This is a genomic window from Pseudomonas sp. VA159-2, assembly GCF_024126635.1.
Taxonomy (GTDB): Bacteria; Pseudomonadota; Gammaproteobacteria; order Pseudomonadales; family Pseudomonadaceae; genus Aquipseudomonas; species Aquipseudomonas muyukensis.
Genome location: NZ_JAMYBV010000001.1, coordinates 339,073 through 394,531, shown reverse-complemented (window position 1 = coordinate 394,531; position 55,459 = coordinate 339,073). Strand labels below are relative to the sequence as shown.

At 66.3% G+C, this 55,459-nt stretch carries 53 protein-coding genes and 1 riboswitch (2 of these 54 running past the window's edge); of the genes, 32 read left to right on the top strand and 21 right to left on the bottom strand.

Annotated features, from left to right (window positions below):
• The 11 genes from ribD to NJG22_RS01715 all read left to right on the top strand — a co-directional run.
• Positions 1-822 carry the 3' portion of a bifunctional diaminohydroxyphosphoribosylaminopyrimidine deaminase/5-amino-6-(5-phosphoribosylamino)uracil reductase RibD gene (gene ribD / locus NJG22_RS01765; RefSeq protein ID WP_253092036.1) on the top strand. Its footprint begins 306 nt before the window's first position, so only the last 822 of its 1,128 coding nucleotides appear in the window; its start codon lies off the left edge, out of view; the stop codon is at positions 820-822.
• Positions 823-876: 54 nt separating this feature from the next.
• Positions 877-1,542, top strand: coding sequence for a riboflavin synthase (locus NJG22_RS01760; RefSeq protein WP_217850603.1), 666 nt, complete (start codon positions 877-879; stop codon positions 1,540-1,542).
• 18 nt (positions 1,543-1,560) lie between these two features.
• Positions 1,561-2,652 (top strand): bifunctional 3,4-dihydroxy-2-butanone-4-phosphate synthase/GTP cyclohydrolase II, encoded by a 1,092-nt coding sequence (gene ribBA, locus NJG22_RS01755; protein ID WP_217850601.1) that lies wholly within the window; start codon positions 1,561-1,563, stop codon positions 2,650-2,652.
• A 91-nt stretch (positions 2,653-2,743) separates the two neighbouring features.
• Entirely contained in the window at positions 2,744-3,220 is a 477-nt protein-coding gene (ribE, locus tag NJG22_RS01750; RefSeq protein WP_103448796.1) for a 6,7-dimethyl-8-ribityllumazine synthase, read from the top strand.
• Entirely contained in the window at positions 3,217-3,717 is a 501-nt protein-coding gene (nusB, locus tag NJG22_RS01745; RefSeq protein ID WP_186657359.1) for a transcription antitermination factor NusB, read from the top strand. Before ribE ends, nusB begins: the two co-directional genes overlap by 4 nt.
• An 18-nt stretch (positions 3,718-3,735) precedes the next feature.
• Positions 3,736-4,692, top strand: a complete 957-nt coding sequence (gene thiL, locus NJG22_RS01740) for a thiamine-phosphate kinase (RefSeq protein WP_253092035.1) — start codon at positions 3,736-3,738, stop codon at positions 4,690-4,692.
• Entirely contained in the window at positions 4,689-5,192 is a 504-nt protein-coding gene (locus NJG22_RS01735) for a phosphatidylglycerophosphatase A (protein WP_253092033.1), read from the top strand. The genes thiL and NJG22_RS01735 overlap by 4 nt, the downstream gene beginning before the upstream one ends.
• A gap of 16 nt (positions 5,193-5,208) precedes the next feature.
• Positions 5,209-5,952, top strand: a complete 744-nt coding sequence (locus tag NJG22_RS01730; RefSeq protein WP_253092031.1) for a transporter substrate-binding domain-containing protein — start codon at positions 5,209-5,211, stop codon at positions 5,950-5,952.
• Positions 5,953-6,209: 257 nt separating this feature from the next.
• Positions 6,210-6,827, top strand: a complete 618-nt coding sequence (ribA, locus tag NJG22_RS01725) for a GTP cyclohydrolase II (protein ID WP_253092029.1) — start codon at positions 6,210-6,212, stop codon at positions 6,825-6,827.
• Positions 6,824-7,243 carry an MFS transporter gene (locus NJG22_RS01720; RefSeq protein WP_217850593.1) on the top strand — a complete coding sequence of 140 codons (420 nt, stop codon included), beginning with the start codon at positions 6,824-6,826 and terminating at the stop codon, positions 7,241-7,243. The genes ribA and NJG22_RS01720 overlap by 4 nt, the downstream gene beginning before the upstream one ends.
• Entirely contained in the window at positions 7,243-8,052 is an 810-nt protein-coding gene (locus NJG22_RS01715) for a cobalamin-binding protein (protein ID WP_253092027.1), read from the top strand. Before NJG22_RS01720 ends, NJG22_RS01715 begins: the two co-directional genes overlap by 1 nt.
• Here NJG22_RS01715 and NJG22_RS01710 read toward each other — a convergent pair.
• The 4 genes from NJG22_RS01710 to NJG22_RS01695 form a co-directional block, all read right to left on the bottom strand.
• On the bottom strand, positions 8,030-9,886 hold the full coding sequence (locus NJG22_RS01710) for a TonB-dependent receptor (RefSeq protein ID WP_253092025.1): 1,857 nt from the start codon (positions 9,884-9,886) through the stop codon (positions 8,030-8,032). The genes NJG22_RS01715 and NJG22_RS01710 overlap by 23 nt on opposite strands.
• 105 nt (positions 9,887-9,991) lie before the next feature.
• Complete coding sequence (gene dxs, locus NJG22_RS01705) at positions 9,992-11,887, bottom strand: 1-deoxy-D-xylulose-5-phosphate synthase (protein ID WP_253092023.1); 1,896 nt, start codon at positions 11,885-11,887, stop codon at positions 9,992-9,994.
• A gap of 234 nt (positions 11,888-12,121) precedes the next feature.
• Complete coding sequence (gene ispA, locus NJG22_RS01700; protein ID WP_253092021.1) at positions 12,122-13,009, bottom strand: (2E,6E)-farnesyl diphosphate synthase; 888 nt, start codon at positions 13,007-13,009, stop codon at positions 12,122-12,124.
• The gene (locus NJG22_RS01695) at positions 13,006-13,248 is read right to left on the bottom strand and encodes an exodeoxyribonuclease VII small subunit (protein ID WP_011531978.1); all 243 of its coding nucleotides are present in this window, start codon (positions 13,246-13,248) and stop codon (positions 13,006-13,008) included. Before NJG22_RS01695 ends, ispA begins: the two co-directional genes overlap by 4 nt.
• Positions 13,249-13,462: 214 nt before the next feature.
• Between NJG22_RS01695 and NJG22_RS01690 the strand changes: the two genes are divergently transcribed.
• The 3 genes from NJG22_RS01690 to NJG22_RS01680 are packed head-to-tail and all read left to right on the top strand — an operon-like array spanning position 13,463 to position 17,169.
• A complete protein-coding gene (locus NJG22_RS01690) occupies positions 13,463-14,878 on the top strand; it encodes an MBOAT family O-acyltransferase (RefSeq protein WP_253092019.1) in 1,416 nt (471 codons plus the stop codon).
• Positions 14,865-15,974: an SGNH family hydrolase gene (locus NJG22_RS01685; RefSeq protein WP_253092017.1), complete on the top strand. Its 1,110-nt coding sequence runs from the start codon at positions 14,865-14,867 to the stop codon at positions 15,972-15,974. Before NJG22_RS01690 ends, NJG22_RS01685 begins: the two co-directional genes overlap by 14 nt.
• Before the next feature lies 1 nt (position 15,975).
• Positions 15,976-17,169, top strand: a complete 1,194-nt coding sequence (locus tag NJG22_RS01680; protein WP_253092015.1) for an SGNH/GDSL hydrolase family protein — start codon at positions 15,976-15,978, stop codon at positions 17,167-17,169.
• Between the two features lie 91 nt (positions 17,170-17,260).
• Here the strand turns inward: NJG22_RS01680 and ribB are convergent, their stop codons facing one another.
• The 3 genes from ribB to NJG22_RS01665 all read right to left on the bottom strand — a co-directional run bounded on the left by ribB (position 17,261) and on the right by NJG22_RS01665 (position 19,705).
• Entirely contained in the window at positions 17,261-17,911 is a 651-nt protein-coding gene (gene ribB / locus NJG22_RS01675) for a 3,4-dihydroxy-2-butanone-4-phosphate synthase (RefSeq protein ID WP_134692732.1), read from the bottom strand.
• 80 nt (positions 17,912-17,991) lie between these two features.
• Positions 17,992-18,133: riboswitch (FMN riboswitch) on the bottom strand.
• A 131-nt stretch (positions 18,134-18,264) separates the two neighbouring features.
• Positions 18,265-19,185, bottom strand: coding sequence for a FecR domain-containing protein (locus NJG22_RS01670; protein WP_253092014.1), 921 nt, complete (start codon positions 19,183-19,185; stop codon positions 18,265-18,267).
• Positions 19,178-19,705 carry a sigma-70 family RNA polymerase sigma factor gene (locus NJG22_RS01665; protein WP_253092012.1) on the bottom strand — a complete coding sequence of 176 codons (528 nt, stop codon included), beginning with the start codon at positions 19,703-19,705 and terminating at the stop codon, positions 19,178-19,180. Before NJG22_RS01665 ends, NJG22_RS01670 begins: the two co-directional genes overlap by 8 nt.
• 178 nt (positions 19,706-19,883) lie before the next feature.
• Here NJG22_RS01665 and NJG22_RS01660 point away from each other — a divergent pair, with 178 nt between their 5' ends.
• The 5 genes from NJG22_RS01660 (at position 19,884) to NJG22_RS01640 (ending at position 28,765) form a co-directional block, all read left to right on the top strand.
• Positions 19,884-22,811: a TonB-dependent receptor gene (locus tag NJG22_RS01660; protein WP_253092010.1), complete on the top strand. Its 2,928-nt coding sequence runs from the start codon at positions 19,884-19,886 to the stop codon at positions 22,809-22,811.
• Between the two features lie 188 nt (positions 22,812-22,999).
• Positions 23,000-24,124, top strand: a complete 1,125-nt coding sequence (locus NJG22_RS01655; protein WP_253092008.1) for an acyl-protein synthase — start codon at positions 23,000-23,002, stop codon at positions 24,122-24,124.
• Position 24,125: 1 nt separating this feature from the next.
• Entirely contained in the window at positions 24,126-26,558 is a 2,433-nt protein-coding gene (locus tag NJG22_RS01650) for an aldehyde dehydrogenase family protein (RefSeq protein ID WP_253092006.1), read from the top strand.
• A gap of 3 nt (positions 26,559-26,561) precedes the next feature.
• Positions 26,562-27,854 (top strand): AMP-binding protein, encoded by a 1,293-nt coding sequence (locus NJG22_RS01645; protein ID WP_253092004.1) that lies wholly within the window; start codon positions 26,562-26,564, stop codon positions 27,852-27,854.
• Complete coding sequence (locus tag NJG22_RS01640; protein ID WP_253092002.1) at positions 27,851-28,765, top strand: GNAT family N-acetyltransferase; 915 nt, start codon at positions 27,851-27,853, stop codon at positions 28,763-28,765. Before NJG22_RS01645 ends, NJG22_RS01640 begins: the two co-directional genes overlap by 4 nt.
• 240 nt (positions 28,766-29,005) lie before the next feature.
• Here the strand turns inward: NJG22_RS01640 and NJG22_RS01635 are convergent, their stop codons facing one another.
• The 9 genes from NJG22_RS01635 to NJG22_RS01595 form a co-directional block, all read right to left on the bottom strand.
• Complete coding sequence (locus NJG22_RS01635; RefSeq protein WP_253092000.1) at positions 29,006-29,704, bottom strand: XRE family transcriptional regulator; 699 nt, start codon at positions 29,702-29,704, stop codon at positions 29,006-29,008.
• A gap of 218 nt (positions 29,705-29,922) precedes the next feature.
• The gene (gene ppa / locus NJG22_RS01630; protein ID WP_003255365.1) at positions 29,923-30,450 is read right to left on the bottom strand and encodes an inorganic diphosphatase; all 528 of its coding nucleotides are present in this window, start codon (positions 30,448-30,450) and stop codon (positions 29,923-29,925) included.
• Positions 30,451-30,543: 93 nt separating this feature from the next.
• Positions 30,544-31,359: a M90 family metallopeptidase gene (locus NJG22_RS01625; RefSeq protein ID WP_253091999.1), complete on the bottom strand. Its 816-nt coding sequence runs from the start codon at positions 31,357-31,359 to the stop codon at positions 30,544-30,546.
• Positions 31,360-31,366: 7 nt separating this feature from the next.
• Positions 31,367-32,014, bottom strand: coding sequence for a DedA family protein (locus NJG22_RS01620; RefSeq protein WP_253091997.1), 648 nt, complete (start codon positions 32,012-32,014; stop codon positions 31,367-31,369).
• A gap of 293 nt (positions 32,015-32,307) precedes the next feature.
• A complete protein-coding gene (locus NJG22_RS01615) occupies positions 32,308-32,766 on the bottom strand; it encodes a GNAT family N-acetyltransferase (RefSeq protein WP_217850545.1) in 459 nt (152 codons plus the stop codon).
• A 106-nt stretch (positions 32,767-32,872) separates the two neighbouring features.
• Positions 32,873-33,691: an ethanolamine ammonia-lyase subunit EutC gene (gene eutC / locus NJG22_RS01610; protein ID WP_253091995.1), complete on the bottom strand. Its 819-nt coding sequence runs from the start codon at positions 33,689-33,691 to the stop codon at positions 32,873-32,875.
• A gap of 8 nt (positions 33,692-33,699) precedes the next feature.
• Positions 33,700-35,094, bottom strand: a complete 1,395-nt coding sequence (locus NJG22_RS01605; RefSeq protein WP_253091993.1) for an ethanolamine ammonia-lyase subunit EutB — start codon at positions 35,092-35,094, stop codon at positions 33,700-33,702.
• 49 nt (positions 35,095-35,143) lie between these two features.
• Positions 35,144-36,592 (bottom strand): ethanolamine permease, encoded by a 1,449-nt coding sequence (gene eat, locus NJG22_RS01600; protein WP_253091991.1) that lies wholly within the window; start codon positions 36,590-36,592, stop codon positions 35,144-35,146.
• A gap of 198 nt (positions 36,593-36,790) precedes the next feature.
• Positions 36,791-38,311, bottom strand: coding sequence for an aldehyde dehydrogenase family protein (locus tag NJG22_RS01595; protein WP_217850537.1), 1,521 nt, complete (start codon positions 38,309-38,311; stop codon positions 36,791-36,793).
• A gap of 265 nt (positions 38,312-38,576) precedes the next feature.
• Here NJG22_RS01595 and NJG22_RS01590 point away from each other — a divergent pair, with 265 nt between their 5' ends.
• The 4 genes from NJG22_RS01590 to NJG22_RS01575 all read left to right on the top strand — a co-directional run bounded on the left by NJG22_RS01590 (position 38,577) and on the right by NJG22_RS01575 (position 42,888).
• Positions 38,577-40,562, top strand: a complete 1,986-nt coding sequence (locus tag NJG22_RS01590) for a sigma-54-dependent Fis family transcriptional regulator (protein ID WP_253091989.1) — start codon at positions 38,577-38,579, stop codon at positions 40,560-40,562.
• Between the two features lie 66 nt (positions 40,563-40,628).
• Positions 40,629-41,978 (top strand): UDP-N-acetylmuramate:L-alanyl-gamma-D-glutamyl-meso-diaminopimelate ligase, encoded by a 1,350-nt coding sequence (gene mpl, locus NJG22_RS01585; RefSeq protein ID WP_217850527.1) that lies wholly within the window; start codon positions 40,629-40,631, stop codon positions 41,976-41,978.
• Positions 41,975-42,604, top strand: a complete 630-nt coding sequence (gene ubiX / locus NJG22_RS01580) for a flavin prenyltransferase UbiX (RefSeq protein ID WP_253091987.1) — start codon at positions 41,975-41,977, stop codon at positions 42,602-42,604. The genes mpl and ubiX overlap by 4 nt, the downstream gene beginning before the upstream one ends.
• Positions 42,601-42,888 carry a YceK/YidQ family lipoprotein gene (locus NJG22_RS01575; RefSeq protein ID WP_253091985.1) on the top strand — a complete coding sequence of 96 codons (288 nt, stop codon included), beginning with the start codon at positions 42,601-42,603 and terminating at the stop codon, positions 42,886-42,888. Before ubiX ends, NJG22_RS01575 begins: the two co-directional genes overlap by 4 nt.
• 24 nt (positions 42,889-42,912) lie before the next feature.
• On the opposite strand, the gene NJG22_RS01570 is transcribed toward NJG22_RS01575, so the two are convergent.
• The 3 genes from NJG22_RS01570 to NJG22_RS01560 all read right to left on the bottom strand — a co-directional run bounded on the left by NJG22_RS01570 (position 42,913) and on the right by NJG22_RS01560 (position 45,932).
• Positions 42,913-43,557: an oxidoreductase gene (locus tag NJG22_RS01570; RefSeq protein WP_253091983.1), complete on the bottom strand. Its 645-nt coding sequence runs from the start codon at positions 43,555-43,557 to the stop codon at positions 42,913-42,915.
• Positions 43,558-43,584: 27 nt separating this feature from the next.
• A complete protein-coding gene (locus tag NJG22_RS01565; protein WP_253091981.1) occupies positions 43,585-45,318 on the bottom strand; it encodes a C13 family peptidase in 1,734 nt (577 codons plus the stop codon).
• Between the two features lie 158 nt (positions 45,319-45,476).
• Positions 45,477-45,932 carry a MaoC family dehydratase gene (locus NJG22_RS01560; protein WP_253091979.1) on the bottom strand — a complete coding sequence of 152 codons (456 nt, stop codon included), beginning with the start codon at positions 45,930-45,932 and terminating at the stop codon, positions 45,477-45,479.
• Between the two features lie 150 nt (positions 45,933-46,082).
• Between NJG22_RS01560 and NJG22_RS01555 the strand changes: the two genes are divergently transcribed.
• The 3 genes from NJG22_RS01555 to NJG22_RS01545 are packed head-to-tail and all read left to right on the top strand — an operon-like array spanning position 46,083 to position 47,758.
• Entirely contained in the window at positions 46,083-46,445 is a 363-nt protein-coding gene (locus NJG22_RS01555; RefSeq protein WP_253091977.1) for a CidA/LrgA family protein, read from the top strand.
• Positions 46,442-47,158: an LrgB family protein gene (locus tag NJG22_RS01550; protein WP_253091975.1), complete on the top strand. Its 717-nt coding sequence runs from the start codon at positions 46,442-46,444 to the stop codon at positions 47,156-47,158. The genes NJG22_RS01555 and NJG22_RS01550 overlap by 4 nt, the downstream gene beginning before the upstream one ends.
• Positions 47,159-47,167: 9 nt before the next feature.
• The gene (locus NJG22_RS01545; protein ID WP_253091973.1) at positions 47,168-47,758 is read left to right on the top strand and encodes an LON peptidase substrate-binding domain-containing protein; all 591 of its coding nucleotides are present in this window, start codon (positions 47,168-47,170) and stop codon (positions 47,756-47,758) included.
• Between the two features lie 163 nt (positions 47,759-47,921).
• Here the strand turns inward: NJG22_RS01545 and NJG22_RS01540 are convergent, their stop codons facing one another.
• Together NJG22_RS01540 and NJG22_RS01535 are read right to left on the bottom strand one after the other, a co-directional pair.
• Positions 47,922-49,238, bottom strand: coding sequence for a bifunctional DedA family/phosphatase PAP2 family protein (locus NJG22_RS01540; protein WP_253091972.1), 1,317 nt, complete (start codon positions 49,236-49,238; stop codon positions 47,922-47,924).
• 3 nt (positions 49,239-49,241) lie between these two features.
• Complete coding sequence (locus NJG22_RS01535) at positions 49,242-49,934, bottom strand: DNA-3-methyladenine glycosylase (RefSeq protein WP_253091971.1); 693 nt, start codon at positions 49,932-49,934, stop codon at positions 49,242-49,244.
• A gap of 275 nt (positions 49,935-50,209) precedes the next feature.
• Here NJG22_RS01535 and NJG22_RS01530 point away from each other — a divergent pair, with 275 nt between their 5' ends.
• The 6 genes in view from NJG22_RS01530 to rodA are tightly spaced (at most 44 nt apart) and all read left to right on the top strand, a layout consistent with a single transcriptional unit that may run on beyond the window.
• Entirely contained in the window at positions 50,210-51,481 is a 1,272-nt protein-coding gene (locus NJG22_RS01530; protein WP_253091970.1) for a glutamate-5-semialdehyde dehydrogenase, read from the top strand.
• Between the two features lies 1 nt (position 51,482).
• The gene (gene nadD, locus NJG22_RS01525) at positions 51,483-52,142 is read left to right on the top strand and encodes a nicotinate-nucleotide adenylyltransferase (protein ID WP_253091968.1); all 660 of its coding nucleotides are present in this window, start codon (positions 51,483-51,485) and stop codon (positions 52,140-52,142) included.
• Positions 52,143-52,186: 44 nt separating this feature from the next.
• The gene (gene rsfS / locus NJG22_RS01520) at positions 52,187-52,615 is read left to right on the top strand and encodes a ribosome silencing factor (protein WP_217850491.1); all 429 of its coding nucleotides are present in this window, start codon (positions 52,187-52,189) and stop codon (positions 52,613-52,615) included.
• A 9-nt stretch (positions 52,616-52,624) separates the two neighbouring features.
• Positions 52,625-53,092, top strand: a complete 468-nt coding sequence (gene rlmH, locus NJG22_RS01515) for a 23S rRNA (pseudouridine(1915)-N(3))-methyltransferase RlmH (RefSeq protein ID WP_011535845.1) — start codon at positions 52,625-52,627, stop codon at positions 53,090-53,092.
• A 17-nt stretch (positions 53,093-53,109) separates the two neighbouring features.
• The gene (gene mrdA, locus NJG22_RS01510) at positions 53,110-55,008 is read left to right on the top strand and encodes a penicillin-binding protein 2 (RefSeq protein ID WP_253091966.1); all 1,899 of its coding nucleotides are present in this window, start codon (positions 53,110-53,112) and stop codon (positions 55,006-55,008) included.
• Between the two features lie 38 nt (positions 55,009-55,046).
• Positions 55,047-55,459 carry the beginning of a rod shape-determining protein RodA gene (gene rodA, locus NJG22_RS01505; protein ID WP_253092071.1) on the top strand. 691 nt of this gene lie beyond the right edge of the window, so the window shows 413 of its 1,104 coding nt (coding positions 1-413); the start codon lies at positions 55,047-55,049; its stop codon lies beyond the right edge, outside the window.

Sequence of the window (55,459 nt, the reverse complement as noted above, 5' to 3'; positions counted from 1 at the left end):
GCGGCCATGCAAGACCCTAACCCGCAAGTGGCCGGCAATGGCCTGCGGCGCCTGCGCGAGGCCGGCATCGCCGTGGCCAGCGGCGTGCTCGAGGCCGAGGCCCGCGCGCTCAACCCCGGTTTTCTCAAGCGCATGGAGCATGGCTTGCCGTTCGTGCGGGCCAAGCTGGCCATGAGCCTGGATGGGCGCACCGCCATGGCCAGCGGCGAGAGCCAGTGGATCACCGGCCCGGCGGCGCGGGCCGCGGTGCAGCGCTTGCGCGCCCGTTCCAGCGTGGTGCTGACCAGCGCCGAGAGCGTGCTGTGCGACAACGCGCGGATGACCGTGCGCGGCGCGGAACTGGGCCTGGATGATGAGCTCACCGCCCTGGCCGTGGCGCGCCCGCCACTGCGCGTGCTGGTCGACGGGCGTCTGCGCCTGCCGCTGGACGCGGCGTTTTTCCAGGCCGGCCCGGCGTTGGTGGTCAGCGCCGCGGGCGCTGATCCGCGCTATGCCGCCGCCGGTCACGAGCTGCTCAACCTGCCGGGGGACGACGGCCGCGTCGACCTGCCGGCCTTGCTGCGCGCCCTGGCCGCCCGCGGCGTCAACGAAATCCTGCTGGAGGCCGGCGCCGGCCTGGTGGGCGCGTTCGCCCGCCTGGGCCTGGTCGACGAGTACCAGCTGTTCGTCGCCGGCACCTTCCTCGGCTCCGCCGCACGCCCGCTGCTGGACTGGCCGCTGGCGAAGATGAGCGAGGCGCCGCGGCTGAAAATCACCGAAATGCGCGCGGTCGGCGATGACTGGCGGGTCACTGCCGTCCCCCTGCCGGCCAGCGGCGTATAATGCCTGGCTTGCGCCGTACAGACCGTGGCGCAGCCCGTATTTGAGGAGAACACCATGTTCACCGGCATCATCGAATCCATCGGCACCATCCGCAGCCTCACCCCCAAGGGCGGTGACGTGCGCGTCTACGTCGAAACCGGCAAGCTCGACCTGGGCGACGTCAAGCTCGGCGACAGCATCGCCGTCAACGGCGTGTGCCTGACCGCCGTCGAGCTGCCTGGCAATGGCTTCTGGGCCGATGTCAGCGTCGAGACCCTCAAGCGCACCGCCATGGTCGACCTCAAGAGCGGCAGCCGGGTCAACCTGGAAAAGGCCCTGACCCCGACCACCCGCCTGGGCGGCCACCTGGTCAGCGGCCATGTCGACGGCGTCGGCGAGATCGTCTCGCGTGCCGATAACGCCCGCGCCATCCAGTTCCGGGTGCGTGCCCCGAAAGAGCTGGCCAAGTACATCGCCCACAAGGGTTCGATCACCGTCGACGGCACCAGCCTGACGGTCAACGAGGTCGACGGCGCCGAGTTCGAGCTGACCATCGTCCCGCACACCCTGTCCGAAACCATCATGGCCGACTACCGCCCAGGGCGTCGGGTTAACCTTGAGGTCGACCTGCTGGCCCGTTACCTGGAGCGCCTGCTGCTGGGCGACAAGGCCGCCGAACCGAGCAAGGGCAGTGGCATCACCGAAAGCTTCCTGGCCGCCAACGGCTTCTTGAAATCCTGATTGAGAAGGGGGTGCCGCGTGGCGCTCAACAGCATCGAAGAACTGGTCGAAGACATCCGCCAGGGCAAAATGGTCATCCTCATGGACGACGAAGACCGTGAGAATGAAGGCGACATCATCATGGCCGCCGAGTGTTGCCAGGCCGAGCACATCAACTTCATGGCCAAGCATGGCCGTGGCCTGATCTGCATGCCGATGACCCGCGAGCGCTGCGAAACCCTCAAGCTGCCGCTGATGGCCCCGCGCAACGGCTCGGGCTTCGGCACCAAGTTCACCGTGTCGATCGAAGCTGCCGAAGGCGTCACCACCGGCATCTCCGCCGCGGACCGCGCACGCACCGTGCAGGCCGCCGCGGCCAAGGACGCCAAGGCCGACGATATCGTCAGCCCTGGCCATATCTTCCCGCTGATGGCCCAGCCCGGCGGCACCCTGGCCCGCGCCGGCCACACCGAGGCGGCCTGCGACCTGGCGCGCATGGCCGGCTTCGAGCCGAGCGGGGTGATCTGCGAGGTGATGAACGACGACGGCACCATGTCGCGCCGTGCCGAGCTGGAAGTGTTCGCCGCCGAGCACAACCTGAAGATCGGCACCATCGCCGACCTGATCCACTACCGCATGATCCACGAGCGCACCGTGCAGCGCGTCTCCGAGCAACCGCTGGACAGCGAGCTGGGCCAGTTCAACCTGGTCACCTACCGCGACGCGGTGGAAGGCGACGTGCACATGGCCTTGACCCTGGGCAAGATCTGCGCCGAGGAGCCGACCCTGGTGCGTGTGCACAACATGGATCCGCTGCGCGACCTGCTGATGGTCAAGCAGCCGGGCCGCTGGAGCCTGCGCGCGGCGATGAGCGCCGTGGCCGAGGCCGGCAGTGGCGTGGTGCTGCTGCTGGGCCACCCGCTGGACGGCGACGTGCTGCTGGCGCACATCCGCGAAAGCGCGGGCGATGCACCGACCAAGGCACCGACCACCTACAGCACCGTCGGCGCCGGTTCGCAGATCCTGCGCGACCTCGGTGTGCGCAAGATGCGCCTGATGAGTTCGCCAATGAAGTTCAATGCGATATCCGGATTCGATCTGGAAGTTGTAGAATACGTGCCCTCCGAGTGACTTGAGGCGGCCTGATCGCCCTCCCGCTCGAGTCCAAACCCTCCCGAGGCCGCCGCTGCGCGGCCTCGCTCTTGAAGATGAGAACACCGGAATGACCCTGAAGACCATCGAAGGTACCTTCATCGCCCCCAAAGGTCGCTATGCTTTGGTGGTTGGCCGCTTCAACAGCTTCGTCGTCGAAAGCCTGGTAAGCGGCGCCGTTGATACCCTGGTACGCCACGGTGTCAGCGAAAGCGACATCACCATCATCCGTGCCCCGGGCGCCTTCGAAATCCCGCTGGTGGCCCAGAAGGTCGCCCAGCAAGGCGAGTACAACGCGATCATCGCCCTGGGCGCCGTGATCCGTGGCGGTACCCCGCACTTCGAATACGTCGCGGGCGAATGCACCAAGGGCCTGGCCCAGGTGTCCATGGAGTTCGGTGTACCGGTGGCCTTCGGCGTGCTGACCGTCGATTCCATCGAGCAAGCCATCGAGCGTTCCGGCACCAAGGCTGGCAACAAAGGCGGTGAAGCTGCCCTGTCCGCCCTGGAAATGGTCAGCCTGCTGGCGCAGTTGGAGGCCAAGTGATTAGCGACGAAAGCGATCGTTTCAACCCGCGCGATCCAAAACCTGCGGATGCCGGCAAGCCGTCGAAGAGCGCCAAGCGTCGCGAAGCCCGCAAGCTCGCCACGCAGGCGCTGTATCAGTGGCACATGGCCAAGCACTCGCTGAACGAAGTGGAAGCGCAGTTCCGGGTCGATAACGATTTCTCCGACGTGGACGGTGCCTACTTCCGCGAGATCCTGCACGGGGTCCCGGCGAAGAAGGTCGAGATCGACGAAGCGCTCAAGCCCTGCCTGGACACCCCGCTGGAAGAACTCGACCCGGTCGAGCTGTCCGTGCTGCGCCTGTCGGCCTGGGAGTTCATGATGCGCGCCGACGTGCCGTACCGCGTCGTCATCAACGAAGGTGTGGAACTGGCGAAGGTCTTCGGCGCCACCGACGGGCACAAGTTCGTCAACGGCGTGCTGGACAAGCTGGCGCCACGCCTGCGTGAAGCGGAAGTCAAGGCGAACAAGCGCTGACTACAGCGCTGACCAGCCATGGGTGAGTTCGAGCTGATCCGTCATTACTTTGCCGCCGCGCCTTGTGCGCAGGGCGGCGAGGGTGTGGCCCTGGGCATCGGTGACGACTGCGCCCTGCTGGACCTGCCTGCCGGCGAGCAGCTGGCGATCTCCACCGACACGCTCGTGACCGGTGTGCATTTTCCCGCAGTCTGCGACCCGTTGCTGCTCGGCCAGCGCTCGCTGGCCGTGGCGGTCAGCGACCTGGCGGCCATGGGGGCCACGGCCATCGGCTTCACCCTTGCCCTCACCTTGCCCCAGGTCGGCGCGCAATGGCTTGCCGGCTTTGCCGATGGCCTCGGCCGCATGGCCGCGCGCTGCGGTATCAGCCTGATCGGTGGCGACACCACCCGCGGCCCGTTGAGCATCACCGTGACCGTATTCGGCCGGGTGCCGACCGGCCAGGCGCTGCGCCGCAGCGGCGCGCAGCCGGGCGACCTGCTGTGTGTCGGTGGTTTCCTGGGCAATGCGGCAGGGGCCTTGCCGTTGGTGCTGGGCGAACGCGAGGCGGCTGCAGATGTGGCCGGGCCATTGCTCGAGCATTACTGGTCGCCCTTGCCGCAACTGCAACTGGGCGAGCGCCTGCGCGGCCTGGCCACGGCGGCGCTGGATATCTCCGATGGCCTGCTGGCCGACTGCGGGCATATCGCCAAGGCGTCCGGTGTTGCGCTGCAGGTGAACCTGGCGCAGGTCCCCGTGTCTGCTCCTTTACAGGCTTTCCTCGGTCGTGAAGCGGCCTTGCATGCAGCGCTCAGCGGTGGCGACGACTACGTGCTGGCGTTCACCGTGCCGGAAAGCGCACTGACCGCCCTGGCCCGCGAGGTGCACGTCATCGGTCGTGTATTGGACGGCCAGGGCGTGACCTTGCGTGACCCGCAAGGCCAGGACATCACCCCCGTGCAACGGGGTTATCAACATTTTAGGGAGACACCGTGACCGACCACCCCAACCAGGTGCCTGCGGAGTTCGTTCCGCCTTCGGTCTGGCGCAACCCGTGGCACTTCATCGCCTTCGGCTTCGGCTCCGGCACCCTGCCCAAGGCCCCGGGCACCTGGGGCTCGCTGGTGGCGCTGCCGTTCATCCCGCTGTGGCAGATGCTGCCCGACTGGGGCTACTGGCTGCTGCTGGGCATCAGCATGCTGTTTGGCGTCTGGCTGTGCGGCAAGGTGGCGAACGACCTGCGCGTGCACGATCATGAGGGCATCGTCTGGGACGAGATCGTCGGCATGTGGATCACCCTGTGGCTGGTGCCGGAGGGGTGGCAATGGCTGTTGGCGGGGTTCCTGATGTTCCGCTTCTTCGACATCCTCAAGCCCTGGCCGATCCGCTGGGTCGACCGCCATGTGCATGGTGGTTTCGGCATCATGCTCGACGATATCCTGGCCGGCGTGTTCGCCTGGCTGGGCATGCAGGTGCTGGTGTGGGCGCTGGCCTGACACAGGGAGCGTTGCCATGGGCCTGAGGGCTGTACTACTGGCAGGGGTGCTGTTGCTTGCAGGCCCGGGCGTGATGGCCCAGGAGGCGCCGAGGCAGGTGCGCCTGGTCAGCGAGGCCTGGATCGACTACACCAATGCCGACGGCACCGGGTTGGCCTGGGATGTGTTGCGCAAGGTGTTCGAGCCGGCCGGGGTCAAGGTCGTGGCGCAGACCGCGCCCTACAGCCGCGCCGTCGGGCTGGTGAAGCGTGGCGAGGCGGATGCCTGGGTCGGTTCGTACCAGCAGGAGAACGCCGACAACCTGTATCCGCAGTGGCACTTCGACCAGGACCATATCTACGCCCTGGGCCTGGCCGCCAAGCCGCTGCCCACGCTCGAGACCCTCGGCCAGTACCGCCTGGCCTGGGTGCGCGGCTACGACTACGCCAACTACCTGCCCAATATCCATAACTACCGCGAGATCCAGCGCCGCGAGGGAATCCTGGCGATGCTCGAGCATGACCGGGTCGATTTCTATATCGACGCGCTCGCCGAGGTCGACTATGTGCTGGGCCAGGCGCCCGACCCCAAGCGCTTGCGCCGGACCCACGTCGCCGAGCTGCCGTTGTACCTGGCGTTCACCCGCAGCGAGCAGGGCCAGGCCCTGCGCGACCTGTTCGACCGGCGCATGACGCAACTGGTGCGTAGCGGTGAGCTGAAGCCGATCTTCGAGCGCTGGAAGCAGCCGTATCCGTTCATGGTGGATAGCCAGCCGCATTGAGGCTTGTCGCTGGCCTTGTAGGAGCGGCCTTGTGTCGCGATGGGCCGCGCAGCGGCCCCAGCCATGGCTGACTTCTCTCTGAGTTTCGGGGCCGCTTTGCGGCCCATCGCGACACAAGGCCGCTCCCACAGAGTTTGGTCGCAGCGCCATAAGCATCGAACTTTTCGATCTTGAACCCGCGAATTCACCCTGCGCACCCGCGCCGGGCTGCTGATACAATCGGCCGATCTGAATATTCCTACTTCCAGGAGCACAACGTGCCCGTCGTCTTTGTTGCCGCCTCCAAACTCCCTACCCCCTTTGCGACCTTCACCATGCATGGCTTCCTCGACGAAGCCACTGGCCGCGAGCACGTGGTGCTCAGCCTGGGTGATATCGCCGACGGCGAACCGGTGCTGGGGCGCCTGCATTCCGAGTGCCTGACCGGTGACGCCTTGTTCAGCCAGCGCTGCGACTGTGGCTCGCAACTGGAGGCCGCGCTGCAGGCCATCGCCCGCGAAGGCCGCGGCGTGCTGCTGTACCTGCGCCAGGAAGGCCGCGGCATCGGCTTGTTGAACAAGATCCGCGCCTATGAGCTGCAGGACGGCGGTGCCGATACCGTCGAGGCCAACGAGCGCCTGGGCTTCGCCGCCGACCAGCGCGACTACGCCATGTGCCTGCCGATGCTCGAACACCTGGGGGTCACCGCGCTGCGGCTGATGACCAACAACCCGCGCAAGGTCAAGGCGCTGACCGACATGCACATCCAGGTCGCCGAACGCGTGCCGCTGCACACCGGGCATAACCCGCACAACCGCCTGTACCTGGCCACCAAGGCCGACAAGCTCGGCCACATGATGGGCAACAAGCACCAGGGCGAGGTCCCCCAGGCGTGACCCGCGGCGAGGTGAAACGCCGGCTGGCCCTGGCCTGGTGGCAATACCTGGCGGTGGGCCTGGTGCCGCTGCCGGTGATGGCCTGGGCCTTCGGCGCCAGTGCCGCGTTGATCCCGGTGCTGGCCATGCCGCTGTTCATCGCCGGCGCCGCCAGCATGTTCCTCAGCTTGCCGCGCTTCAGCGCCTACAAGCGGGCGCTGATCGCCACCGACAAGGCTTTGGGTAGCGCCGAGGAGCCTGCGGCCTGGATCGAGCTGGCGCGGGTACGGCGCCTGGCCATGCTGTTCGCCTGTTTCCCGGCCTGGGTCGCCGCGCTGTCGGTGCTGGTCGGGCTCGAGGCAGTGCCACAGATACTCCTGGCACTGTCCACCCTGGTGCTGCTGTACCTCTATCGCCTGCCGCGCCAGCTCGGCTGATGCGGGCGTTTCTCGGCGCCATCCTGCTGGGCTTCGCGGCGCTGGCCGAGGCGGGCCCACGGGTGATCAGCCTGGCGCCATCGATGACCGAGATCGTCCTCGAACTGGACGCCGGCGACCTGCTGGTGGGCCTGCTCGACGGGGGGGAGCGCCCCGCGGCGTTGTCGGCGCTGCCGTCGGTCGGGCGCCATGGCCAGCTCGACATGGAGCGCCTGCTCAGCCTCAAGCCCGAGCTGTTGCTGCTATGGCCCGGCAGCGTGGCGCCGGCCCAGCGCGAGCAGTTGCGGCGCCTGGGCATCGCGACCTTCAGTGGCGAGCCGGCTGACCTCGACCAGTTGCTCGCGCAGATCGACGCCATCGCCCAGCGCCTGGGGCGCGCCGAACAGGGGCGGGTGTACACGGCTGCCTTGCGCAAGCGCCTGCAAGGGCTGCGCGAGCGCTACCGGCGGGAGGTGCCGCTGCGGGTGTTCTATCAGGTCTGGGACCAGCCGCTGTATACCCTTGGCGGGCGCCAGGTGGTCAGCGATGCCCTGCGCGTCTGCGGCGCGCGCAACGTATTCGATGACCTGGCCCAGCCGGCGCCGCAGGTGAGTGTCGAGTCGGTGTTGCTGCGCGATCCCGAGGTGATCCTGGCCGGTGACGCGGCGCAGTTGGCCAGTTGGCGGCGCTGGCGACAGCTCGGTGCCGTGGCGAACGGGGGATTGCTGGTGGTGCCGGACAAGGGCCTGGAGCGGCCCAGCGGGCAGATGATCGAGGCCACCGCCCGCCTGTGTGAATTGCTCGCGGCTAAAGCGCCGGTGTCCAGGTGAGGCTCAGCAGCCAGGTGCGACCTTCCTCGCGGTAGCCGTGGTTGCTGCCCTGGTAGCTGTAGAGGGTGCGGCTGTAGCGCTGGTCCAGCAGGTTGTCGAGCTTCAGGTCGAGCTTCAGCTCGCCGCTGGCTGCCCAGCTGCCGCGCATGCTCAGTAGCCCGTAACCACTGATGGGGGCATTGTTGGTTTCGTCGTTGTAGCTGCCGCTAACGGCCTGCCAGCTGGCACCGACATTGAACCGCTCGAATTGACGGTCGATATCCAGGCTCAGGGTACGGCGTGCACGCCGGGCAAGGGTGTGACCGGTTTTTTTGTCGCGCGGGTCGATCAACGCCAACCCCAGCTCAGAGGTCCAGGCGCCCCATTGCTGGGCCAGCGCCACCTCGAAGCCATTGATACGGGCCTGGGCGACATTGCCCATGTTGTTGGCCTCTGTGTCGTAGCTGATGGCATCTCGCAAGTCGGTGCGATAGAACGAGGTTTCCAGGCGGCTGCTGTCGGTCAGCTGGCTGCGCCATTGCACTTCATAGGACTTGGAGTGCTCCGGCTTGAGGTCGGGGTTGCTGAAGCCGGGGTAGTAGAGGTCGTTGAATGTCGGGGCACGAAAGCCCTCGCTGTAGGACAGCAGCAAGTCATTGCCGGGGTCTAGCGGCAGGGTCAGGCTGCCGCTCCAGGTGGTCTGGCCGCCGAACTGCTGGTTCTTGTCGTGGCGCACGCCAAGCTCGGTCGAGAAGTGCTCGCCTTGGAAGCGATGCTGGGCGAACACCGCGCGATTCCAGCGGCTGTCCTCGTTGAAGTCGGTGCTTGCGTGCACCCGATCCTCATACCACTCGCCCCCCAGCGCCAGGTTGTTCGCGTCATCCAGGGCCAGGTCGTTCTGCCAGCTGGCCTGGTCGCGGTAGGTGTTGAATGGCGAGCTTTGCCGCGTGAGCTTGTCACGGCTATCGTCGCGGTTCTCGCTGTGGGCCACCTCCAATCGCGAATGCCACTGCTCGGCGAGTTGGGCGTCGAGGTAAGTGCCCAGGCTGCTGACAGCGTAGTTCGAGTAGGGCTGCTGGGGGCTGCCACCACGAGGCTCGTCGAACGCACGACGGCCACGGCTGTCGAGCAGGTTCAACCCGGCCTCGAAGCGTTCATTGAAGGCATGGCTCAGGCTCAGGTTCAGCGCGCGGTTGCGGTAGGCGTCATGGTCGCCGTCGCTGGGGTAAGAGGCCCGGGTCGAGTCGATGCCAGCGGTCTCGTCCAGGCTCGCGCCAAGGTTGAAACGGGTCGCGCCATTGCCAGCGGACAGCCCCAGGCTGCGTTGCCAGGCCTGGTGGCTACCGGCGGCCAGGCGCAGGCGCGGTTGCAGGCCCTGGCCAGTGCCGCGGCGGGTGAAGATCTGGATCACCCCGCCGATGGCATCGCTGCCGTACACCGCCGAGCGCGAACCACGCAGTACTTCCACCCGTTCGATCTGGTCGACGTCGAGGAACTGCAGGCCGCTGTCGCCGGAGGTGGCATTGGCGATACGCACGCCGTCCACCAGCACCAGGGTCTGGGCGGCCTTGGTGCCACGGATGAAGATGCCAGGCAGGCTGCCGCGGCCGCCGCTCGGGGCCACTTGCACGCCGGGGACGCGGGCCAGCAGGTCGGTGACGCCGCTTGGTTGCAGGCGGTCGATGTCGGCGCGGGTGAACACCGTGTTGGCGGCGCTGGTGGCGCTGCGCGACTCGACCTGGCGGCTGGCGCTGATCAGCACGTCGGGGAGCTTGAGGGCGTCGTCGCGGGAGGGTTCGGCGGCCAGGGCGGCGGCGGGGAGGCAGAGCAGGGTGGTGAGGGTTGGAATCTTCATAGGGCGGTCGATTGTGTTCGCCGGCAAAGCCGGCTCCTACAGATACCGCACATATCCCTGCAGGAGCCGGCTTTGCCGGCGATGGGCCGCATGGCGGCCGCAGATTTACAGACCGAGCTTGGCCATGCGGGCCTTGACCGAGGCTTCGATCCCGGCCGCATCCAGCCCGCACTCGGCGAGCATCTGCGCAGGCTTGGCATGCTCGACGTAGATGTCCGGCAGCCCCAGGTGCAGCAGTGGCTTGAGCACTGCCTCGCGCGCCAGGAACTCGCCCACGGCGGCGCCGGCGCCGCCCATGATGGCGTTCTCCTCGATGGTCACCAGCAGCTCATGGCCGGCGGCGACTTCGAGGATCAGGGCCTCGTCGAGTGGTTTGACGAAACGCATGTCGACCACCGTGGCGTCGAGCTTCTCGGCCACTTGCAGGGCTTCGGCCAACTGCACGCCGAACACCAGCAGGGCGACCTTGCTGCCTTGGCGGCGGACCACGCCCTTGCCGATTTCCAGGGGCTCCAGGTCGCCGCTGATCGGCGCGTTGGGGCCGGTGCCGCGCGGGTAGCGCACTGCCGCCGGGCCCTTGTAGTGGTGGCCGGTGCTGAGCATCTTGCGCAGCTCGTTCTCGTCGCTTGGGGTCATCACCAGCATGCCGGGGATGCAGCGCAGGTACGACAGGTCGTAGGCCCCGGCGTGGGTCGGGCCGTCCTCGCCAACCAGGCCGGCGCGGTCGATGGCGAACAGCACGTCGAGGTCCTGCACCGCGACGTCGTGGATCAGTTGGTCATAGGCGCGCTGCAGGAAGGTGGAGTAGATCGCCACCACCGGCTTGGCGCCTTCGCAGGCCATGCCTGCGGCCAGGGTCACCGCGTGCTGCTCGGCGATGGCCACGTCGAAGTAGCGCTCGGGGTAGCGTTCGCTGAAGTCGATCAGGTCCGAGCCTTCCTTCATCGCCGGGGTGATGCCCACCAGGCGGTTGTCGGCGGCGGCCATGTCGCACAGCCATTGGCCGAACACCGAGGCGTACTTTGGCCCGCTGGGCTTTTTCGGCGCGACGGGCTTGTCGGCCGGTTCCAGCTTGGTGATGGCGTGGTAGCCGATCGGGTCGATCTCGGCCGGGGCGAAGCCCTTGCCCTTCTTGGTCACCACGTGCAGGAACTGCGGGCCCTTGAGGTCGCGCATGTTGCGCAGGGTGGCGATCAGGGTCGGCAGGTCGTGGCCGTCGATCGGGCCGATGTAGTTCCAGCCCAGCTCCTCGAACAGGGTGCCGGGCACCAGCATGCCCTTGGCGTACTCCTCGGTGCGGCGGGCGATTTCCCAGGCACCGGGCAGGCGCGACAGGACCTTCTTGCTGCCCTCGCGCATGCTGGCGTAGGTGCGGCTGGAGAGGATCTTGGCCAGGTAGTTGGACAGGCCGCCGACGTTGCGCGAAATCGACATGTCGTTGTCGTTGAGGATCACCAGCATGTCGGCGTCCACTTCCTGCGCGTGGTTCAGCGCTTCGAAGGCCATGCCGGCGGTCAGTGCGCCGTCGCCGATCACCGCGATGGATTTACGCGCCTCGTTTTGCAGGCGGGCGGCGATGGCCATGCCCAGGGCGGCGCTGATCGAGGTGCTGGAATGGCCGACGCCGAAGGTGTCGTACTCGCTCTCGCTGCGGCGCGGGAAGGCGGCGATGCCGTCCTTCTGGCGCAGGCTGAGCATGCGCTCACGGCGCCCGGTGAGGATCTTGTGCGGGTAGGCCTGGTGGCCGACGTCCCACACCAGCCGATCATCCGGGGTATCGAAGACGTAGTGCAGGGCGATCGTCAGCTCGATGACGCCCAGGCCAGCACCAAAATGCCCACCGGTCTGACCAACGGTATAGAGCAGCTCCTGGCGCAGCTCGTCGGCCAGGGTCTCCAGGTCGGCTTCGGCCAGCCGGCGCAGGCCGGCGGGCGTGTCGGCGCGGTCCAGCAACGGCGTGACCGGGCGTTCGCGGGGGATCTCTTGAAACGTCGTGGGCATCAGGCGTGTCGTTATAGTGTGAAGACGCGGCAGTTTACCCCATTGTGGGAAAAGCTGCCCATTTGGACGGGTGTGCAGAAAGCTCAATGCGACACGGATCCTGTAGGAGCGGCCTTGTGTCGCGAAAGGGCCGCACAGCGGCCCCAGCAATCATTGCGTCAACGCTGAAATCCTGGGGCCGCTACGCAGCCCTATCGCGACACAAGGCCGCGCCTACAGGGGATGTGCCAGGTCTTAGTGGCGGCGCTCGACGATGTAGCGGGCCAGCGCCCGCAGTGGCTCGGCGTTGTCGTCGAAACCTTGCAGCGCGCCCAGGGCCTGGTCGCGCAGCTCCAGGGCGTAGGCCTTGGCCGCTTCCAGCCCAAGCAGCGCCGGGTAGGTCGGCTTGTCGCGGGCGATGTCGGCGCCCTGGCGCTTGCCCAGGGTGGCGGTGTCGCTCTCGACGTCGAGAATGTCGTCCTGCACCTGGAAGGCCAGGCCAATGGCCTGTGCATAAGCCTGCAGGGCCTCGAGCTGGGCCTGGCTGGCGCGGGCGCTGGCCAGGGCGCCGAGACGCACGCTGGCTTCGATCAGCGCGCCGGTCTTGTGCCGGTGCATGTACGCCAGGGACTGCTGGTCGAGCTTGACCCCCACCGAGCCCAGGTCGATGGCCTGGCCGCCGACCATGCCGGCGGGGCCGGCGGCCTTGGCCAGGGCCTGGACCATCTGCAGGCGGATGGCATCGGCCTGCGGGCTCAGCTGCGGGTCGAGCAGGGCGCTGAAGGCCAGGCTCTGCAAGCCGTCGCCGGCCAGGATCGCGCAGGCTTCGTCGAAGGCCTTGTGGGTGGTCGGCAGGCCGCGGCGCAGGTCGTCGTCGTCCATGGCCGGCAGGTCGTCATGCACCAGCGAGTAGGCGTGGATCAGCTCTACCGCGCAGGCTGCGCCGTTGGCCTGCGCGGCCGCGACGCCAAAGGCTTCGCAGGCGGCGTAGGCCAGCAGCGGGCGCACGCGCTTGCCGCCGTTCATCACGCTGTAGCGCATGGCGGCGTAGAGTCGTTCGAGTTCCTTGGACGGGGCCTGGAACAGCGGTTCGAGGGCCGCGTCGACGCGAGCCTGGGCACTGGCCTGGTACGCGGCGATCATGCCTCTGGCTCCGCGTCGAAAGGCTGCGCGGCCAGTTCGCCGTCGCGCTCCAGCAGGATCTGCACCTTCTGCTCGGCCTGGGCCAGGGCGCCCTGGCAGTCACGGGTCAGGGCGATGCCTTGCTCGAAGGCGGCCAGCGACTCTTCCAGCGACAACTCGCCGTTCTCCAGGCGCTCGACCAGGGCTTGCAGGTCGGCGAGGGACTGTTCGAAATCGATGGAGGCTTTTTTGCGGGCCATGGCGACTGTCTCGGTGGTGTTCAGAACGGCGCGACACTAGCAGAGCGGGGCAGGGGGAGCAAATTAGCGGGTGGCGTCATTCGTCTTATTTTGTTGCACTTGTTCGGCTGCAGCCGTCTTGCATTCTGCGCAGGGCTCGGATTGTGGGGGGTAGAGCCCTCTGCCATAATCCGCGCGCTCTGGCCCGCGGGCCAGCCCTCCCCAACGTCATGTAATGGACTACGTTGTGAGCTTCCTCTCGATCGAATTCGGCCTGTGCTTCACGCTTTTCTTCGTTGTGTACTGGAGCCTGTGCTGGAGCGTGCGGCTGCAGAATGTCCTGCTGCTGGCGGCCAGCTATGGCCTGGTGGCCAGTTTCAGCCTGCAATCGCTGTACATCCTGCTCGGCTACAGCGTGCTGGTGTACCTGCTGGGCCTGCTGGCGGGGCGTTATCCGGGGCGCTGGTTCAGCCGTGTGCTGCTGCTGGCGCTGGTGCTGGGCTGCTTCTACCTGTTCAAGTACCAGGAATTCTTCGTCGGCGGGGTGCAGGGCGCCCTGGCGACGGCGGGGCTCGAGGTGTCGTTGCCGCTGCTGGAAGTGCTGGTGCCGATCGGCCTGTCGTTCTACACCTTCCATTCGGTCAGCTACCTGGTGTCGATCAACCGCCGCGAACTGGCGCCGGCGGCGCCGCTGGACCTGGCCCTGTACCTGGCGTTCTTCCCCAGCCTGGTGGCCGGCCCGGTCAACCGCGCCCTGCCCATGCTGGCGCAGATCCGCCCACCGGCCATGCGCCAGGTGCTGGAGCCGCAGCGGGCGCTGGGGTTGATCGCCATGGCGGTGGTCAAGCTGTTCTTCCTCAGCGCCTGGCTGGGCAGCGAGTGGGTCGACCCGGTGTTCGACACCCCGGGCAGCGCCACGCCCGAGCAGGTGTTGCTGAGCGTGTACGGCTACAGCTTCCTCATCTATTTCAACTTCAGCGGCTACACCAACCTGGTGACCGGCATCGCCTTGCTGCTGGGCTTTCGCCTGCCGGACAACTTCGATGCGCCCTACGCCGCGCACAACCTCAAGGAATTCTGGGGGCGCTGGCATATCAGCCTGTCGCGCTTCATCCGCGACTATGTCTATATCCCGCTGGGCGGCAACCGCAAGGGCGTGTGGCGCGGCAACCTGAACATGCTGCTGGCCATGCTGGTGTCGGGGCTGTGGCATGGCGCGAGTGTCAACTTCATCATCTGGGGTGCGCTGCATGGCGTCGGCCTGGCCCTCTCCAAGCTGTTCAGCCAATGGCTGCCGGGTTTTGCCCGGATGCCGGGGGCCGGCTTGCTGGCGCGCCTGATGACCTTCCACTACGTGGCCTTCGCCTGGATTTTCTTCCGCAGCCCGACCCTGGACGGCGCTGTCGAGATGCTTGGCGACATCGCCGAGCTGAGCCTGGCCGGGCTGAACAGCGCCACCGGCCTGATGCTGCTGGCCTGTGTGCTGTTCGTGGCCAGTTATCCACAGTGGCTGGCGCTGCTGCGCGGCGGTGGCGCGGCGTTCCAGCGCTTGCCCTGGCAGTTGTATCCAATCCCGCTCGGGGTTGGCGTGTCGTTGGTGATTTTCGCTTCGCAGTCGGGCGTGCCGGGGTTCATCTATGCAAGCTTCTGATAGCAAACAGCTGTTCCAGGTGCAGGTGGGCGCGGCCCGCGCGTTGTATGCGATCGTGGTGACCACGGCGTTGTTGTTCTGGCTGAACCAGGACTCGATCAAGCTGTACTGCCAGCAGAAATACCACCAGGGCTGCGAGATCCCGTTGCTCGGCCAGGCGCCGGCCTGGCGCTTCGGCGCACAGTTGACCCTGGCCTTGGAGCAGCAGCGCGACAGCCTGCTCGAGCGCCTGCAGCCGGCCGCGCAACTGGCCCAGGCGCCCGTGATACTGCCTGAGCCGATGCCGGTGCTGGCGGTCAACCTTGAGACTCCGGCGGTGCTGGCCAAACCGCTGGCGGCCACACCCCAACCGGTGCATCAGGCGCCCGCCCCGCAGCCGCTACCTGCACCGGTGGCGGTGGCGCAACCGGCGCCGGCACTGCTGCAGCCAGGTACCGTCGCGGCCCTGGCCGCGGGCGACGAAGTGTTCCTGGTGGGCGATTCGCTGATGCAGGGCGTCGCCCCGCACCTGGCCAACAGCCTGCGCAAGCGCTACCAGATCCGCACCGTCAACCTCAGCAAGCAGAGCACCGGGCTCGCCTACCCGGGCTTCTTCAACTGGCCGAAGACCGTGGCCGAGACCCTCGAGCACGGGCCGAACATCCGCCTGATGGTGGTGTTCCTCGGCCCCAACGATCCCTGGGACATGCCCCAGGGCAAGGGCAAGCCGTTCCTGCGCTTCAAGTCGCCGGAATGGGAAGCGGCCTACCGCGCCCGCATCGACGCGATCCTCGAACAGGCCCGCACGCACGATGTGCAGGTGCTCTGGGTCGGCCCGCCGAACATGGAGAAGGCGCGGCTTTCCAGCGCCATGGGCTATCTCAGTGGCCTGTACCAGGCGCAGACCGCGCTGTATGGCCAGCACTACGTGTCGGCCAACCCGATCCTCGGCTATACCGACGACGGCTTCTCGTATACCACCCAGACGCCGCAAGGCAAGCGGGTCAAGGTACGGGTCGATGACGGCATCCATTTCACCATCACCGGCCAGAAGCTGATCGCCGAACAGGTATTGTCGCTGATCAGCTTCCCTGGCCTGACCGTTACAGGACATTAAGATGCGCCAATGGCATCACCTGCTGGGCCTGGCCCTGCTGATCAGCGCCGTGCCCGCTTGCAGCACCGGCGCCAACAGTGTGGTCACCCAGCCCGCGGCACGGCCCGCCGCCGCGCCGGCCAGGGGCCAGGACGGCAACATTGCGTTGCTGGCCGGCAAGTTGCGCAACGCCAGCCGCGCGCCTGTCGCCATCGTTCAGCTGGGCGATTCGCACACTGCCGCCGACCTGTTCAGTGGCGAGCTGCGTCGCCTGCTGCAAGCGCGCTATGGCGATGGCGGCATTGGCCTGGTGCCAGCCTCGCCAGTGCCGGGGATTCGCAACGACCGGGTGATCGTCAAGAGCGAGCCGCGCCAGTGGCAGCTGGTGTCGGCGCGCAACCAGCAGAGCCAGCAGTTTCCCCTAGGCGGTTACCTGTCGTTGCCCCAGGCCAACCGTGCCAGCGTGCTGCTGCAGGCGCGCGACGAGGATCGCCAGCGCTACAAGATCTCGGCGCTTTACCAGGCCAGCGGCAATGCCACCTTGCTGGCCAATGGCGGCCAGCGCCGCATGCTGCCGGCAAGCAATGGCCAATGGCGCTTCAGCCCGGCGTTCAGCAACCTCGGCTTGCCGGTGCAATTGAGCGTGGAAGGGGGACACGGGGTCGCCCTTGGCGGCTGGTACCTGCAGGGCCAGAAGCATGCCGGCGTGACCTACTCGACGCTGGGCATCAATGGCGCGCGGCTGGAGGTGGTGGACAAGTGGCAGGCCGGTTGGCGCGACAGCCTCAAGGCGGTGCGCCCGGACCTGGTGATCCTTGCCTATGGCACCAACGAGGCGTTCGACGACAAGCTCGACCTGGCGCTGTACCAGGCGCAGCTGGATGCCACCCTCAGCGGGCTGCGCAAGGATCTGCCGCGGGCGGCGATCCTGCTGGTCGGGCCACCGGATTCGATCAAGCAGCGCAAGGCGCGCACCTGCGCGGCCCGTCAGCCGCAACCGTTGGCGGCGGTGATCCGGGCGCAGAAGCAGATGGCGCACAAGCACAAGGCGCTGTTCTGGGATTGGCAGGCCTTCATGGGCGGGCCGTGCGCGATTGCCGGCTGGCAGGCCAACGGGCTGGCGCGCCCGGACCTGGTGCACCTGACGGCCGATGGCTATCGCAAGAGCGCGGCGGGGTTGTATGCGTTCTTGAAGGGGCCGCTGGGCTTGCGTTGAGCCTTGTAGGAGCCTTGCCGGCGCAGCCGGTGCCATGCACCGCGGTGCTTGGTTCGCCAGCAAGGCTGGCTCCTACGGGCCTGGGTGCGGGTCAGGCCGGCTCGGCTTCGAGCTCGACCATCGCCTCGCGATAGCGCGCCAGTTCCTCGATGGTCAGCACCGGCAGGTTGTACTGGCGGGCATATACCGCCACCTGCTCGCCACGGGCCATGCTGCCGTCGGGGTTCATCAGCTCGCACAGCACCGCCGCCGGGCGCAGGCCGGCCAGGCGTGCCAGGTCGACCGAGCCTTCGGTGTGGCCACGGCGGGTCAACACGCCGCCATCACGGGCACGCAGCGGGAACACATGGCCAGGGCTGACGATGTGGCGCTCCTGCGCGGTGGAGCGCAGCGCGGCCTCGATGGTGGTGATGCGGTCCTGGGCCGACACGCCGGTGCTGACGCCTTGCGCCGCCTCGATGGTGACGGTGAAGCCGGTGCCGTGGCGGGCCTGGTTGTTTTGCACCATCGGTGCCAGTTCCAGGGCGTCGACGGTGGCTTCGTCCAGGCACAGGCAGACGATGCCGCTGCAATCGCGGATCATCATGGCCATGGTTTGCAGCGAGAGGTTTTCGGCCGCCGCGACGATATCGGCTTCGTCCTCGCGGTCGTCGTCGTCGAGCAGCAGCACGGGGCGCCCAGCCTGGTAGGCGGCGATGGCAGCGGCGACGTTGGGGAATTGCTTGTGCAGTGGGGTGGACATGAAACGCTCCTCGTGAATGATCGATGAACGTCTCGGGGCGAACAAAATGCGCGCGCAGAGGCACCCGAATGGCCCCTGCCTGACGCCTTCTTTCATCCGGACTATGACCGTCGGCCCTGGGATCTCACCAGGTCTGCTGACCCCCGGCATGGCCGGGGCGCTCGCGGGCTCATCTTTCGATTTACCGCCGGTGGGGACTTTCACCCCGCCCTGAAGACCCGGCAAGCATACAACACAGTGGCTGGATGCTGGCAACCCCCTACGACTTTGGTCGATGCCAGGCTGGCGGTGGTAACGCGGTAGGAGCCGGCCTTGCCGGCGAACACCGGCACCGCCACCGGCAAGGCTGGCGCTCAGGGCCTGACGAATACCTGCCGCCCCTCGTGGCGCACCTGCACCCCGTAGGTCTGCGCCAGCATCGCCAACGCCAGCGCCAGGTCATCCAGCGGATAGGTGCCGGACACCGCCAGGCCAGCCAGCGCAGGGTCGCAGGCCAGGACCTGGTCGGTGTGGCGCCGCAGTTCCTGTATCCATTGCCACAACGGCATGTCCTGGGCCAGCAGCAGGCCATTGCGCCAGGCCAGTTGGCCAGCGCTGGCCGGCGCCGGCGGGCTGACCTGCGTCTGGCTGAAGCGCACTTGTTGGCCGGCATGGACGATGGTCGGCGCCGAGCCTTGCACCTGCACGGCACCTTCGTAGACCGTCAGCAAGGTTTGCTGCGCTAGCTGGCGCACGCTGAAGCGGGTACCCAGCGCCTGCATGAGCCCTTGTTCGGTGCGGACCCTGAGCGGCCGTGGGTCCGGCGCGGTGACGATGTAGACCTCGCCCTGTTCCAGGTGCAGCAGGCGCTGCTCGGCATCGAAGCGCAGCGCCAGGGTGGTGGCGCTGTTGAGCGAGACCTGGCTGCCATCGGCCAGCAGCACATCGCGGCGCTCGCCCACGCCGGTCTGGTAGTCGGCGTGGTAGGTGCCGCGCCGCGACAGCCACCAGCCCAGCGGCGCAACCGCGAGCAACAGCGCCAGGCCGCGCAGCACCGCGCGGCGGCTGTTGCCGCCCGGGCGTTCCAGGGTTTGCCTGGCGAGGGTGGGGGGCAGGCTGCCAAGGCGTACCAGCAGACGCTGGGCGCGCTTCCAGGCGCGTTCATGCTGGGGGTCGCTGCTGCGCCAGTGCTCGAGCTCAAGGCGCTGGGCCGGGGTCAGCGGCCCTTCCTGCAGCAACAGCAACCATGCGGCGGCCTGGGCGAGCACCGCCTGGGCAATAGGCTGGTCATTCATCGGGCATCTGGCTCAGGCAGGCGATGTAACCCTCGTGGATGTACTTCTTCACGGTGGGCAGGGCGATGTTCAGGGCCTGGGCGATGTCCTTCTGCTTCATGCCGTCCAGGGTCGCCAGCAGAAACGCCTGGCGCACGCGGGGACGCAGGGTGTCGAGCACGGCGTCGATCTCGTGCAGGGTTTCGAGGATGACGCTCTGCAGTTCCGGCGACGGATGGGCGGCTGGCGGCAGCGCGGCCAGCGCCTCGAGCCAGGCCTGCTCAAGGGAATGGCGCCGGCGCCAGCTGACCAGCACGCACTTGGCGATACGCGTGAGATACGCCCGCGGCTGGCGGATAGCCTCGGGTTGGACGGCCTCGCGGCTGAGCAGCACCCGCAGGAAGATATCGTGGGCCAGGTCGTCGGCCACCCCGTGCCCCCACGAGCGCAGGCGATAGGCCAACCAGTTGCGCAGCCAGGCGTGGTTCTCGATGTACAGCGTGGTCACGGCGCAGCGCGGGGGTGTTTCAAGGGCGGTCATGGGCAGTCGGGTCGGCAGGGCAAGGTCGCAAATGAAAACCATTATCAACGGTTTTGCGCAGATCACAAGATGATGTGAAAATACGAATCGATTGCATATACCTTTTTCGATCTCGAGCGACAGAGGCAATGACAGCCCGCCGCGAGTGCCGGGCGCCAACCTTACGAGCGAGAGAAGCATGCCCGCACCCCATCGGCTTTCCCCTGTTTCGCGTCCCCTGCCGCGTTTGTCCCCGCTGCGCCTGGCCATGCATTGCGCATTGGTCGGCTGCCTGCTCGGCGCTGGCCTCGACCTGGCCCAGGCCGCCAGCCCGGTGCCCGGTGCGGCCACCCGGCTGGATGACGCCACGCTGCGCGACTACGACATCGCCCAGGGTGGGCTGGGCACCTCGCTGGGGCTGTTCGCCCAGCAGTCCGGGCTGCTGCTGTCGTACGACTCCGAGCTGACCCGTGGGCGCAGCGCGCCCGCGCTCAAGGGGCGCTACACGGTGCTCGAGGCGGCGCGGCGGCTACTGCTGAACACTGGCTTGCAGTTGTTGCCCAGTACGCGCGGTGCCTACATCCTGGCCCCGCAGGGCAAGGTCTCGACCGCGACCGAGTTGTCGGCCACCGTGGTCGACGCCGCCGCGCTGGACGATCCGCAGCGTGACAGCTACCGGGCGCCGCGCTCCACCGTGCACCTGACCCGCGCGGACCTCGACCGTTTCGCCACGGTCTCGGTGGGCGACATGCTCAAGGGCGTGGCCGGGGTCCAGGTTGGCGACAGCCGCAACGGCGGCGCGCTGGACGTGAACATTCGCGGCATCCAGGGCCAGAGCCGGGTGGCGGTGCGGGTCGATGGCTCCGAACAGGCGGTGGATGTCTACCGCGGCTATGGCGGGACCCAGCAGCGCAGCTACATCGACCCAGACCTGCTCAGCAGCGTGACCGTGAACAAGGGGCCCAGCACCCGTTCCGGGGCGATCGGCGGCTCGGTGGAGATGAAGACCCTGGGCGTCGACGACATCCTGGTGGATGGCAACAGCGTGGGCGTGCGCCTGACCGGCAACCTGTGGAACAACGGTGTCGAACCGGCCCAGCGCAGCCGCCATTCCAAGGACCAGGACCTGAGCACCGTGCCGCGCGACAGCCGCGCGGGCCTGTTCGGTTCGCAGGCCGAGGCCGGCAGTGCCGCCTTCGCCTACAGCAACGAGCGCTTCGACCTGGTGGCCGCCTATGCGCACCGTAACCAGGGCAATTATTTTTCTGGCAAGAAAGGCCAGGAGCGCTATCGCCTGTACGACCGCTGGGGCGCTGAGCAACCCAGCGTGGCCAACACCTACAACGCCGGCGAAGAGGTGCTCAACTCGTCGTCGCAAACCGACTCCTACCTGTTCAAGACCACCTGGCGCCTGGCCGACGCGCACACCCTCGACCTGGGCTACCGTCGCTTCGACGGCCACATGGGCGAGATCATGCCGTCGGATATCTTCCGCTACGGTACTGCCGGGATCTACCAGTACCCCACGAGCGAGGTGCGGCTCGATGCCTATACCGCCCGCTATCACTACTTGCCCGAGGGCAACCCGCTGGTGGACCTGACCAGCACCCTGTGGCTGACCGACACCGAGACCAGCACCCTGACCGCTGCCTGGATGGCGCCCAAGTCGCAGCTGTTTCGCACCGACCGCGGCTGGACCCGCCAGGACAACCGCCGCATCGGTGGCGACTTGAACAATGTGTCGCGCTTGAGCACCGCCCACGGCGACTTCAAGCTCGCCCTTGGCGGCGCCTTCCAGTTGGAAGACCTGCAGCCGCAGAAAGGCGTGCTGACCACCCAGCACGACATCAACGCCAACCGCATGCTGCGGGATGCTTCGCGTCAGGAGTTCAGTGTCAACGGCAAGCTGGAGTACCAGCCCATCGAGCAGGTGACCCTGTGGGGCGGCGGACGCTATGCCCACTACCGGACCAAGGACAACACGGTGCTCGCCGAGGCCCGGCGCGAGGACCGCAAGCTGCGCTGGATCACCGCCAGCAGCCCGGGTAACTGGGGCAGCATGACCTGGTTCCCGGACCAGAACGGGCAATACACCGACGCCACCGACCCGCGCCTGAACAACGGCATCGTCTTCGCCAACAGCAACGAGCCGTTCAATGGCGTGCCGTTCAACGAGGCTGGCGCGACCAACGTGACGGTGCACCCGGAAAGCACCAGCAATGTGGTCACCGGCTACGACTACACGCCCCAGGGCAAGAGCAGCGGCGGTGGTTTCTCGCCGGCGTTCGGCATCAACGTCGAGTTCCTCCCCGACACGTTCGTGTACGCCTCCTACACCCAGGGCTTGCGTCTGCCATCGCTGTTCGAGACCAGCCAGGGTACCCAGCAGGTAACCCCGGGCAAGCACCTCAAGCCCGAGCGTTCGCGCAGCTGGGAGTTCGGGGTCAGCGCCTTGCGCGACAACCTGCTGCGCACGGGTGACGAGGCGTCGATCAAGCTGGCGTACTTCGACAACCAGATCAAGCACTACATCACCCGCTACTACGACCCCAGCCCCGGCCGGTGGGGGCAGATGACCTTCAGCAACACCGACAGCTTCAGCACCCGAGGGTTGGAGTTGCAGTCGCACTATGACGCCGGGCGGGTGTTCGCCGACCTGTCGGCCACCTACTACCTGAAAACCGAAACCTGCGACGCGGCATTCGCCAGCACGCTGCGCAGCACCGCCAATAGCTACCAGCGTACCCAGGACACCCCCGACTGCACCTCGGGCAGCTACATGGGTTCTTACACCAACACGCAGAATCCACCGCGTTTCTCGGCCAACCTGGTCAGTGGCCTGCGCTTTTTCGACGAGGCGTTGACCCTGGGCGGGCGCATGACCTACACCTCAGGCCCGACCGCGCAGATGGACAAGCCCTGGCAGACCGGCGCCACCACCCCGCAGATCGATTACCGCTCGGTGGCGTTGTTCGACCTGTTCGCCCGCTACAAGCTGCTTGAACACACCGAGGTGAACCTGTCGGTGCAGAACCTGACCGACCGCTATTACCTGGACCCCTTGGCCCAGAGCTTCATGCCTGCACCTGGGCGCACCTGGCGCGTGGGGATGGTGACGCGCTTCTAGGGCCATGACAGGCCCCGGGGCCGCAACGGCGCCGGGGCTTGCGGGTGACGCTGGCTTCATCTCGAGACATCCCCTACGCGGGCGGGCGAAACCATCCGTATGAGTGTGGGATTCTTCCTATCAAAGTTTGATGCACATTGGCATAGAGTTTTTCCCTCTCAGGGTTAAAAACCTACTCGAGGTGCTCAATGGCTCTTACGCATGTCGAAGCACTCTGCGCGCTTGGCGATCCCTATCGCGCCGATGCGCACGCCGATCATCTGTTCGATATGGCGATGCGCGAAATCACTACCTATCACCTGCAACACACGCCAGGTTATGCGCGTTGGCTCGAACAGCAGCGATTCGACCCGACTGCCCTGGATATCCGCAATTGGGGACAGTTGCCACCGATATTCGCCAACTACCTGAAGCAGAACCTGTTGCTCAGCGAAGCGGGGCGTGATGCGCTGGAACTGACGTCCTCGGGCACTACCGGGCAAAAAAGCCGGATGCGCTATGACGCACGGAGCCTGGGGGCGGCCCAGGGCATGATCGACCGGATCTTCCGGCATTACGGCTGGCAAACCGCGCAGACGCCCTGCAATTACTTGCTCCTGGGCTATGAGCCTGGCGAGCACGCCACGCTCGGTACGGCCTATACCGACAACTTCCTGTGCAAGTACGCTCCGGTCAAGCAGAGCTTCCATGCCCTGCGCCATAACGGCAAGGGCAGCGAGTTCGATCCGTTCGGCGTGATCGGCGCGTTGCAGCGTTTTGCCGACGACGGCGCGCCCCTGCGCATCCTGGGGTTTCCGGCGTTCATGTGGTTCGTTCTCGAGCGCATGCGGGCAATGAAATTGCCCGCCTTGTCGTTCGATGCCAACTCCCTGGTGCTGTTCGGCGGCGGCTGGAAAACCCATGCCGACCAGCAGGTGCCCAAGTCGCACCTGTATGCCCGCATCAACGAGCAACTGGGCATTCCGATATCGCGGTGCCGGGATGGCTATGGCGCCGTGGAACATTGCGTGCCCTACATCGAATGTGCGCACCACCACTTGCATGTTCCCACCTATGCCCGGGCCTTTACCCGCGATCCGCGCACCTTTGCCTTGCAGGAACATGGGGTGCCGGGGCTGCTTCAGTTCGTGTCGCCCTACATCACTTCGAGCCCGGCCCACAGCATCGTGATGAGCGACCTGGCGGTGCTGCACCGCGCTGCCGAGTGTGGATGCGGCCTTGCCACCGAGTGGTTCGAGATCCTTGGGCGCGCCGGCACCGGCAAGGGCCGCAGTTGCGCGCTGGCCGCCTCCGAACTGATAAGGGAGCCCTGATATGTACCTCATACACGGACAGTGCCTGGCAGACCTTACGCTGGACCAGGCCTTGCAACGACTGAGCGAAGGCCTGGCGCAGACGTTGAGCCAGCCTTGTACCCTGGATAGCCTGCTCGCCTGTGCCGAGCGGTTCGCCGAGCGGTTGCTGGACGAAGGCGTACTGGCCGAACTCGATACCGCCAGCCGCGAAGAGCTCCGGGCGTTCTGCCAGCCCGATACGCTGCGCGGCAAGTTGGAGCACGAGCTGGGGGCGAACCCATTCTCCCTGCGCCGTATCGACTATCAGGCCGGCCATTTCGAAAGTTGGCGGCCCCTGGGGGTGGTGGTGCACATCACCCCAGCCAATGCGCCGCTACTGCCCTTTTTCGCGATGCTCGAAAGCTTGCTGGTGGGCAACATCAACTGGTTGCGACCGAGCGCGCGCGAGCAAGGTTTGAACACCCGGTTGCTGCAGGCTTTCCTCGCCTGTGACGCGTCTGGCCAGCTGGCCCGCCATGTCGCCGTGCTGCCGGTGTCCAAGGCTGAACTGCCCAGGTTGCTGGCGCATGCCGACGGGGTGTGCGCCTGGGGTTCGAACGCGACCTTGAAAGCCATTCGCGAGCAACTGCCCGATGGCTGCCGCTGGATACCCTGGGGGCACAAGATCAGCTTTGCCTGGTTGGTGCCCGATGCCGTGGATCACTCGGCGCTGGAGGCGCTGGCCGATGAGGTCTGCCGCCTGGATCAACAGGCTTGCTCCAGCCCCCAGGTGGTGTTCGTCGACAGCGAGGACAGCGCCACGCTGCACGCCATCGGTGAGCAGCTGGCAGCGGCGCTGCAACGTCGCCAGGCTTGCTGGCCGGCGCTACGGCCCAACCTGCAGGAGGCGGCGCAGATCACCACCACCCTGGCCCTCGCCGAGCTGGACCAGGCCTTTGCCGACAGGCCTGGGCAGGTCTGGCGGGGCGAGGGCTGGCAGCTTGTCCTGGAGCCGGCCATGGCCATCGCGCCCTCGCCGTTGTTTCGCACCCTGCTGCTGCGCCCGCTGCCCCGTGATGCGGCGATAGAGGTCCTGCGGCCGTGGCGCAGCCACCTGCAAAGCTGCGGCCTGATCAGCACGGCCCGGGAGTTCGCCGCGCTCAGCCAACTGCTGCTGGCGGCCGGGGTCGACCGGGTGACCCACATCGCGCAGATGCAGGCCGGCTACAGCGGTGAGCCTCACGACGGTGTCTATGCCCTGAGCATGCTGGCGCGTCGGGTGTCGGTAAGCCTGGGGGCCGATTGCCTGGCCAGGCAGGCGACCCTCGACCCTGTGCGGCTGCCACCGATGAATGTCGCCGACCACCCGATCATGGATCGCGGGGCGTTTCTGAACAGCTCGATGAGCGAGCGCGCGCAGTTGTTTTTCCGCTCCGGCGGCAGCAGTGGCGCACCGAAGCTGGCCGGTTTCAGCTACCGCGACTATCACCGGCAGATGCAGGCGGCAGCTGACGGATTGTTCGCCGCCGGACTCGACCCTGCGACCGACAGCGTGCTCAACCTGATGTACGGCGGCAACCTCTATGGCGGTTTGCTGAGTTTCTTCACCGTGCTGGACAAGCTGGGGGCCAGGCACTACCCCATGGCCGGGCCCCAGGACGACGATTACAGCGAAATCGCCCGGTTCATCGTCAGCCAGCGGATCGACACGCTGATCGGCATGCCGACCACCGTGCATCAGTTGTTCCTGCGCGAGGCGCACACCCTGCGCGGCTATGGCGGGATCCGCAAGGTCCTGCTGGGGGGGGAGCATCTCGGCCAGGCCCAGCGCTCGTTCATCCAGGGCTTTGGCGTGCAGACCCTACGCTCGGTGCTCTATGGCACGGTAGACGCCGGCCCCTTGGGCTATAGCTGCGCCGCCAGCCCGGATGGGGTGTTCCACCTGATGAGCGAGATCCAATGCTTGGAAATCGTCGACCTGGAACGTGATGAGCCAGTGGCGAGCGGGGCGGTCGGGCGTTTTCTGGTCACGTCCCTGGCCCGGGAAGGCCAGCGCCTGAGGCGCTATGAAATCGGTGATACCGGGCGCTGGCTGCATGGACCTTGCGCCTGCGGCTCCCCGGCGCCGCGTTTCGAGTTGTTGGGGCGCCACGGTGGCCTGGTGCGGATCGGCACAATGTTCCTCCAGCCGCAGCGCTTGGCCGAGCTGGCCGATGCCCCGCTGCAGTTGCACCTGGAACACGATCCCGACAACGGCATCGAACGCATCCGGGTATGGGTCGACGCCGACCCAGACACCGTCAAGGCCAGGCTATGCGGCGACACGGAACTGAGCATGGCCGTGGAACTTGGCCTGCTGGACCTGCAGGTGTCGCAGAGGGCGCAGGCGCATTTCGAGCGCCACCCACAGTCGGGAAAAACGCCGCTGTTACGGGATAAACGCCTTGAGTCCGTTTGCAGGAAGAGGAAGTGAAGCATGAATCACAACTGCCAAGCCCCCCTTGAGCTGACACGGCTGGTCAATCATGTCCGTGCCCATTCGCCTTACTACGCCCAGCTGTGGCGCAACGTGCCCCAGGCAGGCTGGACGCTTGCCGACCTGCCTCTGGTCGAGCTTCACCAGTACTGGGCCTCAGGCGCCCAGCTGGAGGATTGGCCGGTACTGACCGCGCCGGTCACCGACGCGATCGTCTACAAGACGGGAGGAACAACCGGCGGCGCCAAGCACTCGCTGTTCACCCAGGCAGAATGGCAGCAGTTCGTCACGACATTCGGGCGTAGCCTTGCCGGTTGGTTCGAGCCTGGGGACCGGGTGGCCAACCTGTTCTTTGCCGGCGACCTCTACGCCAGCTTCCTGTTCATCCAGGGTGCGCTGGGGCATGTGCCAGTGCCGCTGTGCGTGTTCCCCTTCACCGGCACGGTCGATCCACAAACCCTGACTGTCCAACTGGAGCAACACCGGATCAACGTGCTGACCGGGGTTCCGGGAAAACTGTTGCAGTACGTGGCGTCGCTCGAGCAGCAGGGCGTGCAACTGCCAGGGATCAAGACGGTGCTGTACGGCGGTGAAAGTGTGTTCGTCGAGCAGTTGCAGTTGTTCAAGGCGGTTTTCCCCTGCGCGCGAGTCGTCTCGATTGGCTGTGCCAGTGTCGATGCCGGCCTGATCGGTGCCAGCGCGCCCGATTGCCTGCCCGGCGAGCATCGCGCCTTCGAGCCCGAGACCATCGTCGAGATCGTCGACGAGGCCTCCGGGGTGGCGATAACCGAGCCTTACCGAACCGGCCTGCTGGTGCTGACCAACCTGGCCCGGACCTTGATGCCGATCATTCGCTACCCGGTGGGCGATCTGGCCGAATGGACCGAAGCGGCGGGAACCCCGGGGCGAAAGTTTCGCCTGTTGGGGCGCAGCAGCCTCGGCAATCGGCTGCGGGTAGGGTATGCCACCTTGTTCCCGGATGAGCTGGCGGCGACCATTCAGGCGCGGCTGGGCAATTGTCGTTGGCAGTTGATCATCGACCAGGAAAACGGTGTCGACGACATCCTGCTGCGCATTGCCCACCGCCATGATCCGGCGGCGGCCAGCGCGTTGCTGCAGGCGATCCAGGGCAAGGACCCGATGGTCGCGGAACTGATGGCCGAGGGTGCGCTGGAGGTTGCGGTCGATTGGTGCCAGCCGGCGGACCTGCTGACCCACCAACGCACCGGCAAACTGCAACGTGTCGTCGACCGGCGCAACTACCGCGGCCCTGTTGGACGGGCGCAGCCATGATCGTCGTGCGGGGGTTCGAGGCTCAGGACGCCGAGCCGATCAGCGAGTTGTTCACACGGGTGTACGGGGAGCGTTACTTCTACCCACAGATCTACCTGCCGTCGGTCATCCGCCACCATAACCGCAGCCAGCACTGGCAGTCCGTGGTGGCGTTGCGTGGGGAGCGTATCGTCGGGCATGCGCTGTTGTGGCGATCATCCGAGGATGCCAGTTGCGCGGAACTGGCCATGATCGTGGTCGACCCTCAGCTCAGGGGGCGAGGCATTGCGGGGCGGATGAGCCGCTACCTGTGCGATCACGCGCGGCGCCAGGGCATGTCGCTGCTGACGATCAAGATGGTGGCCAGCCATCTGTGGTCACAGCGGCTGGGGATGTCGCTGGGGTTCCAGGCGACCGGGCTGCTGCTGGACTACGTTGAGTCAGGGTTGTCCGCGCATTCCCGGGAAAGCGCCATTCTGGGAGTGCTGGCGCTGCAGGCCCAACCCATACCCATGCCCGGCCTGCAGGGCGGTCGGCCCCAGTGGCTTGCGCACTTGCTTGAGCGTTTCGGCAGGGTACCTGCGGGCATTTGCCAGCATCGCATCGAGCCCACCCGGATCGCCCTCGAGGAAAATCGCCTGGACTTGACCCTGGAACATCCCTGTGAGGCGGATGTCCTCGAAGTCATGCGCCTGTCCACCCGCCGCTTGATTCATCTGCGGGTACGGCTGGATGCCAGCTTGCCCTGCGTGCTGCCTGGGCTGCATCGGGCCGGGTTCGCCGACACCGGCCTGGCGCTGGGGGCGGGCCGGCAATGGTATTGGTTGTTGCAGCGCGGCTTCGCCGACAGCCCGTTGCAGCTGCATTGCCCGATGGCCCGCGCCATACACGCTCAGGCCCGCCAGTGCATGGTGTTGGCGCGCAGTGGTTGAACGTAATCGCGGACATTAAAAAGCCGGCTTGTGGCCGGCTTCTTGGGGACGGTCTTGGCTTATTTTTGATAAACCGCAACCGCCTTAAAGGTTGGCAACATGGCCATGAAAAGATGGCAGACGGCTGTGTGAGGCGTCGCCAGGCCCTCTGGGATGCGGCTTGCATCCGCTTGGGCGGGTGTGCGGCGTAGCATACTCGGGCCGCTTGGCGATGCCCAGCAAAAAATGCGGCGAGATGCTTCAGCCTGGGCGGTTGGGGCGCAGGCACGACCACCAGAATACCCAGCCGAGGATTTCCAGGCCCTGAATCCGCCGCTGGTAGGCGGTGTAGCGTTCGCTGGGGTGATTGAGCCGATCATGGCTGTGCAGGCACAGGGTGCCGTTGTGCCCCAGGCTGAGGTAGTTCACCCGTAACCTGCCGTTGTGCAGCAAGGCGTAGCACTCGCCGTCGATGACCCGGGTGAAGCTGCGGTCGATGCCCAGCAGGCTGCCGCGTGGGAACAGGGGGGCCATGTTGTTGGCGGGCATGCTCACACAGATCGCGGCGTGTGGCGCAACCTGCAACGCCTCCAGGGCGTGACGGGGGATGACCTGGCAATGCCCGGGCAACGCTTGCAGCGTGCTCTCCTGGAGGCGATGGAAGGGCAGCCTGGTGGGTTCGCTGCCGTGCGCCAGCAACGGCGGGAGCGAGCCGTTGGCGGGCGTGGGGGGCAAGGTGGCGGCGAGCGGGGCCGGGTGCTTGGAGCCTTCGCCGCTGCGCAGCCAGCGCCTGTTCACGCAGAACAGATCGGCGAGTTCGTCCAGGCGTGACAGGGGGACCCCGCGCTTGAACCAGTTGTTGACGTGCTGGGGCGTGACGTTGCGTTGGGCAGCGAAATCGGAAGGGGTCAGGTTGCACTCCAGCAGGAGGGCTTTGAGACGGTCACCGGAAGTGTTCATGGGGCGAGTCTATCGACCCGGGATTTGTGTGGGTATCAACCTGGTGTGGAGACGTTTTGTAGGAAGTGGTGGTTTTTGTAGGTTGAGGATGATGGGCGCGTGGGAAATGTTCGGGGATGATCTTATGGGCACTGAGGATGCTGCGGCGAACGCCTGGCAGCCAGTTGATCACCCCAATAAAAAACCCCGCCGAAGCGGGGTTTTTTCAAAGCCAGCTCTCAGCCCTTGTAGGCAGCGACCGACTTGGTGATCGCGGCGCGGGCGGCGTCGGCGCCTTCCCAGCCTTCGATCTTGACCCACTTGCCCTTCTCCAGATCCTTGTAGTTGGCGAAGAAGTGCTCGATCTGCTGGATCAGCAGTGCCGGCAGGTCGGTGTATTCCTTCACGTCAACATACAGCTGCGACAGCTTGTCGTGAGGAACGGCGATGACCTTGGCGTCGCCGCCGCCGTCGTCGGTCATGTTCAGCACGCCAACCGGACGGGCGCGAATCACCGAGCCAGGAGCGACCGGGTACGGGGTCACTACCAGCACGTCCAGCGGATCACCGTCGTCGGCCAGGGTGTTGGGAATGAAGCCGTAGTTGGCCGGGTAGAACATCGGGGTGGCCATGAAGCGGTCGACGAACAGGGTATCGCTGTCCTTGTCGATCTCGTATTTGATCGGCGCGTGGTTGGCCGGGATCTCGATAGCGACGTAGATGTCGTTCGGCAGGTCTTTGCCAGCCGGAATCTTGCTGTAGCTCATTGGGCAATGCCCCCGTGTTTGATCAAAAAAGTGGCGGCGATTATAGGCACATTCCCACGGTGCATGCCACGCCCGGCCTGATGTGCGGGCGCTTCAGGCGTGGCTTTGGCGGTAATCCGGATGCTCGACCTGCAGGCGGCTCAGGCGTGCCAGCGGGTCCTGGCGGTAGAACAACGCCAGTTGCCGGTATACCTCGGGGTAGGCCTGCTGCAGCAGGTCGGGGCCGCTGAAGAAGTACTCGCTGGTTACCGCGAAGAACTCCGCCGGGTTTTCCGCGGCGTAGGGGTCGATGGCCGTTGCGGCGTCCGGGTCGGCATCGAGCTGGCGATTCAGGTCGTCGTAGGCCTGCTGCATGACCCGGGCCCAATCCTCGACGCGCATGCCGCTGTGCAGCGGTGGCAGGCCGTTGGCGTCGCCGTTGAGCATGTCGAGCTTGTGCGCCAGTTCGTGGATCACCAGGTTGTAGGCTTCCCAGCCGCCGCTGGCCAGCACCCCCGGCCAGGCCAGGATCACCGGGCCCTGTTGCCAGGCTTCGCCGCTGTGCTCTGCATCCCACACATGCTCCACGCCGCTGGCGTCGCGATGGCGCTGGGGGCTGACGAAGTCATCGGGGTACAGGATCAGCTCGTGAAAGCCCTGGTACCAGTTCAGGTCGCCCAGGTGCAGCAACGGCAGCTGGGCCTGGGCGGCCAGGAACAGGCGCTGCTCGTCGTCCAGCTCGACCCCGGGCAGGCTGGTCAGGTGCTTGTCGTGCAGGAACAGCACGCTGGCCTCGCGCAGCCAGCGGTCTTCTTCGGCGCTGATGCCGTCGAGCAGGGGCAGGCGATCGCGGATCCCCTGCCACAGGGCCGCACTGACTGGGTAACGGGCCAGGGTGCGCCGGCGGCGCCAGGCGCTGAACGACCACATGCTGCGGTCAGTGGGCCTTGGCCGCGCGGCCGAAACGGCCACGCAACAGGCCGAGAATCATCGGCACCAGCGACAGCAGGATGATGCCCACCACCATCAGCGACAGGTGCTGCTTGATGAACGGCACGTTGCCGAAGAAGTAGCCCAGGGTCACCAGGCCGCCGACCCACAGCAGCGTGCCGGCCACGCTGAAGGCCAGGAAACGCGGGTAGTGCATGTGGGCGATGCCGGCGACGAACGGCGCGAAGGTGCGCAGGATCGGCAGGAAACGCGCCATGGTCACGGTCTTGCCGCCATGGCGGTCGTAGAACTCGTGGGTGCGCTGCAAGTAGTCCTGGCGGAAGATCTTCGAATTGGGGTTGCGGAACAGCCGCTCCCCGGTGGTACGGCCGATCACGTAGTTGGTGCTGTCGCCGAGGATGGCCGCGGCCATCAGCAGGCCTGCCAGCAGCACCGGGTCCATGCCGCCCCCGGCGGCTACGGCACCGGCGATGAACAACAGCGAGTCACCCGGCAGGAAGGGCATGACCACCAGGCCGGTTTCGCAGAAGATCACGGCAAAGAGGATGGCGTAGATCCACGGACCGTAATTGGCGACCAGCAGATCGAGGTAGGCATCGAGATGCAGGATAAGGTCCAGCGGGTTGAAATCCATGTACAGCACCTGTGTTCTTGACCCGCGTCTACGGGCGCGCAATGACGGACAGCGCCATGGGCTAAGGATGATTTACCGGCAAGGGGTAATTATTCGCACATGACAGGAGCGGGGATTATACGGCGAAGTGACGAAGATGCCCGGAGAGTTTGTAGCGGCGGGTTACGACAGGGTAATTGGGCTTGCAGAGGGGGGGAGCGGCCTTGTGTGGCGATGGGGCGCCCAGCCTTTCGACATCATGCAAAAATGTCGGGGCCGCTGTGCGGCCCATCGCGACACAAGGCCGCCCGGCATCAATCCTGGCTGATCGGCAAGATGTAGTTCTCGAACTCGGTGTCCTTGCGAAAGCCCATGGACTCATAGGTCTTGCGCGCCACCTCGTTGTCGCTGCTGGTGGATACGCGCATGCGCACGGCGTTGGATTCCTTGGCCATCTTCTTGGCTTCGCGCATCAGGTGGTCGGCCACCAGCATGCGCCGGGAGTCTTCGGCGACGTAGATATCGTTGAGGATCCACACGCGCTTGAGCGACAGCGACGAGAAGCTTGGATACAGCTGGCAGAAACCCAGCAGGCGGTCGTCGCCGTCATCCGGCAGGGCCAGGTAGATCAGCGACTCGCCACGCTTGAGGCGCTTTTCCAGAAAACTGCGGGAACTGTCTGGATAAGGCAGTTGGCCGTAGAACTCGCGATATTTCACGAACAACGGGGTCAGCAGGTCGAGGTGTTCCAGGGTTGCCTTGATGATGCGCATGGGCGGGCCTCTGAGTCCATTGGGGATACGGCGGATTGCCAGCAGCGTCCTCTGGCATGCTGCCTAATGCAGGCTAGAAGCGCAATCCGCCTTCCGTGACATGTTTTTACCGCTCGCCGAGTAGGAAGTTTCCGGTTTTGCCAGGAGTGCCTTCGCTGTCGATGCTATGGACCTCGGCTTCGTCCTTCAAATTCACCCCCGACAGCTGGCGCCGGCACGCTTCGCGCATCAGGTACAGCAGGCGATGGGCGGCCATGCCGTAGCTCAGGCCCTCGAGGCGCACGTTGGAGATGCAGTTGCGGTAGGCGTCGGTCAGGCCGACCTTGGGCGCGTAGGTGAAGTACAGGCCGAGGCTGTCCGGCGAGCTGAGCCCGGGGCGTTCGCCGATCAGCATCACGGTCATGCGCGCGCCGAGCAGTTCGCCTACCTCGTCGGCCACCGCCACCCGGCCTTGTTCCACCAGCACCACCGGGGCGCTGGTCCAGCCGTCGGCAGCGGCCTGCTCCTCGAAGCGAGTCAGGAATGGCAGGGTATGACGGTGTACGGCCAGGGCCGAAAGGCCATCGGCGACGACGATCGCCAGGTCGACCCCGCCGGGGTTGGCCTGGGCGTGCTCGCGCAGGGCCTGCACCGAGTCCTGGTGCAGCCGTCGGCCCAGGTCGGGGCGTTGCAGGTACTGGTTACGGTCGCTGGCGGCGCTGTGCAGCAGCAGGCTTTGCCGGCCACGGTCCTGCAACTGCTGGCGCAGGCCGGCGTGGTCGAAGGGCAGGTGCACGGCATCGCGGGCCTGGGCGTGGGCGTACTGGAAGTCCAGTTGGGCGCTGGTGGGCAGGCTGATGCCGGTGCGGCCCAGGGCGATGCGCGCGGGGGTCAGGTTGCGCAAGGCCAGCCAGGGGTTGTCCGGGGTCGGGGTGTGCTGTGCCATGGTCACCTCTAGGCTAGTTGCCGCAAGGCCTGGCGGAAGGCCGGCGGCAGGTTGTCGCCGAAGCGGATGCGGCCATCGGCCTGGGTGAAGATGCCGGTGCGTGCCAGCCAGGCCTCGAATTCCGGCCCGGGCTTCAGGCCCAGGGTCTGGCGTGCATACAGCGCGTCGTGGAACGAGGTGGTCTGGTAGTTGAGCATGATGTCGTCGGAGCCGGGGATGCCCATGATGAAGTTGATCCCGGCCACCCCCAGCAGGGTCAGCAGGGTGTCCATGTCGTCCTGGTCGGCTTCGGCGTGGTTGGTGTAGCAGATGTCGCAACCCATCGGCACGCCCAGCAGCTTGCCGCAGAAGTGGTCTTCGAGGCCGGCGCGGATGATCTGCTTGCCGTTGTACAGGTACTCGGGGCCGATGAAGCCGACCACGGTGTTGACCAGGAATGGCTTGAAGTGCCGGGCCACGGCGTAGGCGCGGGTTTCGCAGGTTTGCTGGTCGACGCCGTGGTGGGCGTTGGCCGACAGCGCGCTGCCCTGGCCGGTCTCGAAGTACATCAGGTTCTGTCCGACCGTGCCGCGCTTGAGCGACAGGCCCGCCTCGTAGCCTTCCTGCAGCACATTGAGGTTGATGCCGAAGCCGGCATTGGCCGCCTCGGTGCCGGCGATGGACTGGAACACCAGGTCCAGCGGCACGCCACGGTTGATCGCCTCGATCGAGGTGGTGACGTGGGTCAGCACGCAGGACTGGGTAGGGATGTCGTAGCGCTGGATGATCGCGTCGAGCATCTCCAGCAGTGCGCAGATCGAGGCAATGCTGTCGGTGGCCGGGTTGATGCCGATCATGGCGTCGCCGTTGCCGTACAGCAGGCCGTCGAGGATGCTGGCGGCGATGCCGGCCGGCTCGTCGGTGGGGTGGTTGGGCTGCAGGCGCGTCGACAAGCGCCCGCGCAGGCCCATGGTGCCGCGGAACGCAGTGACCACGCGAATCTTCTGCGCCACCAGCACCAGGTCCTGGACGCGCATGACCTTCGACACCGCGGCGGCCATCTCCGGGGTCAGGCCCGGGGCCAGGGCGCGCAGGCTGTGTTCGTCGGCGTGCTCGCCGAGCAGCCAGTCGCGCAGCCCGCCGACGGTCAGGTGGCTGACCGCGGCGAAGGCCTCTTTGTCGTGGCTGTCGATGATCAGCCGGGTGACTTCGTCGCTTTCATAGGGGATCAGCGCCTCGTCGAGGAAGTGCTTGAGCGGGATGTTGGCCAGGGCCATCTGCGCCGCCACCCGTTCGCCGTCGTTGCTGGCAGCGACCCCGGCCAGGTAGTCGCCGGAGCGCGCCGGGCTGGCCTTGGCCATCACCTCTTTGAGGCTGTCGAAGCGGTAGACCTGGTGGCCTACGGTGTGGGTGAAACTTGCCATACAGAATCTCCAGAGCGCCGCAGGGCTGGCCTGCGGCGTAAGTCGGCGATCAGTGCAGGGCCTCTTCGGCCTTCTGGATCGCGGCGAATTCCTCTTCCGGCGTCCCGGCCACCAGGTGGTGGCGGCTATAGAAAGCAAAGTAGGCAATTAATACCGCATAGATCAGCGCGGCGCCAATCACCACCCGTGGGTCGACCAGGAACCCGGCGACCACGGCGATGCAGGCCAGTACCAGGGCCAGGCCCGAGGTGAAGATGCCGCCGGGTGTGCGATACGGGCGCTCCATCTTCGGCCGGCGAATGCGCAGGGTGATGTGCGCGGCCATCATCAGCACGTAGGACAGCGTGGCGCCGAACACCGCCACCAGGATCAGCAAGTCGCCCTGGCCGGTCAGCGACAGGGCGAAGCCGATGATCCCGGGGATCACCAGGGCCAGGACCGGCGCCTTGCTCTTGTTGGTTTGCGAGAGCTTGCGCGGCAGGTAGCCGGCGCGGGACAAGGCGAAGATCTGCCGCGAATAGGCGTAGATGATCGAGAAGAAACTGGCGATCAGCCCGGCCAGGCCGACCAGGTTGACGAACCCGCCCATCCAGGTGGAGCCGCCGTAGGCCTTGGCCAGTGCCTCGACCAGCGGGTTGCCCGAGGCCTTGAGCGCCTCGGAGCCGGCGCCGCCGGGGCCGACCACCAGGATCAGCAAGGCGAAGGCGAGCAGCACCAGCATCGCGCCGATCAGGCCGCGGGGCAGGTCGCGCTTGGGGTTCTTGGTTTCTTCGGCGGCCAGCGGCACGCCTTCGACGGCCAGGAAGAACCAGATCGCGTAGGGGATCGCCGCCCACACGCCGACATAGCCGAACGGCAGGAAGCTGCTGGCGCCGACGGCGTCGGTCTGGGCGATGTCGAACAAGTTGGCGGCATCGAAGTGAGGCACCATGCCCACCAGGAACACCGCCAGGGCCAGGGCGGCGATGGCGGTGATGATGAACATCAGCTTGAGCGCCTCGCCCACGCCAAAGATGTGGATACCGATGAACACCACGTAGAACGCCAGGTAGATCATCCAGCCGCCGATGCCGAACAGCGACTGGCAGTAGGCGCCGATGAAGGTGGCGATGGCCGCTGGGGCGATGGCGTATTCGATGAGGATGGCGGTGCCGGTGAGAAAGCCGCCCCAGGGGCCGAAGGCGCTGCGGGCGAAGCCGTAGCCGCCACCGGCGGTGGGGATCATCGAGGACAGTTCGGCCAGGGAGAAGCACATGCACAGGTACATGGTGGCCATCAGCAGGGTGGCGAGGAACATGCCGCCCCAGCCGCCCTGGGCCAGGCCGAAGTTCCAGCCGGCATAGTCGCCGGAAATCACATAGGCCACGCCCAGCCCCACCAGCAGGACCCAGCCGGCGGCGCCTTTTTTCAGTTCACGTTGCTGGAAATAGTCCGAGCCGACTTTTTCGAAGTCGACGGAGGAACTCGCCGGCGTGCCGACGGTGTGATCGCTTGGCATGGTGTTCACCTGTTGTTTTTCTTAGGTTGCCGGAGGGACTGCCGGCGCTTGGTGATTTTAATTGCAGGAAGCGAGCCAGGGCCTTTGGGGCCGCTTTACGGCCCTTTCGCCGGCAAGCCGGCTCCTACGAGGCAGAGGTGAAACCTGTAGGCGCCGACTTGCCGGCCAAAGGGCTGCGCAGCAGCCCCAGTGGCCTGTTTAGAAGAAGCCCAGCGGGTTGATGTCGTAGCTCACCAGCAGGTTCTTGGTCTGCTGGTAGTGGTCGAGCATCATCTTGTGGGTTTCCCGGCCGACACCGGATTTCTTGTAGCCACCGAACGCGGCATGCGCCGGGTACAGGTGGTAGCAGTTGGTCCATACGCGGCCGGCCTTGATGCCGCGGCCCATGCGGTAGGCGCGGTTGATGTCGCGGGTCCACACGCCGGCGCCGAGGCCGAACTCGGTGTCGTTGGCGATGGCCAGGGCCTCGGCTTCGTCCTTGAAGGTGGTGACGCTGACCACCGGGCCGAAGATTTCTTCCTGGAACACGCGCATCTTGTTGTTGCCCTTGAGCAGGGTCGGCTGGATGTAGTAGCCGCTGGCCAGCGCCCCTTCGAGCTGCTCCACCTTGCCGCCGGTGAGCAGCTCGGCGCCCTCTTCCTGGGCAATCTTGAGGTAGGACTGGATCTTCTCGAACTGCTGCTGCGAGGCCTGGGCGCCGACCATGGTGTCGGTGTCCAGCGGGTCGCCGCGCTTGATCTGCAGCACCTTCTTCATCACCACTTCCATGAACTGCGGGTAGATCGACTCCTGCACCAGGGCGCGGGAAGGGCAGGTGCACACTTCGCCCTGGTTGAAAAACGCCAGGACCATGCCCTCGGCGGCCTTGTCGATGAATGCAGGTTCGGCCTGCATGATGTCTTCGAAATACACGTTGGGCGACTTGCCGCCCAGTTCGACGGTGGACGGGATGATGTTCTCGGCGGCGCACTTCATGATGTGCGAGCCCACCGGGGTGGAGCCGGTGAAGGCGATCTTGGCGATGCGCTTGCTGGTGGCCAGCGCCTCGCCGGCTTCGCGGCCGAAGCCCTGCACCACGTTGAGCACGCCCTTGGGCAGCAGGTCGCCGATCAGCTCCAGCAGCACGGTGATGCCCAGCGGGGTCTGCTCGGCGGGCTTGAGCACCACGCAGTTGCCGGCGGCCAGGGCCGGGGCGAGCTTCCAGGCGGCCATCAGCAGCGGGAAGTTCCACGGGATGATCTGCCCGACCACGCCCAGCGGTTCGTGCAGGTGGTAGGCCACGGTGGTTTCGTTGATCTCGGCGGCGCCGCCTTCCTGGGCGCGGATGCAGCCGGCGAAGTAGCGGAAATGATCGACCGCCAGCGGAATGTCGGCGTTGAGGGTTTCGCGGATCGGCTTGCCGTTGTCCCAGGTTTCGGTGATGGCCAGCAGTTCGAGGTTCTGCTCGATGCGATCGGCGATGCGCAGCAGCACGTTGGAGCGGTCCTGCACCGACGTGCGGCCCCAGGCATCGGCGGCGGCATGGGCGGCGTCCAGGGCCTTGTCGATGTCTTCGGCAGTGGAACGGGGGAACTCGGCAATCAGCTTGCCGTTAACCGGAGAGGTGTTTTCGAAATATTGCCCTTTCACCGGAGCTACAAACTCACCACCGATGTAGTTGCCGTAGCGGCTCTTGAAGGAAACCTTCGCGCCGTCGGTGCCGGGATGTGCGTAACGCATGGGGTATCTCCTGGTCGTTGTGATTGTTGCGGAGTTTCCAAGCGTAGAGCAAAGGTCGGGCCAGTGCTTTAAGGCCCTTGTGAATCAATGACTTGAATCAAGCTGTCAGCGGGGCGTGCAGGGCCTTGTACCGCCGCTGGCACAGCTTGGGTGACACTTTGTACCGGTTATGGCACAGGCATGACTCAAGAGTCAGTGCGCCATTGCAAAGCATTCGCCGCTGGAGGATGCTGGCGGGACGCTCTACCTGCGGAGAACAACAAAAATGCAGAGCAACCCGTTCAGCCGCCATGCCCAGCAAGTGCTCACGGTGGCCCACGGCCAGCCCAGCGGGCCGGGCAGTGACCCATCCATCGCCCGCTCCTGGCTGCGCTGCCTGGAGGATTACCACCTCGATCCGGCACGGGCCCAGGCGCCGGTGGTGCTCGAGCACGGTCGCCTGCTGGAGAGCCGCGAGCGCCTGCACCAGGTGCTGCAGATCGCCGACACCGAGATGAACAGCCTGCACCAGCAGTTGTCGGGCGCCGGGCATGCGGTGTTGCTGACCGATGCCCGCGGGGTGATCCTCAACTGCGTCACCGCGCCCAGCGAGCGACGCATCTTCGAGCGTGCCGGGCTGTGGCTGGGCGCCGACTGGAGCGAGGCCCGGGAGGGCACCAACGGCATCGGCACCTGCCTGGTCGAGCGCCAGGCCCTGACCATTCACCAGGATGAGCATTTCCGTGGCCGGCACACCGGGCTGACCTGCTCGGCCAGCCCAGTGTTCGATCCACACGGCGAACTGCTCGCGGTGCTCGATGTATCCTCGGCGCGGCCCGATGTGTCGCGCCAGAGCCAGTTCCATACCATGGCGCTGGTCAACCTCTCGGCCAAGATGATCGAAAGCTGTTATTTCCTGCGCCATTTCGAACAACAGTGGCTGCTGCGCTTCCACCTGCAGGCCGAGTCGTTGGGCCTGTTCAGCGAGGGCCTGCTGGCCTTCGACGGCGACGGGCGGATCTGCGCCGCCAACCAGAGCGCCTTGAACCTGCTGGGCAGCATTCGCGGCGGCGTGCTGGGCAAGCCGCTGGAGCGGTTCTTTGCCTGCAGCCACGACGAACTGTTCAGCCGCGCCACGCCCCAGGGCAGCACCGCGTGGCCGCTGCATACCCGCGATGGCCGCCAGGTGTTCGCCAGCCTGCGGGGGCAGGCCCGCGCGCCCGCGTGGTCGGTGCCGGCGGCCCTGCCTCAGGCGCGGCCTGCGGTCGAGCTGGGGATCTGCCTGCTCGACCCGGCCTTGCAGGAGGATTTTCGCCGCGCGGTGCGCGTGTTCGAACGCGATGTACCGCTGTTGCTGCGCGGCGAGACCGGTTGCGGCAAGGAGGCCTTTGCCCTGGCGGTGCACCAGGCCGGTGCCCGTCGGCACAAGCCGTTCGTGGCGATCAACTGCGCCTCGATCCCCGAGAGCTTGATCGAGAGCGAGCTGTTCGGTTATCGCGGCGGCAGCTTCACCGGCTCTCGCAAGGAAGGCATGCGCGGCAAGCTGTTGCAGGCTGACGGCGGCACCTTGTTGCTGGACGAGATCGGCGACATGCCGCTGGCCTTGCAGACCCGCCTGTTGCGCGTGCTGGAAGAGCGCCAGGTGGTGCCGATCGGTGGCGAACCCCAGGCCGTGGATGTGCGCATCATCAGTGCCACCCACCGGGACTTGCTGGAACGGGTGGCGCAGGGCAGTTTCCGCGAGGACCTGTATTACCGCCTCAATGGCCTGGAAGTGGCGTTGCCGGCGGTGCGCGAGCGCAGCGACAAGGCGGCGTTGCTGGACTTCCTGTTACGCCAGGAGGCACAAGGGCAGCGTGTTCAGCTGGCGGCAGAGGCGCGCCAGGCGCTGTTGGACTTCGCTTGGCCTGGGAACGTACGGCAGATGCGCAATGTATTGCGGACCCTGGTGGCGCTGTGCGAAGACGCCCTTGTAGCGCTCTCGGATCTCCCCGCAATCATTCGAAGCGACGCGGGCCCAGTAGGAGCGGCCTTGTGTCGCGAAAGGGCCGCGCAGCGGCCCCAGGATCTCACCGGTGACGCTCAGCCCACCGGGGCTGCTGCGCAGCCCTTTCGCGACATAAGGCCGCTCCTGCACGCCGAGCATCAGGCGCTCATGGAAGTATTGGAGGCAAAACACTGGCACCTCACCCGTGTCGCCGAGCACCTGGGTATCAGCCGCAATACCTTGTATCGAAAACTGCGCAAGCACGGTATCGCCAGGGTTTATTGAACGAAACAGCGTGTGCGAATTTTCTCGGCCTACGCTACCCTGCCTCGACGTTTTGCGAGGTCGATCATGCACATTCATATTCTCGGTATTTGCGGCACTTTCATGGGTTCGCTGGCGGTGCTGGCCAAGGAGCTGGGCCACCGCGTCACCGGCTCGGACGCCAACGTCTATCCGCCGATGAGCACGCAGCTCGAAGCCCAGGGCATCGAACTGACCCAGGGCTACGACCCGGCCCAGCTGGAACCGGCACCGGACCTGGTGGTGATCGGCAACGCCATGTCGCGGGGCAACCCGGCGGTGGAGTACGTGCTGAACAAGGGCCTGCCCTATGTCTCCGGCCCGCAGTGGCTGGCCGACCATGTGCTGCAGGGCCGCTGGGTCCTGGCCGTGGCCGGTACCCATGGCAAGACCACCACCAGCAGCATGCTGGCCTGGGTGCTGGAACACGCTGGCATGAGCCCGGGCTTCCTGATCGGCGGCGTGCCGCAGAACTTCTCGGTATCGGCGCGTCTTGGCGGCACGCCGTTCTTCGTGGTCGAGGCCGACGAATACGACAGCGCCTTCTTCGACAAGCGCTCGAAGTTCGTGCACTACCATCCGCGCACCGCGATTCTCAACAACCTCGAGTTCGATCACGCGGACATCTTCCCCGACCTGGCGTCCATCGAGCGGCAGTTCCACCACCTGGTGCGAACTATCCCCAGCGAAGGCCTGGTGATTCACCCCACCACCGAACAGGCGTTGGAGCGGGTGATCGGCATGGGCTGCTGGACCCCGGTGCAGACCACCGGTGCGGGCGGCCAATGGCAGGCGCGCCTGCTCAGCGCCGACGGCTCGCGCTTCGAAGTGCTGTTCGACGGCCAGGCCCAGGGCGTGGTGGACTGGGCCCTGACCGGTCAGCACAACGTCGCCAACGCCCTGGCCACGCTGGCCGCGGCCCGCCATGTCGGCGTGGCGCCGGCCATGGCGGTCGAAGGCCTGAGTGCGTTCAAGAGCGTCAAGCGGCGCATGGAGAAGGTCGCCGAGGTTCAGGGGGTGACCATCTACGATGATTTCGCCCACCACCCGACCGCCATCGCCACCACCCTCGACGGCCTGCGCAAGCGCGTTGGCGAGGCGCCGGTGATCGCGGTGATCGAGCCGCGCTCCAACTCGATGAAACTTGGCGCCCACCGCGATGGCCTGCCGGAAAGCGTCAACGACGCCGACCAGGTGATCTGGTACGCACCGCCCAACCTTGGTTGGGACCTGGCCGGCACCGCGGCCCAGTGCAAGGTGCCGAGCGTGGTCGCCGACAGCCTCGAGGCGATCATCGAGCGCATCAAGGGCCAGGCCCGCCCCGGCACCCATGTGGTGATCATGAGCAACGGCGGCTTCGGCGGCCTGCACGGCAAGTTGGCCGAGGCCCTGAAGTGAGCGGGCCGGAACGCATCACCCTGGCCATGACCGGCGCCTCGGGGGTGCAGTATGGCCTGCGCCTGCTCGATTGCCTGGTGCGTGAGGACCGCGAGGTGCACTTTCTCATCTCCAAGGCCGCGCAGCTGGTGATGGCCACCGAGACCGACGTGGTGCTGCCGGCCAAGCCCCAGGCGATGCAGGCGTTTCTCACCGAATACACCGGCGCCGCCGATGGGCAGATCCGCGTGTACGGCAAGGAAGACTGGATGTCGCCGGTGGCCTCGGGCTCCGGCGCGCCGGCGGCGATGGTGGTGGTGCCGTGTTCCACCGGCACCCTGTCGGCGATCGCCACCGGCGCCTGCAACAACCTGATCGAGCGGGCGGCCGACGTGACGCTCAAGGAGCGTCGGCAACTGATCCTGGTGCCGCGCGAGGCGCCGTTCTCCACCATCCACCTGGAGAACATGCTCAGGCTGTCGCAGATGGGCGCGGTGATTTTGCCGGCGGCGCCGGGGTTCTATCACCAGCCGCAGAGCATCGACGACCTGGTCGACTTTGTCGTGGCGCGGATTCTCAACCTGTTGAATATCCCCCAGGACATGCTGCCGCGCTGGGGCGAGCATCATTACGGGGTCGATGATTGAAGCGGGTGCTGGCGGGGCTGGTCATACTGGCCCAACTCGGCGGCTGCGCCACGCTGCGCACGCTCGATGCCAACAAGCCAGGGGCGCCGGTGGTGTATGCCGGGACGCGCCTGGACCTGTACGTGATCAATGGCGGTTGTTGCCCCCAGGACCGCTTCGGCGCCGAGGCGCCGGCCTATCCGGGGCTGGACCTGCCGGGCAGCGCGTTGCTCGATACCGTGCTGCTGCCGTTGTCGTTGTTGACGGCGGCGGGGGTCGGCTTCAACGCCACAGGCGGCCTGTAGCAAAGCCATCGCGGGCTTGCTGCGCTACTTCTTGCCCAGCTTGCGCAACTCATCCGACTCGACCACGCGGATCCCGTCTTCCTCTTCCAGTGCCAGGCGCCACAGCGCCCGGGCCAGGGTACAGGCCTCGATGCCACGGTACTTGCCCGGTATCAGCCGTGAGAACGGCGCCGCCAGGCGCTCGCCCAGGCGCGGTTCGACCCGCTCTCCCAGCAACAGCGAAGGCCGTACGATGGTCAGCTGCGGCCAGTCCTGCTGCCTGAGCGCCTCTTCCATTTCGCCCTTGACCCGGTTGTAGAAGATCGACGACTTGGCATCGGCGCCCAGCGCGCTGATCACCAGCAGATGGCGCGCGCCCATCTCCCGGGCGCGTTTGCTGAAGGCCACGACCATGTCCAGGTCGACCGCGCGAAAGGCGGTTTCCGAGCCGGCCTGCTTGAGCGTGGTGCCCAGGCAGCAGAAGGCGATATCGACGCGGCCGGCCAGTTGCGGGAGAAACACGGCCGGGTCGCCCACCGGGTTTTCCAGGTGCGGGTGCTCGGCCAGCGGCCGACGGGTCGGCGCCAGCACGCGGCTGATGGTGGGTTCGTTGAGCAGGCGGTCGAGCAGGTGTTCACCCGTCAGACCCGTGGCACCGGCAAGCAGGACATGCTGAGGCGTCAGGTACATGATGTCTCTCCCTTGTTACTACTGAGCTTAGTGGGCGCCAGGTGTTTTCGCCTGTTCCCCCGAAGCTGGCTGGGCTTCATTGCGCAAGGCGTGCTCGGCCTGTTGCCGGCGCAGGCGCTGCCAGTGGCTGACTACCGCAGGCGGCGCCCAGAGCTGCGGCTGCGAGGCCTCGAAGCCTTCCCTTCGTTCTCGTTCGGCAACGCTTTGTCGCGCCAGTTCAAACGCTTGTTTCAGATCGTCGGTCTGGTTCAGCGCCTGGGCGAACAGGGCATCGCCGAAATAGGTGAAGTCGGCCTCCTCGGAGCAGCCGAACGACACCCGGTCCGGGCGCGCGGCGGTCATGATCAGGGTGCGCTGGTCCTTGAGCGGGGCGATGTAGCCCCCGGAGTAGCAGGCGGAAATGACCACGACCTTGTCGCGGTCTTTCAGCGGGGCCAGGGCGCTGGCCAGCTCGTCGGCGGACAGGTCGGCCAGTTGCAGGCGTGGCTGGTCGAGCACCAGCTGGTGATCATGGCTGCCATGGCTGGTCAGGTAGATGAAGATCAAGTCTTCCGGTCCGCTGCGCTCGGCCAGGGTGCGCGCGGCGCGGGTGAGGTTTTCGCGGGTGGCCATGGGCCGGTCGGCCAGGTGGTCGCGATGGTTGACCAGGGTGACCTGGCCATGGGCGCCGAAGCGCACCTTGAGCATGTTGCTGACATAGTCGGCTTCGCGCAGGAACACGCTCTGCTGGCCATCGCCGGCCACCACCAGGCTGTACAGCTGCACCGGCGGCAGCGTGCGTGGCACCTTGGCCAGAGCATCCTCCAGCAGCTTGCCCTGGTTGAGCAGGGCCAGGTCCAAAGGGTCGGGCAGCAGCGTGCCGTGCTCGTCGCGCACCCGCACGCCATTGACCCAGGTGCCGGCCTCGACGCGGCCGTCGGCATGGCTCAGACGGCCATGGCCCTGGTAGGCGTCGTCGGCGAAGCCGCCAGCGTACTGGCTGCCGTCGGCCAGTTGCAAGGTGCCCAGGCCGTTGAAGCGCCAGTCGCGAAAGCCGCCTTTGTAGCGGCTGCCATCGCTGCCCAGCAGCTCGCCCTCGCCAACCAGCGAGCCGTCCTTGAAGTCACCGATCCACACATCGCCGTCAGCGCTTTCGTAGCGGCCGCGGCCCTCGAGGCGGTTGTCCTTGAATTCGCCGATGTACTGCTCGCCGTCGGCGCTGTCGTAGGTGCCGGCGCCCTGCAGCTGGCCATCGATGAAGTGGCCGCTGAACTGATTGCCGCTGGCGTCGCTGCGCACCCCCGCGCCGTTGGGCTTGCCTCGGGCGAACAGGCCCTGGTAGCGGCTGCCGTCGGCCAGTTCGAGCTCGCCGGCGCCGTCGTACTGGTCGTCCTTGAATTGGCCGCGGTAGGTCTGGTCGTGTTGCTTGAGGGTGCCTTCGCCATCGCGGCGGCCGTGCTTGAACGTGCCGGCGTAGTGGCTGCCGGGGGTGGTCAGGTCGCCCAGGCCGTGGAACAGGCCCTCGCTGAACTGGCCACGGTAGACCTCGCCGTTGCTGCCGTGCCATTCGCCCTGGCCGTGCCATTGGCCGTCCTTGAAGCTGCCGGCGTAGCCACTGCCGTTGGGGTAGTCGATGCGCCCCTCGCCCTGCAGCAGGCCGTTCACCACCTGACCGCGGTAGCGGCCGCCGTCGGGCAGGCGCGCATCCGGCGGTGTCAGGGGTTCACCTTCGCCGCAGGCAGTGAGCAGCAGGATCAGGGTCAAGGGCAGCAGGGGGCGCATGGCGGCTTCCGCAAAAAACGATGCGCCGAGTATGCCGCAGAATGCCTGGAGGCGTGAATTGGGCCGCGAACGCCCGTGTAGGCGCCGGCCTTGCTGGCGAACACCGGCGTAGCCGGTGCCAGGTGCCGCTTCGCCAGCCAGTGGGCTCCCGCGCAGGATCAGACGAAGCAGAGCGACAGCGGTTCGGCGATATAGGCGGGCTTGTCTTCACCTTCGATCTCGAGGGTGGCAGTGGCCTTGAGCAGCCACTGGCCGGGCTTCTTCTCGGTGGCGTCGACCAGGTCCACCTTCAGTCGCACATTGCTGTCGACCTTCACCGGCTGGATGAAACGCACGCTGTCCAGCCCATAGTTGACCACCATCTTCAGCCCTTCGGGGAGCACCAGGATGTCTTCCATCAACTTGGGGATCAGCGACAAGGTAAGGAAACCATGGGCGATGGTGGTGCCGAACGGGGTCTTGGCCGCCTTCACCGGGTCGACATGGATGAACTGGAAATCGCCAGTGGCCTCGGCGAACAGGTTGATGCGTTGCTGGTCGATCTTCAGCCATTCGGAACGTCCCAGTTCCTTGCCAACGTACTGCGACAGCGCTGTAACGGGTACATAGGGCATCGCGACTTCTCCATGATGTCATTTGGTACGAGTGTGCAAGATCAGCACGGCCAATCGCTTCAGTCAAGTTGCCAGCATTTCGCCGAATATCGCCTTATAGACAGTTGCTTAGCGTGCTTATAATGGCCGCCATGCTCTGAGGAGGTGTTTATGCTGCTGCGTGGTTTGACCTGGCTGGTGCTGTTCCAGTTGCTGGGGACGGCAATCAACCACCTGTTCCTGCAGATCCTGCCCGGGCCGATCATCGGCCTGCTGTTGCTGCTGGCCTACCTGATGCTGCGCGGCGAGGTGGGCAAGCCGCTCAACGAGGCCGCCAGCAGCCTGCTGCGCTACCTGCCGTTGCTGCTGGTGCCGCCAGCGGTGGGGGTGATGGTCTATGCCAGGGACATCGCCGCCGACTTCTGGGCCATTGCCGGGGCGCTGCTGATTTCCTGCCTGCTCACCCTGGTGTTCGTCGGCGTGCTGATGGAAAAGCTCATCCAGCGCCAGGGCAAGCGCGAGGAGCAGCCATGACCCTCGACTGGCACGGCGCGCTCGACGCGGTCATCCACCATCCCCTGTTCGGCATCGGCATCACCCTGGCCGCCTACCAGCTGGTATTGGCCGCATTCGACAAAACCCGCTGGATCTTCCTGCAGCCGGTGCTGGTGTCGATGCTGGTGGTGATCGGCATCCTGCTGGCCTGCGGCATCGACTACGCCGAGTACCGCAAGAGCACCGAGATCATGAACATCCTCCTGGGCCCTGCCACCGTGGCCTTGGCCGTGCCGCTGTACCTCAACCTGCGGCGCATCCGCCAGCTGTTCTGGCCGACATTTACTACGCTGGTAGTCGGAGGCCTGTTCGCCACCGTGGCGTGCCTGGTGCTGGGCGGGTGGTTCGGCGCCGAGCACATGATCCTGATGACCATGGCGCCGAAGTCGGTGACCTCGCCGATCGCCATGCTGGTGGCCGAGCAGATCGGCGGCGTGGCGGCCCTGGCGGCGGTGTTCGTGCTGATCACCGGGGTGATCGGGGCGATCTTCGGCCCGGCGTTGCTCAGCCGCTGCGGCGTGCTCAGCGCCGAGGCCCGGGGCATGGCCCTGGGCGTGACCGCCCATGCGGTGGGCACTTCGGTGGCCTTGCAGGAAAGTGACGAATGCGGCGCCTTCGCCGCGCTGGCGATGAGCCTGATGGGGGTGGCCACGGCGGTGTTCCTGCCGTTGGCGGTCAGCCTGGTGGCTTGAGGAGCAAAGATGACGCTACCGCTGTTTCCCCTCAATACCGTGCTGTTTCCCGGTTGCCTGCTCGACTTGCAGATCTTCGAGGCGCGCTACCTGGACATGATCGGCCGCTGCATGAAGCAGGGCGAAGGCTTTGGCGTGGTGTGCATCCTCGAAGGCGAGCAGGTGGGCAAGGCGCCGCCGCTGGTGGCCGAGTTCGGCTGCGAGGCGCTGATTCGCGATTTCGTGCAGCAGGACAATGGCCTGCTGGGCATTCGTGTCGAGGGCGTGCGGCGGTTTCGCGTCGAGCGCACAGACGTGCAGAAGGACCAGTTGCTGGTCGCGCAGGTGCAGTGGCTGTCGGAGCTGGCGGACAGCCCGCTGGTCGAGCATGACGACGACCTGCTGGCGTTGCTGCTGGCCTTGGGCGAGCACCCGATGGTCGAGGCGTTGGACATGCCGCGCGATGTCGACGGGCGCCAGTCGCTGGCCAACCAGCTGGCGTACCTGCTGCCGTTCATGGAAGAAGACAAGCTCGAGCTGCTGGCGATCGATTCGCCGCAGCTCAAGCTGGAGGCGATCCAGGCGTTGCTCGAGCGCATCCAGGGCGAGTTGTTCGCCTGATCAGCGGCCCATGCGATCCCTGTAGGAGCGGCCTTGCGTCGCGAAAGGGGCGCGAAGCGGCCCCGGGATTTTGGCGATATTGGCGATCGCCGGGGCTGCTGCGCAGCCCTTTCGCGACGCAAGGCCGCTCCTACAGGGATTCGCGGTGCTGCAAAAGACCGTATCAGTACTGATAACGCAGCAACGCCTTGGGCAGCGCGTGCAGGGCGAAGAATGCCAGCAGCGCGACGCACGCCGGCAGCACCAGCCACCACACCCGTTGCGACAGGGCGCTGAGCGGCTGGCGATATTGCACCAGGGTCAGGCTCAAGGCGCATACGCAACAGGCCAGCAGCGCGCCGGCGAGGATATCGGTGGGCCAGTGCGCCCCCAGGTACACCCGCGACAGGGCAATGGCCAGGGCCGGAATGCACCCCAGCAGCACCCAGGTCAGGCGCATGCGCGGCGGTTGGCCGCGCCCGGCCAGCAGCGCCAGCACCAGGAAGAAGGCGAACGATGCCGAGCTGTGCCCGCTGGGCATGCTGTAGCTGGTCAGCGGATCGGCCAGCACCTCGGGCCGGGCGCGGGCGAACAGCCACTTGAGCGTGCCGTTGGCCAGGGCCGTGCCGATCAGCGCGCTGCCGGCGAACAGCGCATGGCGCCATTGCCGGGCCAGCAACAGCAGGCCGGTCAGCAGGCCGCCGAGGAAGAACTGGGTGCGAAAGTCCCCCAGACGGGTCACTACCACCACCGCGCCATCGATCACCTGGCTGCGGTGTTCCTGCACCAGGGTCATCACGCCCTGGTCGAGTGCGCTCAGGTAAGGCCAGCCAACGAACAGCGCCGCCACCGCCACGCCGCTCAGCGCGGCGATCAGGCGCGTGCCGTGGCGCTGGTCGCGAATGCTGCTGTTCAGGCTCAGGCCGATCAGCACCGCCAGGGTGCCGACCACGATCCCTGCGTCCAGCCAGAACCCTTCGGGCAGTGGCAGGCGCATCGCCGCGCCGGTGGCCCAGCCCGGCAGCAGGTAAGCCACCGACCAGCCGGCGCCGGCCACCAGGCTTACGGCGATGAAGCGCGGCAGCGGCATGTCGAACATGCCGGCGACCATCGGCAGCATCGGCCGCAGTGGGCCGATGAAGCGCCCGACCAGCAGGCTGGCGATGCCGTAGCGCTGGAAGTAGGCCTCGGCGCCGCCGATCCATTGCGGATGGCTGCGTAGCAGCGGCAGGCGCCGGATGTTCTGGTGGAAGTACTTGCCCACGCCATACGACAGCGCATCGCCGAGCAGCCCGCCGAGAAAGCCCAGCAGCAGGGTTTCGCCGAGGCTCAAGGCACCGCTGCCGGCCAGCACGGCAACGGCGAACAGCAGCACGGTGCCGGGCACGATGATGCCGGCAATCGCCAGGCACTCGACGCAGGCGATGATGAAGATCGCCAGGCCAAGCCATTGTGGGTGAGCGCCAAGCCAGGCGGTCAGGCTATCGAGCCATTGGCCCATGGTTCAGTTTCCTTGTTCGAGCATGAAAAAGTCCTTGCCTTCGACCTGGCCGCGGCGCAAGGGGTTGCGCGTGCACAAGCGCGCGTACTCGGCATCGACGAAGCGGTAGGGCAGGTGTTCGTCGCGGCCGTGGGGAATGCCCAGGCGAGTGGTCTGGATCACCCGTGGCACGGCGATGGCGCAATCCTCGACGTACAGCCGCTCGGGGTCGAAGCGCTGGGCGTCCCACTGCGGCACCTTCAGGCCCAGGGCCCGGCACAGCAGGGTCTGGCCGTTGCACAGGCGCTCGGGCGGGCGCAGGTTGCCGCTGGCGTCGGGGTTGTTCAGCTGCATCTGCGCCAGGCTGTTGTCGCCCGACAGTGCGTCGGTCCAGGGGTAGGCGGACTTGATCAGCACCGCGTTGCCGGGGCCGTGGGCGCTGAAATTGAGCGAATCGCCGCCGCGGGCGTAATACATGTAGATGTGCCCGCCGTCGAGGAACAGCGCCTTGCGTTTTTCGGTGAAGCCGAGGGAGGCATGGCTGCCTTTGTCGGTGAGGTAGTAGGCCTCGGTCTCGATGATGCGCGCGGCCAGCCACAGGTCGCCATGGCGATGGCGAATGATCTTGCCCAGCAGGTCGCGGGCGAGGGTCTGGGCGTCGCGGTCGAAGAAGCTGTCGGGCAGGGCACGGGCCGGGCAGGGGGCTGGTTCGGGCATGCGAGCAGGGTTCGTGGTGGTGAAGGCGGGGATGATAGCAACGAATGGCTTAAGCGAGGCTGAATCAGACTGATGCAGTCGTGGGCCAAGCCCGTTCCCATGGCTGCCCGGATTTAGGGGGCGGACGCGGCAACGGGGTGGAAGCTGCGAAGATTGGTTACATCTTTCCTGCGCATTGCTGCGCTCATTTTCGACCATCCGCCACCCGCCGCTGGGCGTACCGGGGCGCGCCAGTTATAATCAGCCGATTTCCCCTTTGCCAAGACACCGAACCCATGACCGAGTCCGTTCTTGACTACATGACCCGCCTGGGTCGCGCCGCCCGTGAGGCCTCGCGGGTGATCGGCCGTGCCAGCACCGCGCAGAAGAACCGCGCCCTGCAGGCCGCCGCCGACGCCCTCGACGCGGCCCGCGACGCGCTCACCGCAGCCAATGAACAGGACCTGGCCAATGGCCGCAAGAACGGCCTGGAGCCGGCCTTGCTCGACCGCCTGGCGCTCACCCCGGCACGCATCGACGGCATGATCACCGGCCTGCGCCAGGTGGCCAGCCTGGCGGACCCGGTCGGTGCCATCCGCGACATGAGCTACCGCCCGTCGGGCATCCAGGTCGGCAAGATGCGCGTGCCGCTGGGGGTGATCGGCATCATCTACGAGTCGCGCCCCAATGTGACCATCGACGCCGCCAGCCTGTGCCTGAAGTCGGGCAACGCCACCATCCTGCGTGGCGGCTCCGAGGCCATCCACTCCAACCGCGCCATCGCCACCTGCATCCAGCGTGGCCTGGCCGAGGCCGGCCTGCCGCCGGCGGTGGTGCAGGTGGTCGAGACCACCGACCGTGAGGCGGTCGGCGCGTTGATCAGCATGCCGGAGTTCGTCGATGTCATCGTCCCCCGTGGCGGCCGCGGCCTGATCGAGCGCATCAGCCGCGACGCCCGGGTGCCGGTGATCAAGCACCTGGACGGCATCTGCCACGTTTTCGTCGACGCCCACGCCGACCTGGACAAGGCCTGGCGCGTCGCCTTCAACGCCAAGACCTACCGCTATGGCATCTGCGGCGCCATGGAAACGCTGCTGGTCGACCAGCCCGTGGCCGAGCGCTTCCTGCCGGAGATGGCCCGCCGCTTCCAGGAAAAAGGCGTCGAGCTGCGCGGTTGCGAGCGCACCCGGGCGATCATTGCGGCGACGCCGGCCAGCGAAGCCGACTGGCACACCGAATACCTCGACGCGATCCTGTCGATTCGCGTCGTCGACGGCCTGGAGCAGGCCATCGAGCACATCAACCACTACGGCTCGCACCATACCGATTCGATCATCACCGAGCACCAAGGCCAGGCCCGGCGTTTCATGGCCGAGGTCGACTCGGCCTCGGTGATGCTCAACACCCCGACCTGCTTCGCCGATGGTTTCGAGTACGGCCTGGGCGCGGAGATCGGTATTTCCACCGACAAGCTGCACGCCCGTGGCCCGGTCGGCCTGGAAGGCCTGACCTGCGAGAAGTACGTGGTGATCGGCGACGGCCAGTTGCGCGGCCAGGAGTCGTGCTGAGTTGAGCGAGCCTGTGGCCGTCCGCCGCGTCGGCATTCTCGGCGGCACCTTCGACCCGGTGCATATCGGTCACCTGCGCAGCGCGCTGGAAGTGGCCGAGTTCATGCGCCTGGACGAACTGCGCCTGTTGCCCAACGCGCGGCCGCCGCACCGCGACACGCCGCAGGTGTCGGCCCAGGACCGCCTGGCCATGGTGCGCGGCGCGGTGGCCGGGGTCGGCTGCCTGAGTGTCGATGATCGTGAGCTGGCCCGCGACAAGCCGTCGTACACCATCGACACCCTCGAGTCGCTTCGTGCCGAACTGAACACCCATGACCAGTTGTTCCTGGTGCTGGGCTGGGACGCATTCTGCGGCCTGCCCAGCTGGCATCGCTGGGAAGAACTGCTGCAACACTGTCACATCCTGGTGCTGCAACGCCCGGATGCCGATGTCGAACCCCCCGACGCGCTGCGCAACTTGCTGGCGGCGCGTTCGCAGAGCGATCCCACCGCCATGTCCGGCCCGGCGGGGCACATTTCGTTCGTCTGGCAGACCCCGCTCGCGGTGTCCGCCACGCAGATCCGACAGCTGCTGGCCAGCGGCAAGTCGGTGCGGTTCCTGGTGCCGGACGCAGTACTGGCCTATATCGAGGCGCACGACCTGTATCGTGCGTCCAACTGACGGCGCCCACGGGTGCCTCACTTAATGAGTTGAACGAGTTTTATATGACCAAGCAGAAAATCAATGGCATCAGCGGCGAAGAATTGGTCGAGCTGACCAAGGCCGCGCTGGAAGACGTCAAGGCCCAGGACATCCAGGTCATCGACGTGCGTGAAAAGCACAGCCTGACCGACTACATGATCATCGCCACCGGTACGTCCAACCGCCAGATCAGCGCGATGCTGGAAAAGGTCCGCGAAGCGGTCAAGGCCAAGGGCGTGCAGCCGCTGGGCGAAGAAGGCAAGGGCGACAGCGACTGGGTGCTGCTGGACCTGAACGACGTCATCGTGCACATGATGACCGCCGCCGCGCGCCAGTTCTACGACCTGGAGCGCCTGTGGCTGGGCGCCGAGCAGAGCCGTTCGGCCGATGGCAAGCACCACAGCCCGGAGCATGCCCACGAGTATGCCGACAAGCTCAAAGGTCGCGAGTAAGGTCGCGCCATGCGTCTGCGCCTGATCGCGGTCGGCTCGCGCATGCCCAAGTGGGTCGAGGAAGGCTGGCATGAGTATGCCAAGCGCCTGCCCTCGGAGCTTGCGCTGGAGCTGGTGGAAATCCCGCTGAACACCCGTGGCAAGAACGCCGACGTCGCCCGCCTGATCCGTCAGGAGGGCGAGGCGATGCTGAGCAAGGTGCAGCCCGGGGAACGCATCGTCACCCTCGAGGTCCATGGCAAGCCCTGGAGCACCGAGCAACTGGCGGGCGAGCTGGACCGTTGGCGCCTGGACGCGCGCACGGTCAACCTGATGGTGGGCGGCCCGGAAGGGCTGGCGCCGGAAGTCTGCGCGCGCAGCGAACAGCGTTGGTCGCTGTCGCCGCTGACACTGCCGCACCCGTTGGTAAGGATACTCATCGGCGAGCAGATCTACCGCGCCTGGACCGTGTTGTCCGGGCATCCCTACCACAAATGAACCTGTAAGCCTGTCCGATGCCGCAGCAGATCCGCCTCAAGGACCACGAGAAAGACGCCCGCCTGGTGCGCAACCGCGTCGTCGTGGGCGCCGTGGCGGTGGTGCTGCTCGTCTGCGTGCTGATCGCCCGGCTGTACTACCTGCAGGTCATCCAGTACGACTACCACTCGACGCTGTCGGAGAACAACCGGGTGCACGTGCAGCCGATTCCACCGACCCGTGGCCTGATCTTCGACCGCAACGGCGTGGTGGTGGCGGACAACCGGCCAAGCTTCAGCCTGGTGATGACCCGCGAGCGCGCGGGCAACCCCGGCAAGTGGCAGGACGTGCTGGATGTGATCGTCGAGGTGCTGCAGCTCACCGCGGATGACCGCGCCCTGTTCGAGAAGCGCATGAAGCAGGGGCGCCGGCCGTTCGAGCCGGTGCCGATCCTGTTCGAGCTGACCGAGGAGCAGATCGCCCGCATCGCCGTGAACCAGTTCCGCCTGCCCGGCGTGGAAGTGGCCGCGCAGCTGGTGCGGCATTACCCCCAGGGCGCGCATTTCGCCCACTCGGTGGGGTATGTGGGGCGGATCAACGAGAAGGAGCTCAAGACCCTCGACACGGTGAACTACAGCGGTACCCACCATATCGGCAAGACCGGCATCGAGCGCTTCTACGAAGACGAGCTGCATGGCCAGGTGGGTTACGAGGAAGTCGAGACCAATGCCCGTGGCCGCGTGCTGCGGGTGCTCAAGCGCACCGACCCGAAACCGGGCAAGGACATTGTCCTGAGCCTGGACATCAAGCTGCAGGAAGCCGCCGAGCAGGCCCTGGGTGGGCGTCGTGGCGCCCTGGTCGCCCTCGATCCGCGTACCGGCGAGGTGCTGGCGATGGTCAGCCAGCCAAGCTTCGACCCCAACCTGTTCGTCACCGGCATCAGCTTCAAGGCCTATGCCGAACTGCGTGACTCGATCGACCGGCCGCTGTTCAACCGGGTATTGCGCGGCCTGTATCCACCGGGTTCGACCATCAAGCCGGCGGTGGCCATCGCCGGCCTGGACAGCGGCGTGGTCACCGCCTCGAGCCGGGTGTTCGACCCGGGCTACTACCAATTGCCCAACTACGACCACAAGTACCGCAACTGGAACCGCTACGGTGACGGCTGGGTAGACCTCGATGTGGCGATCATGCGGTCAAACGACACGTACTTCTACGATCTTGCGCACAAGATGGGTATCGATCGGTTGTCCACCTACATGAACAAGTTCGGTATCGGGCAAAAGGTCGCGCTGGACATGTTCGAGGAATCCCCCGGCCTGATGCCGTCGCGCGAATGGAAGCGCGCCACCCGTCGCCAGGCCTGGTTCCCCGGCGAAACCCTGATCCTCGGCATCGGCCAGGGCTATATGCAGGCCACGCCGCTGCAACTGGCCCAGGCCACCGCGCTGATTGCCAACAAAGGGGTGTGGAACCGCCCGCACCTGGCCAAGACCATCGAAGGCCAGCCCCCGGTGGACGACAACCCGATGGAGAACATCGTCCTGCGCGACAAGTCCGACTGGGCCAAGGTCACCCACGGCATGGAGCAGGTGATGCACGGCGCCCGCGGTACCGCGCGCAAGGCCGCCATCGGCTCGCCGTACCGAATCGCCGGCAAGAGCGGCACGGCCCAGGTGGTGGCGATCAAGCAGGGCGAGAAGTACGACCGCAACAAGCTTCAGGAGCGCCACCGCGACCACGCGCTGTTCGTTGCCTTCGCCCCGGCCGACGATCCGAAGATCGTGGTCTCGGTGATGGTCGAGAACGGCGAGTCCGGCTCCGGCGTCGCCGCCCCCGTGGTCCGCCAGGTCATGGATGCCTGGCTGCTCGATGAAAACGGCCGGCTCAAGCCCGAGTTCGCCCCCGCCACCTTTGCCCAGGAATCGGCCCCGTGAAGAACAATTTCGATCGCATGCTCTCCAGCGAGGACGTGATGCGCCGGCGCGCCAGCTTCCTGCAGCGCATCCACATCGACGGCCCCTTGCTGCTCATCCTCCTGACCCTGGCCGCTGGCAGCCTGTTCGTGCTGTATTCGGCCAGTGGCAAGAACTGGGACCTGCTGATGAAGCAGGCCACCTCGTTCGGCATCGGCCTGGTATCGATGTTCATCATTGCCCAGCTCGAACCGCGCTTCATGGCGCGCTGGGTGCCGCTGGCCTATGTGGTCGGGGTCGTGCTGCTGATCGTGGTGGACGTCATGGGCCATAACGCCATGGGCGCCACGCGCTGGATCAACATCCCCGGGGTGATCCGCTTCCAGCCCTCGGAATTCCTCAAGATCATCATGCCGGCGACCATCGCCTGGTACCTGTCCAAGCGCACCCTGCCGCCGCATCTCAAGCATGT

Excerpts from the sequence above, each read along its gene's own strand:
- NJG22_RS01760 (WP_217850603.1), top strand. The coding sequence starts at position 877 with ATGTTCACCGGCATCATCGAATCCATCGGCACCATCCGCAGCCTCACC.
- ribE (WP_103448796.1), top strand. The coding sequence starts at position 2,744 with ATGACCCTGAAGACCATCGAAGGTACCTTCATCGCCCCCAAAGGTCGC.
- thiL (WP_253092035.1), top strand. The coding sequence starts at position 3,736 with ATGGGTGAGTTCGAGCTGATCCGTCATTACTTTGCCGCCGCGCCTTGT.
- NJG22_RS01730 (WP_253092031.1), top strand. The coding sequence starts at position 5,209 with ATGGGCCTGAGGGCTGTACTACTGGCAGGGGTGCTGTTGCTTGCAGGC.
- NJG22_RS01715 (WP_253092027.1), top strand. The coding sequence starts at position 7,243 with ATGCGGGCGTTTCTCGGCGCCATCCTGCTGGGCTTCGCGGCGCTGGCC.
- NJG22_RS01710 (WP_253092025.1), bottom strand. The coding sequence starts at position 9,886 with ATGAAGATTCCAACCCTCACCACCCTGCTCTGCCTCCCCGCCGCCGCC.
- dxs (WP_253092023.1), bottom strand. The coding sequence starts at position 11,887 with ATGCCCACGACGTTTCAAGAGATCCCCCGCGAACGCCCGGTCACGCCG.
- ispA (WP_253092021.1), bottom strand. The coding sequence starts at position 13,009 with ATGATCGCCGCGTACCAGGCCAGTGCCCAGGCTCGCGTCGACGCGGCC.
- NJG22_RS01695 (WP_011531978.1), bottom strand. The coding sequence starts at position 13,248 with ATGGCCCGCAAAAAAGCCTCCATCGATTTCGAACAGTCCCTCGCCGAC.
- NJG22_RS01690 (WP_253092019.1), top strand. The coding sequence starts at position 13,463 with ATGGACTACGTTGTGAGCTTCCTCTCGATCGAATTCGGCCTGTGCTTC.
- NJG22_RS01685 (WP_253092017.1), top strand. The coding sequence starts at position 14,865 with ATGCAAGCTTCTGATAGCAAACAGCTGTTCCAGGTGCAGGTGGGCGCG.
- NJG22_RS01680 (WP_253092015.1), top strand. The coding sequence starts at position 15,976 with ATGCGCCAATGGCATCACCTGCTGGGCCTGGCCCTGCTGATCAGCGCC.
- ribB (WP_134692732.1), bottom strand. The coding sequence starts at position 17,911 with ATGTCCACCCCACTGCACAAGCAATTCCCCAACGTCGCCGCTGCCATC.
- NJG22_RS01670 (WP_253092014.1), bottom strand. The coding sequence starts at position 19,185 with ATGAATGACCAGCCTATTGCCCAGGCGGTGCTCGCCCAGGCCGCCGCA.
- NJG22_RS01665 (WP_253092012.1), bottom strand. The coding sequence starts at position 19,705 with ATGACCGCCCTTGAAACACCCCCGCGCTGCGCCGTGACCACGCTGTAC.
- NJG22_RS01660 (WP_253092010.1), top strand. The coding sequence starts at position 19,884 with ATGCCCGCACCCCATCGGCTTTCCCCTGTTTCGCGTCCCCTGCCGCGT.
- NJG22_RS01655 (WP_253092008.1), top strand. The coding sequence starts at position 23,000 with ATGGCTCTTACGCATGTCGAAGCACTCTGCGCGCTTGGCGATCCCTAT.
- NJG22_RS01650 (WP_253092006.1), top strand. The coding sequence starts at position 24,126 with ATGTACCTCATACACGGACAGTGCCTGGCAGACCTTACGCTGGACCAG.
- NJG22_RS01645 (WP_253092004.1), top strand. The coding sequence starts at position 26,562 with ATGAATCACAACTGCCAAGCCCCCCTTGAGCTGACACGGCTGGTCAAT.
- NJG22_RS01640 (WP_253092002.1), top strand. The coding sequence starts at position 27,851 with ATGATCGTCGTGCGGGGGTTCGAGGCTCAGGACGCCGAGCCGATCAGC.
- NJG22_RS01635 (WP_253092000.1), bottom strand. The coding sequence starts at position 29,704 with ATGAACACTTCCGGTGACCGTCTCAAAGCCCTCCTGCTGGAGTGCAAC.
- ppa (WP_003255365.1), bottom strand. The coding sequence starts at position 30,450 with ATGAGCTACAGCAAGATTCCGGCTGGCAAAGACCTGCCGAACGACATC.
- NJG22_RS01625 (WP_253091999.1), bottom strand. The coding sequence starts at position 31,359 with ATGTGGTCGTTCAGCGCCTGGCGCCGCCGGCGCACCCTGGCCCGTTAC.
- NJG22_RS01620 (WP_253091997.1), bottom strand. The coding sequence starts at position 32,014 with ATGGATTTCAACCCGCTGGACCTTATCCTGCATCTCGATGCCTACCTC.
- NJG22_RS01615 (WP_217850545.1), bottom strand. The coding sequence starts at position 32,766 with ATGCGCATCATCAAGGCAACCCTGGAACACCTCGACCTGCTGACCCCG.
- eutC (WP_253091995.1), bottom strand. The coding sequence starts at position 33,691 with ATGGCACAGCACACCCCGACCCCGGACAACCCCTGGCTGGCCTTGCGC.
- NJG22_RS01605 (WP_253091993.1), bottom strand. The coding sequence starts at position 35,094 with ATGGCAAGTTTCACCCACACCGTAGGCCACCAGGTCTACCGCTTCGAC.
- eat (WP_253091991.1), bottom strand. The coding sequence starts at position 36,592 with ATGCCAAGCGATCACACCGTCGGCACGCCGGCGAGTTCCTCCGTCGAC.
- NJG22_RS01595 (WP_217850537.1), bottom strand. The coding sequence starts at position 38,311 with ATGCGTTACGCACATCCCGGCACCGACGGCGCGAAGGTTTCCTTCAAG.
- NJG22_RS01590 (WP_253091989.1), top strand. The coding sequence starts at position 38,577 with ATGCAGAGCAACCCGTTCAGCCGCCATGCCCAGCAAGTGCTCACGGTG.
- mpl (WP_217850527.1), top strand. The coding sequence starts at position 40,629 with ATGCACATTCATATTCTCGGTATTTGCGGCACTTTCATGGGTTCGCTG.
- NJG22_RS01570 (WP_253091983.1), bottom strand. The coding sequence starts at position 43,557 with ATGTACCTGACGCCTCAGCATGTCCTGCTTGCCGGTGCCACGGGTCTG.
- NJG22_RS01565 (WP_253091981.1), bottom strand. The coding sequence starts at position 45,318 with ATGCGCCCCCTGCTGCCCTTGACCCTGATCCTGCTGCTCACTGCCTGC.
- NJG22_RS01560 (WP_253091979.1), bottom strand. The coding sequence starts at position 45,932 with ATGCCCTATGTACCCGTTACAGCGCTGTCGCAGTACGTTGGCAAGGAA.
- NJG22_RS01555 (WP_253091977.1), top strand. The coding sequence starts at position 46,083 with ATGCTGCTGCGTGGTTTGACCTGGCTGGTGCTGTTCCAGTTGCTGGGG.
- NJG22_RS01550 (WP_253091975.1), top strand. The coding sequence starts at position 46,442 with ATGACCCTCGACTGGCACGGCGCGCTCGACGCGGTCATCCACCATCCC.
- NJG22_RS01545 (WP_253091973.1), top strand. The coding sequence starts at position 47,168 with ATGACGCTACCGCTGTTTCCCCTCAATACCGTGCTGTTTCCCGGTTGC.
- NJG22_RS01540 (WP_253091972.1), bottom strand. The coding sequence starts at position 49,238 with ATGGGCCAATGGCTCGATAGCCTGACCGCCTGGCTTGGCGCTCACCCA.
- NJG22_RS01535 (WP_253091971.1), bottom strand. The coding sequence starts at position 49,934 with ATGCCCGAACCAGCCCCCTGCCCGGCCCGTGCCCTGCCCGACAGCTTC.
- NJG22_RS01530 (WP_253091970.1), top strand. The coding sequence starts at position 50,210 with ATGACCGAGTCCGTTCTTGACTACATGACCCGCCTGGGTCGCGCCGCC.
- rsfS (WP_217850491.1), top strand. The coding sequence starts at position 52,187 with ATGACCAAGCAGAAAATCAATGGCATCAGCGGCGAAGAATTGGTCGAG.
- rlmH (WP_011535845.1), top strand. The coding sequence starts at position 52,625 with ATGCGTCTGCGCCTGATCGCGGTCGGCTCGCGCATGCCCAAGTGGGTC.
- mrdA (WP_253091966.1), top strand. The coding sequence starts at position 53,110 with ATGCCGCAGCAGATCCGCCTCAAGGACCACGAGAAAGACGCCCGCCTG.